Here is a 51,224-nt window from a genome sequence, read left to right as displayed (position 1 = left end):
CTCCGCCGCTCTGCTTCGGCGCTGTAAAGAAACCCACCGCCGAAATTTTTGGATACAACTCGTTACTGTATAACGGTTCTGGTGAAATTTTTGTCGCCCGCCATGTCTTTTCATCCAATGCATGCGTCGTAGAACCGAAAGATCGCTGTTTGCTCAAATGCCACAACTTGTGATGTCGGCCCCCGGCATTTACGGCAATAATCCAGCCCTGCTTCCCGCGTGCGACAAGGAAACGTCCCATCATGCTTTCGATCTACCAGCTCAAGCCACGCTTTCAGAACCTGCTGCGGCCATTGGTGCAACGCCTCTATGCCAACGGCACCACGGCCAACCAGGTCACCGTGCTGGCCGCGGTGGTTTCCCTGCTGGTGGGCGCGCTGGTGGCCGTGTTCGCCAACCACGCCTGGCTCTTCGCCCTGATCCCCGTGTGGATGATCCTGCGCATGGCGCTCAACGCCATCGACGGCATGCTGGCCCGGGAATTCGGCCAGCAGTCGCGCCTGGGCGCCTACCTCAACGAACTCTGCGACGTAGTGGCCGACAGCGCCCTGATCCTGCCCTTCGCCCTGCTGCCCGGAGTCAGCCTGCCGCTGGTGCTGGCGGTGACCCTGCTGGCGTTGTTCAGCGAGTACGCCGGGGTAATGGGGCCGATGGTCGGCGCCTCCCGACGCTATGACGGCCCCATGGGCAAGAGCGACCGGGCCTTCGTCCTCGGCGTGCTGGCCACCGGCATCGCCCTGGGCTGGCTCGGCGCCCTGTGGATAAACGCCGCCCTGGCGCTGGTCGCCGCCTTGCTGGTCTACACCCTGATCAACCGGGTCCGCCAGGGCCTCGAAGAAGTTCAGCACAACGCTCCCTCTGCATAAGGAAATGGCTATGCGCGAAGCCCAACACCAGACGTTCCGGACCCATGATGGTGTCGAACTGTTCTACCGCCATTGGCCAGCCACCGAAGTGGCTCCTGGCGCGCCGCGCCAGGCGGTGATGCTGTTCCACCGCGGCCACGAGCACTCCGGGCGCATCGCCCACCTGGTGGACGAGCTGGACCTGCCGCACATCGATTTCTTCGCCTGGGATGCCCGCGGCCACGGCCAGTCGCCGGGTGCCCGGGGCGACAGCCCGAGCTTCGCCACCAGCGTGCGCGACGTGCAGACCTTCTGCGACCACCTGGGCAGCGCCCACCAGATCGCCGAGGACAACATCGCCGTGGTGGCCCAGAGCGTCGGTGCGGTGATTGCCGCCACCTGGGTCCACGACTACGCGCCGCGGATCCGCTCCCTGGTGCTGGCCTCCCCGGCCTTCAAGGTCAAGCTCTACGTACCGTTCGCCCGTCCCGGCCTGGCCCTGATGCGGCGCTTTCGCGGCAACTTCTTCGTCAACAGCTACGTCAAGGCACGCTTCTTGAGCCACGACCCGCAACGAGTCGAGAGCTATGACAGCGATCCGCTGATCACCAAGGCGATTTCGGTCAATGTCCTGCTGGGCCTATATGAGGCGGCAGACCGGGTGGTGGCCGATGCCCAGGCGATCCAGGTGCCGACCCAGCTGCTGATCTCCGGGTCCGACTTCGTGGTGCATCGCAAGCCCCAGGAGCAGTTCTTCGAGCGCCTGGGCAGCCTGCGCAAGGAAAAGCACATCCTTCCCGGCTTCTTCCACGACACCCTGGGCGAAAAGGAACGCGCCCCGGCCATGGCCAGCATCCGCCGCTTCATCCTGCACAACTTCACCCTTCCTTTGCAGCGCCCTGCCCTGCTGGACGCCGACCGCCTGGGCGCCACCTGCGCCGAATCCGAGGCCCTGGCCGCGCCGCTGCCACGCAACTCGCTGCGCGACCTGTACTGGCGGGCCACCCGCGCCAGCATGCGCCTGGGCAGCCAGTTATCGGCGGGGGTCAAGCTGGGGTTCGACACCGGCTTCGACTCCGGCAGCACCCTGGACTATGTCTATCGCAACCGCCCGACCGGACATACCCCAGTGGGCCGCTTGATCGACCAGAACTACCTGAACTCCATCGGCTGGCGCGGCATTCGCCAGCGCAAGCTGCATGTGGAAGAACTGCTGCGCCTGGCCATGGAACAGCTGCGTGGACAAGGCAGCGAAGTGCGCATCGTCGATATCGCCGCCGGCCATGGCCGCTATATCCTCGAGGCCCTGCAAGGCGTCGCGCCGCTGCCGGAATCGATCCTGCTGCGCGACTACAGCGACATCAATGTGCGCGACGGCAGCGCCCTGATCCAGGAAAAAGGCCTGGGCGACATCGCCCGCTTCGTCAAAGGCAACGCCTTCGATCGTGACGATCTCGCTGCCCTGGACCCCAAGCCGACCCTGGCGGTGGTTTCCGGCCTGTACGAGCTGTTCGCCGACAACCAGATGGTGGGCGACTCCCTGGCCGGCCTGGCCAGCGCCGTGGAGCCTGGCGGCTACCTGGTGTACACCGGCCAGCCCTGGCACCCGCAGTTGGAGCTGATCGCCCGGGCCCTGACCAGCCACCGCGAGGGCCAGGCCTGGGTCATGCGCCGCCGGACCCAGGCAGAGATGGACCAACTGGTGGAGGCCGCAGGCTTTCGCAAGGTGACGATGCGCGTGGATGAATGGGGCATCTTCAGCGTATCCCTGGCGCAGCGGGTGCAATGATGGCCACAGGCGCCCTGCCGGCGCGCGAACCCGGATTGCTCAAGCCCGCGGTGCTCTGGCTGCTGTTGCTGGCACCGTTGTTCTTCGGCACCTATGGCTTCGCCACCTGGGTCACAGCGCAGCGCGACGACGTCGCCAGCCTGGTCTTCGACTGGGAACGACACATGCCGTTCTGGGCCTGGACCATCGTCCCCTACTGGTCCATCGACCTGCTCTACGGCCTGTCATTGCTGCTGCCGCGCAGCCGCGACGAACTCAAGCGCCACGCCCTGCGCCTGCTCAGCGCCCAGGTGATCGCCGTCAGTTGCTTCCTGCTCTGGCCGCTGCGGTTCACCTTCCCCCGGCCGGAACTGGACGGGCTGTTCGGCTGGTTGTTCGCGGTGCTGGCGGGTTTCGACAAGCCCTTCAACCAGGCGCCGTCCCTGCACATCGCCCTGCTAGTGGTGCTGTGGGTCTGCTATGCGCGGCATATCCACGGGGCCTGGCGCTGGCTGGTGCATGGCTGGTTCGCGCTGATCGGGATTTCGGTACTGACCACTTATCAACACCACTTCATCGATGTGCCCACAGGCGCCCTGGCCGGCTGGCTGTGCGTCTGGTTGTGGCCGCTGGATCGTCCCAGCCCGCTGGCCAGCGCCCACTTCAGCCATGACCCGCAGCGCCGCCGACTGGCCCTGCGCTATGCCCTGGGAGCGGCGGCATTCACCCTGGCGGCCTGGGCCTGGGGCGGCATCGGCCTGTGGCTGCTGTGGCCGGCGGTGGCGCTGCTGCTGGTGGCGGTGAACTATGCCTTGCTGGATGCCGCCGGCTTCCAGAAACGCGCCGATGGCCGCCTGGGCCCCGCCGCCCGCTGGCTGCTGGCGCCTTACCTGGCAGCGGCGTGGATCAACTCGCGGTTGTGGACAAGAAATCATCCACAACCGGACCAGGTTGTGGATAACGTCTGGCTGGGACGCTTGCCGACGCCGGCCGAACTGGACGCCAGCCCGTTCGCCGCGGTGCTCGACCTGTGCGCCGAGCTGTCCCTGGACGGCCGCTCGCTGGCGGCCTACCAGAACCTGCCGCTGCTCGACCTGTGCGCGCCGAGCCCGGCCCAGTGCCTGGCCGCGGCCCAAGCCATCGAACGCCAGCGCCAGTACGGCCCGCTACTGGTGTGCTGCGCCCTGGGTTATTCGCGCAGCGCCACGGCGATTGCCGCCTGGCTGTTGCACAGTGGGCGCGCGGCCACGGTGGACAGCGCCCTGGTCCAGCTGCGCCGGGCGCGGCCGCAAATCGTCCTGCATGCCGCCCATCGCCAGGCCCTGGAAAGCCTGGTCAACGCCAGGAGCCCAGCCCATGCCCACGCTCACCACTGACATGCAGTTGTACAGCGTCGCCAGCCTGCTGCGCCGAGGCCAGGCCCTGGACCAGTTATCCACAGGCCTGACCCTGCTCGGCGGCTTGTATGGCCTGGGTCAGTACCTGCTCGCCAGCGTTACCCTCGCCGGGCTGCTGCTGAGCCTCGCCCTGGTGGCCCTGGGGGTTGTGGAAAAGTACCTGGCACTGCGGGTGGCCTTCGATGCCGACCTGTTCCAGCGGGTGGCCGATGCCCCGACCTCCCTGGAGCACAGCACCCGCGCCCTGGACCAGGCCCTGAGCAGCCTCGGCCTGCAGCCCGTCGAGCACGGCGGACGGCCCTGGCACGAACGCAGCCAGGGTGCCCTGGGCCTGCTGCGGCGCCAGGCGCTGCTGCTGGCGACCCAAGTGCTGGTGCTGTTGAGCGTGATCCTGATCAGCCCCTGGCTGGCCTTTGCCGGATAAGGAATGCCCATGTTCGAACCCCTGGTTGCCAATCTCATCACCTCCGCCGCCCGCAGCATCACCGGCGCCCGCAGCCTGTGGCTGGGCTCGGCGCCGCAGGCGGTGCAACGCATCTACTTCGCCAACCACAGCAGCCACGGCGATTTCGTGCTGCTGTGGGCCTCGCTGCCGCCGGCACTGCGACGCCTGACCCGCCCCGTGGCCGGCGCCGACTACTGGCAGAAAAGCGGCGTGCGGCGCTACATCATCAACCGGGTGTTCAACGGCGTGTTGATCGACCGCGAGCGCAAGGAGGCTGTGGATAACAATCCCCTGCAGCCGATGCTCGATGCCCTGGAGCAGGGCGATTCGCTGATCATCTTTCCCGAGGGCACACGCAACCCGGAAGACGGCCTGCTGCCGTTCAAGAGCGGCCTGTATCACCTGGCCAAGCGTTATCCACAGGTGGAGGTGATCCCGGTGTGGATCGCCAACCTCAACCGGGTCATGCCCAAGGGCCGTTTCCTGCCCTTGCCGCTGCTGTGCACCACCAGCTTTGGCGCGCCCCTGGCGGTGGAAGACGGCGAAAGCAAGGAAGACTTTCTCGAACGCAGCCGCGCCGCGCTGCTGGCCCTGGCTCCGGAGCACGCCTGAAATGGATAAGCAGACCCTGATGTTGTTCGGCGGCATTGGCGCCATCCTGGTGCTGGCCTCGCTGATCGGATTGATCCTCAAGTGGCGTACCCGGGGCAGCCCCAACCCGGTGATCGACAACCTCAACGCGCGGATCAACGCCTGGTGGGTGATGGTGCTGGTGATCGGCATTGCCTTCTGGCTCGGCACCGCGGCGGTGATCCTGCTGTTCTATGCCGTGTCGTTCTATGCCCTGCGCGAGTTCCTGACCCTGACCCCGACCCGGCGCAGCGATTACCCGGCGCTGGTGGCGGCGTTCTACCTGGCCCTGCCCCTGCAGTACCTGCTGATCTATTCGGACTGGTACGGGCTGTTCTCGATCTTCATCCCGGTGTACGTGTTCCTGCTGCTGCCGATCCTCGCCTCCCTGGGCGGCGACAGCACGCACTTCCTGGAGCGCGCCTCCAAGGTCCAGTGGGGCCTGATGATCGCGGTGTTCTGCGTATCCTTCGTCCCGGCCCTGCTGACCCTGGACATCGCCGGCTACGAGGGCCGCAACCTGTTGCTGATCGCCTACCTGGTGATCGTGGTGCAGCTTTCGGACGTGTTGCAGTACGTCTGTGGAAAACTCTTCGGCAAGCGCAAGATCGCCCCCAACCTGTCGCCGTCCAAGACCGTCGAGGGTTTTGTCGGCGGCATCCTGCTGGCCTCGCTGATCGGCGGCGCGCTGTGGTGGATCACCCCGTTCAGCATCTGGCAGTCGTTCCTCATCGCCTTGCTGATCAACCTGCTGGGCTTTGCCGGCGGCATCGTGATGTCGGCGATCAAGCGCGATCGCGGGGTCAAGGACTGGGGGCACATGATCGAAGGCCACGGTGGCATGCTCGACCGCCTGGACTCGGTGTGCTTCGCCGCGCCGATCTTCTTCCACCTGGTGCGCTACTGGTGGACCTGACCGGGCACTAGCAGCTTGCCCTGTGGCGAGCGTGCGCAGGCACCCTCGCCACGAGCCAGGTCAGCCCGGCAGGTGGCCCAGCGGCAAGGGGCCTGGAGTCTTCACCGTGTGGATCGCGAAATTGCTGCGGATATCGCTGACCCCCGGGATCTTCAGCAGATGGCCGGTAAGAAAGCGGTCGTAACCCCGCAGGTCGGGCACCACCACTTGCAGCAGGAAGTCCGACTCGCCGGATACCAGGAATGCCGAGATCACCTCCGGCAACTGCAACACGGCCTGGCGGAAGGCTTCGGCTTCCGCATCGTTGTGCCGCTCGACCTTGACCCCGACGAACACCGTCAGCCCAAGCCCCACTTCATCCCGGGCCAGGACCGCCTGGTAGCCGCGGATCACCCCGGCCTCCTCCAGCATCCGCACCCGGCGCAGGCAGGGCGATGGCGACAGGCCGATCTCCTCCGCCAGTTGCACATTGCTCAAGCGACCGTCGCGCTGCAGGGCGGCGAGGATCTTGCGGTCATAGGCGTCGAGTTTGATGTTTGGCATATTCGGCTGGTCCTTTGGCTGAATCCTGGAAGATTATGCCAACTTCCGCTTATTTGCTGGCTGATTACGCAAGCACCTGCCCTGCCCTCCAGCCCTAAACTGTGGGCACCGACTCGACAACGAATGGGGGTGCAAGGTGGCGCAACTGTGGATGTTTTTCCTGGCCCTGGCGGTGGTCTACCTGCTGCCCGGGCCCGACATGATCCTGCTGTTGCAGACCGGCGCCCGCCAGGGCAAGGCCCAGGCATTGGCCACGGCCCTGGGCCTGGCCATCTCCCGGGGCTGCCATGTGGCCCTGGCGGCCCTGGGGTTGGCGGCGCTGTTCAAGGCCGCGCCCTGGACCTTCGACGTGGTGCGCCTGGCCGGTGCGGCCTACCTGCTGTGGATCGGCATCCAGTGCCTGAGGAGCAACCTGCTGCCCGCGCTGGACGGCAGCGGCGCGGCGGCCACGCCCTTGCGCTGGCGCCAGGCGATCCAGCGCGGGGTGCTGACCAACCTGCTGAACCCCAAGGCCCTGCTGTTCTGCTCGGTGCTGTTGCCGCAGTTCGTCGACCCCCAGGCCGGGGCGGTGGCGCCGCAATTCATCACCCTGGGCGTGTTGCTGGTGGGCGTCGGTGGGCTGTTCGACTGCTGCTACGCCCTGGCCGGCGCCGGGCTGGGTCGCTGGATGCAACGCAGCCCTTCGGCGCAACGCCTGCAGCAATGGCTGTTCGGCAGCCTGCTGATCGGCTTCGCCCTGCGCCTGACCTTCGTCCAGCAAGCCTGATTTGGCCGCAGACCGTAGGACCTGACCTGGCGGCTCGTGCCGAGCCGTGCGCAGCACCCGTAACACCAGGCACCGCGATCCATCAGGCATACCGCGCAACCCGGTCTGGCGGCTACGCCTTGCGGCGGCGGATCAGGTAGGCGCCGCCCAGCAGCAGGAGCGCCGCACCACCGACGGCGGCCAGCTTGTGCTGCCCAAGGCTGGAGCGGACCGCGTCGATCCATTGGGTCACATAGCGTTTGTTGGCACTGCCGAAGTCCGGCTCCTGGCAGTTCATGCCGAAGTTGCCGGCCCACTCCACGAACGGCCCGTGTTCCACGTAGCGCTTGTAGTAGTCGATCTCCAGGTCCGAGCCCCGGGTCCAGCGTGCGGCCTTGCACAGCACCGCGGCGAAGGCCTGGCTGGTGTGCGGCAGGTAATCCGCCGCGCGGTTGCCCAGCTCCCCGGCTACGTAGCGGTAGTGGTAGCGCACATCGGGCTCGGCGGTACTGGCCTGCTGGCGCTGCACTTCGTCGGCGCTGAGGAAAGGACCGGCCTGTACCGGTGGGATCTCCAGGCTATAGCTGCCCCAGAGGCTGTGGTAATCCGGCCCCATCTCGTAGCCGAGGATCTCCATGCCCGAGGTCCGCGCCAGCTGGCCGGCCTGGTAGTAGGCCTCGGCACGGCGCGTCGGCAGCCAGGCCGACTCGGCCCGCTGGCGATACTCGCCGTAGGCCTTGGCGATGGCCTGGCGTTCGGGACTGTCGAAATAGCCCCAGCCTTCCTGGTAACGGCCTTCGCGCAGCAGGCGTCGCCCCAGCAGCTCGCGCAGCTGCGCGGCGATCGGCAAGTGCTCGTAGTAGTCGTCCGCCTGCTTGGGCGTCGGTGGCGGCGCCGGGACCTGGGCGTCGACGAAACGCTTGAGCTCATCTACGGTCAGCACCCGCTCCGCGACGGTCGCCGCGTCGTGCCAGTAGATCTCGCCACTGCGGTAGAGCAACTCGAACGCCTGCACGTAGTCGCCACGTTCCAGGGCCAGCACCGCGCTTTCGCCTTCCACCCGGCAGCCCGGCTTGAGGTCTTCGTAGTTGCCGTCGTAGTCGCCGCGAAAGCCCCAGCTCTCATCCCGGGGGAAGGCCGCGGAGGCCTTGGCGTAGGCGGCCGCGGCGGCCACCTTGTCGCCGTCGCGCACGGCCATCTTGGCCCGCAGCCACCAGGCCAGGCCACCCTCGCCGGCGTGCTCGAGCAAGAGCTTGGTGGTGGCGAAGTCGCCATTCTGGTAATTCAGTGCCGCCAGCCGGTCGGCATTGTCGAAACTGCCGGCGGTGCCCTGGCTCAAGAGCTTGATCAGGTTGCGTTCGGCGTCCGGTCTTTCGCCAAAGGACCAGCCCTGGTGGGACACCAGCGAAGCGGTGAGCAGGCGCGCCACCGCAGGCTTCTTGAGCTGCTCCAGCAACTGCTCGTCCGGCAGGCTGCCCAGCTCGTTCACCACTTGTTTCAGGGAGCTGTAGCCGACCTCCGAACCCTGCAGGCTCTGGCTGGCATACAGGTCGATGGCCTGGCTCCAGTCACCCTGGTCCTTGAGGATCCGGGCCTCTTCGCCGAGGCTGGCGATGCCCAGTTCCAGCGGGTCACTGAAGCCGTCGATGCTCAGCTGGCGCGCCTGGATGAACGCCTGGCGCGCCGCCTGCAAGGTCTCGCGCCGGCCCTGCTCGTCCAGTTCGTTGGCTTCTTCATGGATGGACCTCAAGGCCCGGCCCAGGGAATAGGCGGCCCAGGTACTGCGCAATGCGCGCTGTTGAGTCGGCAGCTCCAGCACCTTGCGGAAATACTCAACGGCCAGTTGGCTGTCCCCGGCATTGAAAGCCACCGCACCGGCGGTATAGAGGCGGATCTCGGCCGGCAAGCTGGCGCCCTGCTGCTCGGCGGCGCGTCCGTCGTCGAGCTTGCGCAACTGGCCGACCAGGGTCCGCTGCGCCTCGTCCAGTCCCTGTCGTTCCGCCCAGTTGCGCTGCTGCACCTCGTAGCTCTCGGGCAGGCTGTAGTCGGAATTGAAGGCGTCCTTGGCCACCGGCTTGAGCCCGGCAACGGCCTGGCCCAGGCGGCTGATCTCGAACTTGAAGCTGCCTTCGGGCAGTTCCGCCAGGGTTTGCGGACGGTCTCCCAGCAGGCGCATGGGGAAAGTCGGCCCGCACGCCAGGGCCGGAGCCAGGGGCAGGAACAGACTCAGGCACAACAGGTGGCGAGATCTAGGGACGAACATGCACAGCTCCTTGGTCAATTTTCGTACAGCGGGCCCAACCCACGGCCCGGGTGCCACCTGCCGCCAGGCGGCCGGCCTGCTGGCGGGTCAGTAGCAGCTGGCCGTCGCGCAACTGGGCGGTATAGCCACCCAGCCCGTCGAATCCGTCGCATTGGGCAACGGCCAGGGACAGTTGTTCAGGCAGGGGACGGTCGAGGTTGCCCGAGTTGTTCAAGCGTATGTCGAACAAGCCATCCTGCTCAGTCAGGCCGATGTCCAGCCGGCTGGCCAGTACCTCGCCCCGGGCCACCGCCTTGAGGGTGTCCAGGCTCCAGGCCCGGACATCGCCCTTGAGCGGCAGGCGAAACCAGATCAAGCCGGCCAGGTGCGCCGGTGGATCGTTGCGCAGGGTCTTGGCCAGCAGACTCAGTTGTTCGGGGTCGGCCATCAGTTCGCGACGTTCGCCGCGCTGGGCGATGGGCGCCTCGCTCTCCACCAGCGGCGCGCCCTCGCCACCTGCCAGCAGGGCCACGCCATAGGCGGGTAGAGCCAGGTAGAAGGGTTTGTCGGTGACCTGCGCCCAGCCTCGGGCCCATTGCTCGGCTTGCCCAGGGTCGAACAGGCCCTTGCGCGGGTCGCTCACTGCATGCACCTGGAGCACGCTGCCATCGACCTGGGCCAACAGCCTCGGCAGTTCAGAGCTGCCAAGCCAGGCCGGAAGCGCGGTGATGCTCAGGGCCAGGGGCGCCGGTAACTGGGCCCGCAAGCGCGCCAGCAACGCGGTATAACCCGGTAGCCGCGCGGTGGCGGCATCGTGATCGATCTCCAGGCCAGCCAGGACCAGGCCCTGCCCTTGCCAATCGGCCAGCAGTTGCTGCACCTGGGCGAGGATTTCGTCCTGATCCAGAGAGGGCAATTGCCCGTCGAGGCGAACCACCGCGATCAGCCGACGGCCATCCTGGCGCAGCACATCGGCATCGATCCGCGCCCGGCTCCAGCCCGCCTGTGGAAAAGCCTGCAAGGCCAACACCCGGACTGTGGAAAAGTCTGCCCGGGATCCTGCCAGGGCCGCAGCGTGGGCGGGGGTCCACTGCCGTTGCCAGATGTACAGCTGCTGATCCAGCGCGGGCGCCTGCTCCTGGCGGCAGGCGCTGAGCGACAGCCCGCAAAGGAACACGGCACAAAGACAGAGCAGAACCCGGTGGAGCATGGATCGTTGATTCCCTTTAACGCTGAAAACCCTGGAACATCGCCGGGTCGATAGGCCCGGCAACCGCCACTCGCAGCCCGCGGCAGCGGCAGCGGCAGCGGCGAGAAAATTCGCGTCAGCCTACGCAGGGGGCGGGTTGGCGGCAATCGTCGGGGGAGGATTTTTTTCTTCGCTCTACAGGTCCAGCACCAGGGGTGCCGATGAGTTATCCACAACAGCCGGAACGGCGCAGCAGATCAGCACTTGCCCGGCTTCCGGCAGCTGCGCGGGGGGCTGTGGATAATTGACCCGGCCACTGAGCAGGCGGGTCTGGCAGGTGCCACAGGAGCCCCCCCGGCAACTGAATTCCGGGTGCAGGCCGGCGCGTTCCGCCAGTTGCAGCAGGCTGCCGCTGGCAGGTTGCCAGTGATGTACCAGGCCAGAACGCGCAAAGCGCACCGGCACCGTGCTCGTGGCCGCTGCCGGCTGCCGCAACGGCACGGCCTGGGGACCGGGCCGCCGACCCACGGTCGAGGGGCCAAAGGGTTCGGCATGGATCTGCCGATCGTCGATATCCAGGTCGCGCAACTGGTCGTACAGCGCCTGGGTGAAGGCCCCGGGACCACACAGCACGAAGTCCACGGCGTCGTAGTCATCCAGTGGCAGATGTTCCAGCACCAGCCGGGTGTCGATCCGCCCCTGCCGATCGAAGGCCACGCCCGGCTGCGCCGTCGCTTCCGGCTGGCTAAGCAGGCGCAGTACCTGCAGCGCCTCCCCGGCTTGCTCGCCGAGGGTTCGCAGCTCCTCGGCAAAGGGCTGTTCGGCCAGAGTGCGCGAGCCCAGGAACAACCAGGTGGGGCGCATGCGCCGGGTGCGCAGGCCTTGGTAGACCACCTCCCGCAGCATCGACAGCAAGGGGGTGATGCCCACCCCGGCCGCCAGCAGTACCAGCGGTCGCAGCCCTTGGGGTTCGATGCTGAACTGGCCCTGGGGCGCCCTGGCGTGCAGCAGGTCGCCCACCTCGACCTTATCGTGCAGGTAGCTGGATACCCGCCCCTCGCGCTTGACGCTGATGCGCAAGAACCCATCGGACGGGGCGCAGGACAGGCTGTAGGTGCGGATCAGCGGCTGCGGGTCGAGCCCGATCCGCAGCGGCAGGTGCTGGCCGGGTAGGAAAGGCGGCAAGCCCGCGCCGTCCGCCGGTTCCAGGTAGAACGAACGGATGCTGTGGCTTTCATCCTCGATCCGCACCACCCGCAGCGGCCGCCATTGCTGGCCCAGGGCCTGGGCCCGCAGGCGCGCCTCGGCCTGGGGCCAGGAGCCGGTCAGCAGGCTGTTGGGGGACACTCCGCGCAACGGCCCACGCAGGGACAAGGCCGCCGGGCGCCGCACCATGCGCTCCACCTGGACCCGCCACAGCCGCTCGGCCCCCTGGAAGGCACTGACCAGTGGGTCGTCGAGGATGATCTGGGTGGACCCGGTGAGCTGCAGCAGCTCGCCGCTGTGGAAATCGATGAACAACAGGCCGGCCCGAGGGTTGAGCAGCAGGTTGCCCAGGGTATTGAAATGCAGGTTGCCGGCGAAATCCGGGATGGTCAGGCAATCGCCCTCGACCCGGACGAAACCGGCCTGGCCGCCCCGGTGGGACACATCCACCGAACGCTGGCCCTCCAGGTCCACGTAGCTGGCGACGAAAAAGGTGTCGGCGGCAGCGATCAGCGCCCGCGCGCCATCGTCCAGACCCCGGTGATGCTGGGCCGGGCGGCTGGCTGGATCGTCCAGCGGCACCCGTTGCAGCTCGCGCAGCTGGATGTACTGCGGGCAGTTACCGAAGGACTGCCGCACCCTCACCTCGAACCCTTGGGCGTCGAGGGTGGCGATCTGTCCATTGAGACGGTTACGCCGCCGGGTGTGCAGCTCGATCCCCAACAGGCCCAGCGCCGCTCCCTCGTGCAGCTGCAACGGGTCATCGGCGGCCGGCAGGCTGTCCAGGCGCAGCCGGGTGTCCTGCGGGGCCCGGGCAAAACCGGGCGGCCCTTCGAGAAGGCTCGCCCAGGGGCTGCCGTCGGCATCCACCGCGCCCACCAGGATGAACGGCAGCTGTTGATAGAACTGCCGATGCTGGTCGGGCATGGCCTGGCGGATGACCTTGGCCCCGAAGGCTTCCATGCGCTCGGCCACCCCGGCCTGGGCCTGCAACTGCCGTTCACCGGCGTGCCAGGGCGACTGGGTGCTCATGCAAACCTCCCTCGGGGCGCCTCAGGCGCTTTTCAGGCCCGCCGCCGTGGATGGCATGGCGACGAAACCCGGCAGGGCTTCGATGCGTTCCAGCCAGGCACGCACATGGGGGTAGTCGGCCAGGGACACGTTGCCCTCCGGCGCGTGGGCGATGTAGCTGTAGCCGGCGACATCGGCGATGGTCGCCTGTTGGCCGACCAGGAACGGCCTGCCGGCCAGTTCCTGATCCATGACCTTGAGCAGGACATGGGCGCGGGCGATGACTTCCTCGGGGTTGAAGGTCGCGCCGAATACGGTGATCAAGCGTGCCGCCGCCGGCCCGAAGGCGATCGGCCCCGCGGCCACCGACAGCCAGCGCTGCACCTGCGCCGCTCCTGCTGGATCGGTGGGCAGCCAGCGGCCATCGCCATAGCGTTGCGCCAGGTACACCAGGATCGCGTTGGAGTCGGCGATCACCACGCCTTGGTCGTCGATGACCGGCACCTGGCCAAAGGCGTTGAGGGCCAGGAACTCGGGCTGCTTGTGGGCGCCCTTGGCCAGGTCGACGAAAATCGTTTCGACCGGCAATTCCAACAGGGACAGCATCAGTTCGACGCGGTGGGCATGGCCGGAGCGGGGAAAGTTGTAGAACTTGATGGCGGGCTGGGACATGGACGACTCCACGGGCAGGTGCACGGCCGAAGCGCCGCGCTGGAGGGGCTATCTTCCTGCCGGGACAAAAACAACAGAATCACCAGAAAACACAAACCATCATTTCATTGGGTGAAACAATCTCGCTTAAGGATTGAGCGATGGATGCTCGCGCAGGGCCTGCACTGCGAAATCGACGAAGCTGCGCACCCGCGCCGGCGCCTTGCGCCCGCCCTGGTACACCACATGGATGGGCAAGGGAGGCTGCTCGAAGGCCTCGAGGACGATTTCCAACTGCCCCGCCGCGACCTTGTCGGCCACTTGGTAGGACAGCACCCGGGTCAGGCCCAGCCCCAGGCTGGCGGCGGTAATGGCGGCCTGGCTGGCGCTCACCAGCAAGCGAGGCTCGGGGCGGATGCTCAAGGCGCGACCGGCGACGTTGAACTGCCAGTTGCGCGCCTGGCCAATGGAAGACGGCGCGATCACCGGCGCCTGGCGCAGATCTTCGGGGTGCTGTGGCCGACCATGGCTGGCCAGGAATGCCGCAGAGGCGCAGATCACCCGGCGTACCTGGCCGACGCGGATACTGTGCTGGCCGCTGTCCGGCAACTCGCCGATGCGTACCGCCACGTCGATGCCCTCGTCCACCATGTTGGCCATCCGATCCACCAACAGGGCATTGACGCTGACCTGTGGATAACGTTGCAGGTAGCGCACCAGCAGCGGGGTGACGAAGAGTTCGCCGAACAGCACCGGCGCAGTCAGGCTCAGTTGGCCCCGGGGCTGGGCATGAATGCCGGCAGCCGAGGCCTCGGCATCCTGGACCTCGGCGAGAATGCGCCGGCAATCCTCCAGGTAGCGTTGCCCGGCTTCGCTCAGGTGCACGTTGCGCGTGGTACGCACCAGCAACTGGGTGCCGATGCGTTGCTCAAGGGCCGCCACGGCCCGGGTGACGCTGGCCGCCGACAGGTTCAGGCGCCGCGCCGCGGCAGCGAACCCCTGCTCCTGGGCGACACAGACGAACACCTGCATTTCCTGAAATCTGTCCATGGCCTATCTCGAATGGCGGCGCCCAGCCGACAGGCGCCACGAGCCAGCAGCATAATCCACCGCCATGGCGTCAGGGGGCGCACCAGGTCTGCACATCGTGCCGATGGAATGCCGGGCACCTGCGGGGAAGGTGTGTAGTTTTTTCGAAAACTCGACACAAGTCGATCCTGATCGATCAGGTCTTTCGGCAACGGCCGGCGACGGGTGAGCCTGTGTACCGGCGTGGAAGCGTTGGGCCCAGTGAAAAAACCTGCGGGGGGCAAAGTTGCGCGGACAAAAAAGGGAGCCTGGACAGGCTCCCTGTTGGTTGCGGCAGTGGCCGTTATCTACAGCCGGGTGCCCAACTGTGGATAACTCACTCCACGGTCACCGACTTGGCCAGGTTGCGTGGCTGGTCGACGTCGGTGCCCTTGAGCACGGCTACGTAGTAAGACAGCAGCTGCAACGGGATGGTGTAGAGGATCGGCGAGAGGATGTCGTGGATATGCGGCATGTGGATAACATGGGTGCCCTCACCGTTGGTCATGCCCGACTTCTCGTCGGCGAACACGACCAATTCACCGCCACGGGCACGGACTTCCTGCAGGTTGGACTTGAGCTTCTCCAGCAGTTCGTTGTTCGGCGCCACGGTGACCACCGGCATGTCGTTATCCACAAGGGCCAGCGGACCGTGCTTGAGCTCACCGGCCGGGTAGGCTTCGGCGTGGATATAGGAAATTTCCTTGAGCTTCAGGGAGCCTTCCATCGCTACCGGGTACTGGGCGCCACGACCGAGGAACAGGGTGTGGTGCTTGTCGGCGAACAGCTCCGCGGTCTTCTCCACCACGCTGTCCATGGCCAGGGCTTCACCCAGGCGAATCGGCAAGCGCCGCAGCTCTTCCACCAGCTCGGCTTCGACGCCGGCTGCCAGGGTGCCACGTACCTGGCCCAGGGACAGGGTCAACAGCAGCAGGCTCACCAGTTGCGTGGTGAAGGCCTTGGTGGAGGCCACGCCGATTTCGCGACCGGCCTGGGTCAGCAGGGTCAGGTCCGATTCACGCACCAGCGAGCTGATGCCGACGTTGCAGATCGCCAGGCTGGCGAGGAAGCCCAGCTCCTTGGCATTGCGCAGAGCGGCCAGGGTATCGGCAGTCTCGCCGGACTGGGAAATGGTCACGAACAGGCTGTCGGGCTGCACCACCACCTTGCGGTAGCGAAACTCACTGGCGACTTCCACCTGGCAGGGAATGCCAGCCAGTTCTTCCAGCCAGTAACGGGCGACCATGCCGGCGTGGTAGCTGGTGCCACAGGCAACGATCTGCACATTGCGCACCTTGGCGAACAACTCGACGGCCTGGGGACCGAAGGCCTGGACCAGTACCTGGTTGCTGCTCAGGCGACCTTCCAGGGTGCGTTGCACCACCGATGGCTGCTCGTGGATTTCCTTGAGCATGTAGTGGCGGTATTCGCCCTTATCCGCCGCTTCGGCACCATCGCGGTACTGCACCGCCTCGCGTTCCACGGCCTTGCCGTCGATGTCCCAGATTTGCACGCTGTCGCGGCGGATCTCGGCGATATCGCCTTCTTCCAGGTACATGAAGCGGTCGGTGACCTGGCGCAGGGCCAGTTGGTCGGACGCCAGGAAGTTCTCCCCCAGGCCCAGGCCGATCACCAGCGGGCTGCCGCTACGGGCCGCCACGAGGCGATCCGGCTGGCTGGCGCTGATCACGGCAAGGCCATAGGCACCGTGCAGTTCCTTGACGGTGGCCTTGAGCGCCACGGTCAGGTCGCCCAGGTCCTTGAGCTTGTGGTTCAGCAGGTGGGCGATGACTTCGGTATCGGTGTCCGAGGTAAATTCGTAGCCCTGGGCCTTGAGTTGTCCGCGCAGGGCTTCGTGGTTCTCGATGATGCCGTTGTGCACCACCGCCAGATCACCGGAGAAATGCGGGTGGGCATTGCGCTCGCAAGGCGCGCCGTGGGTGGCCCAACGGGTGTGGGCGATGCCCAGGCGGCCCACCAGCGGCTCGCCAGCCAGGGCTTGTTCCAGCTCGGCGACCTTGCCCGGGCGGCGCATGCGCTCGAGCTTGCCGGTATTGGTGAAAACCGCCACGCCGGCGCTGTCGTAGCCGCGGTATTCGAGGCGCTTGAGGCCTTCCAGCAAAATGGCGGTGATATTGCGTTCAGCAACGGCGCCAACAATTCCACACATGGTATTTCTCCTAGCTGACAGCCGCGCAAATCAGAGTTATGCCGCGGGCCTGGATCTGGTCGCGGACCTCGAGAGGCAGGCGATCGTCGGTAATGAGGGTATGGACGCTGCTCCACGGCAGCTCCAGGTTGGGAATCTTGCGGCCGATCTTGTCGGATTCGACCATCACGACAACTTCACGGGCCACCTCGGCCATCACTCGGCTCAGGCCCAGCAATTCGTTGAAGGTGGTGGTACCACGGGCCAGGTCGATGCCATCGGCACCGATGAACAGTTGATCGAAGTCGTAGGAGCGCAGGACCTGCTCGGCCACCTGGCCCTGGAAGGACTCGGAGTGCGGGTCCCAGGTGCCGCCGGTCATCAACAGCACCGGCTCGTGTTCCAGTTCGCTCAGGGCGTTGGCCACGTTCAGCGAGTTGGTCATGACCACCAGGCCCGGCTGCTGGCCGAGTTCGGGAATCATGGCCGCGGTGGTGCTGCCGCTGTCGATGATGATGCGCGCATGTTCACGAATACGTTGTACCGCCGCCCGGGCAATCGCTTGCTTGTGGCGGGATACCGGCTGGCCGAGGTCGCTGACCAGTTCCTGGGGCATGGTGATCGCCCCGCCATAACGGCGCAGCAGCAGGCCATTGCTTTCCAGGGCCGCGAGGTCCTTACGAATCGTAACTTCAGAGGTTTCGAAACGCTTGGCCAACTCATCCACGCTCACCTCGCCTTGTTCATTGAGCAAGGCCAGGATGTTGTGACGGCGCTGGGGAGTGTTGCGTTTCGATATGAGCATTTAAGTTTCGATTCGAAAGATAACGTTGGCAATAAAAACCCATGATCGAAACTTCGTCAAGCACGCGCGCATAAAAAACCGGCCCTTGCTGTTCAACTGCAGGGGCCGGTTGATGCTGCATGGGTCATCCGTGCTTGTGGATAACCTCAGCTCTTGCTGATTTTCTGTGGCCGCTTCCAGCCATCGATGTTCTTCTGCCGCGCACGACCCACGGCCAGCTGCGCTGGCGAGACATCCTGGGTGATGGTGGACCCGGCGGCGGTAGTGGCCCCGGAAGAGATATCCACAGGCGCCACCAGGGAGTTATTGGAGCCGATGAACACGTCTTCGCCCAGCACCGTCTTGTGCTTGTTCACCCCGTCATAGTTGCAGGTGATGGTGCCGGCACCGATGTTGGTACGCGCGCCGATCACCGCGTCGCCCAGGTAGCTCAGGTGGCCGGCCTTGGCCCCGTGGCCCAGGTGGGCGTTCTTCAGCTCGACGAAGTTACCCACATGGGCACGAGCCTCCAGCACACTGCCGGGCCGCAGGCGGGCGAACGGGCCGGCATCGCTGCCCTCGCCCATCACCGCGCCGTCGATATGGCTGTTGGCCTTGATCACCACGCCCTTGCACAGGGTGCTGTCCTTGATCACGCAGTTGGGGCCGATCACCACGTCGTCTTCGATGACCACCCGGCCTTCGAGGATGACGTTGATATCGATCAGCACGTCGCGCCCGACCGTGACCTCGCCACGCACATCGAAACGCGCCGGATCGCGCAGGGTCACGCCCTGGGCCATCAGGCGGCGGGCGGCGCGCAGCTGGTAGTGGCGCTCCAGCTCCGAGAGTTGCTTGCGATCGTTGGCGCCCTGCACTTCCATGGCGTCCAGGGGCTGCTCGGTGGCAACCACCAGGCCATCGCTGACCGCCATGGCGATCACGTCGGTCAGGTAGTACTCACCCTGGGCGTTGTTGTTCGAAAGACGGCTGGTCCAATCGCCGAGGCGCTTGCCGGGCACGGCGAGAATGCCGGTATTGCCTTCAGTGATGGCGCGCTGGGCTTCGTTGGCATCCTTCTGCTCGACGATGGCCGCAACCTTGCCATTGGCGTCACGCACGATTCGCCCGTAGCCGGTAGGGTCGTCCAGCTCGACGGTGAGCAGGCCCAGTTGCTCGGGGCCGGCCTGCTTGAGCAGGCGCTGCAGGGTCTGGACCTCGATCAGCGGTACATCGCCGTAGAGGATCAGTACGGTATCGGCCTGGATGAAGGGCACGGCCTGGGCCACTGCATGGCCGGTGCCGAGCTGCTTGTCCTGCAACACGAAATTCAGGTCGTCGGCGGCCAGGCGCTCGCGCACCGCATCCGCGCCGTGGCCGATCACCACGTGGATGCGCTGTGGATCGAGCTGGCGGGCGCTGTGGATAACATGTCCGAGCATGGAGTTGCCAGCAACCGGGTGAAGGACCTTGGGCAGTGCCGAACGCATGCGCGTGCCCTGGCCTGCTGCGAGGATAACGATTTCGAGAGACATGACTGGCTACCAATCCTGGGTGGTCCGCGAGTGTGACCAAGAGGGGAGAATGCGGAAAATAAAAAGGGTAGCCGAGGCTACCCTTTTTAATCAATCACACAAAAAGCCTGCGGCTTAGCCGCCGAACTTCTTGCGGATCTGCTGGACGGTACGCAGCTGGGCTGCGGCCTCGGCCAGACGTGCAGCGGCAGATCCGTAGTCGAAATCTGCGCCTTTTTCATTCAGGGCCTTCTCAGCAGCCTTGACGGCTTCCTGAGCGGAGGCTTCGTCCAGGTCGGCAGCGCGTTGCACGGTGTCGGCAAGAACCTTGACCATGTTCGGCTGAACCTCGAGGAAACCACCGGAGATGTAGAACACCTCGGTTTCCCCGCCCTGCTTGATCAAGCGGATCGGACCTGGCTTCAGGTTGGTGATCAGCGGCGCGTGACCCAGAGCGATACCAAGATCACCCAGTTCACCGTGCGCAACCACCATCTCCACCAGACCGGAGAAGATTTCCCCTTCCGCGCTGACGATATCGCAATGGACTGTCATAGCCATCTGCTTGCCTCAACCTAAATTAGCGCCCGTTGCCGGGCGCCGGGATTACAGTTTCTTGGCTTTCTCGATCGCTTCGTCGATGCCGCCGACCATGTAGAACGCTTGTTCCGGCAGATGGTCGTAGTCACCGTTGAGGATGCCTTTGAAGCCAGCGATGGTGTCTTTCAGGGAAACGTACTTACCTGGAGAACCAGTGAAGACTTCAGCCACGAAGAACGGCTGCGACAAGAAGCGCTGGATCTTACGAGCGCGGGATACCAACTGCTTGTCGGCTTCCGACAGCTCGTCCATGCCCAGGATCGCGATGATGTCCTTCAGCTCTTTGTAACGCTGCAGTACGTACTGAACGCCGCGAGCGGTCTCGTAGTGCTCGTTGCCGATCACGTTCGGGTCCAGCTGGCGGGAGGTCGAGTCCAGTGGGTCTACCGCTGGGTAGATACCCAGGGAAGCGATGTCACGGGACAGAACGACGGTGGCGTCCAAGTGGGCGAAAGTGGTCGCTGGCGACGGGTCGGTCAGGTCGTCCGCCGGTACGTATACCGCTTGGATCGAGGTGATCGAACCTTGCTTGGTCGAAGTGATGCGCTCTTGCAGCACGCCCATCTCTTCAGCCAGGGTCGGCTGGTAACCTACTGCCGAAGGCATACGGCCCAGCAGTGCGGATACTTCGGTACCGGCCAGGGTGTAACGGTAGATGTTGTCGACGAACAGCAGAACGTCGTTACCTTCGTCACGGAACTTCTCGGCCATGGTCAGGCCGGTCAGCGCTACGCGCAGACGGTTTCCTGGTGGCTCGTTCATCTGACCGTAGACCAGGGCAACCTTGTCCAGAACGTTGGAATCCTTCATCTCGTGGTAGAAGTCGTTACCCTCACGAGTACGCTCACCCACACCGGCGAACACGGAATAACCGCTGTGCTCGATGGCGATGTTACGGATCAGTTCCATCATGTTTACGGTCTTGCCCACACCGGCACCACCGAACAGACCTACTTTACCGCCCTTGGCGAACGGGCAAACCAGGTCGATTACCTTGATCCCGGTTTCCAGCAGGTCGTTGCCGCCTGCCTGCTCCGCGAAGGAAGGAGCGGCGCGGTGGATACCCCAGCGCTCTTCTTCGCCGATCGGGCCGGCTTCGTCGATTGGGTTGCCCAGTACGTCCATGATCCGGCCCAGGGTCGCTTTACCGACCGGTACGGAGATGGCTGCGCCAGTGTTGTTGACATCCAGACCGCGCTTCAAGCCTTCGGTGGAGCCCATCGCAATGGTACGCACCACGCCATCGCCCAGCTGCTGCTGAACTTCCAGAGTGGTTTCGGCGCCTTGAACCTTCAAGGCGTCGTAGATGCTCGGTACGCTGTCGCGTGGAAATTCCACGTCGATAACGGCGCCGATGATTTGAACGATACGTCCGCTACTCATAGCTGGATCCTCTGAATATTTGAACCGTTAAACCGCGGCAGCGCCGCCGACGATTTCCGAGATCTCTTGGGTGATCGCAGCCTGACGCGCCTTGTTGTAGATCAGCTGCAAATCGCTGATCAAATCACCGGCGTTGTCGGTGGCGTTCTTCATTGCAATCATCCGCGCGGCTTGTTCAGCTGCGTTGTTCTCGACCACCGCCTGGTAGACCTGCGACTCCACGTAACGGACCATCAAGCCGTCCAGCAGCTCCTTGGCATCCGGTTCGTAGAGATAGTCCCAGTGGTGCTTGAGTTCTTGATCCGGGGTTGCCTCCAGTGGAATCAACTGCTCCACGGTCGGCTGCTGGGTCATGGTGTTGACGAACTTGTTGGATACCACGGACAGGCGGTCGATCCGGCCTTCCAGGTAAGCATCCAGCATCACCTTGACACTGCCGATCAGGTCATTGATCGACGGCTCTTCACCCAGGTGGCTGATAGCTGCAACGACGTTACCGCCGAAGTTGCGGAAGAAGGCCGCACCCTTGCTACCGACCACGCACAGATCGATCTCGACGCCTTGTTCGCGGTTTACCGCCATGTCCTTGACCAGGGCCTTGAACAGGTTGGTGTTCAAGCCACCACACAGACCACGGTCACTGCTCACCACGATATAACCGACGCGCTTGATGGCGCGGTCGATCATGAACGGGTGACGATATTCCGGGTTGGCGTTGGCCAGATGACCAATAACCTGGCGGATGCGCTCCGCATAAGGACGGCTAGCTGCCATGCGCATTTGTGCCTTGCGCATTTTGCTGACCGCCACTTTTTCCATGGCGCTGGTAATTTTTTGCGTGCTTTTGATGCTCGCAATCTTACTGCGAATCTCTTTTGCGCCTGCCATGTAACACCTATCAGGTTAGCAAGCGGGAGCCTTGCGGCTCCCGCTGCGGCTTACCAGGTTTGGGTGGCCTTGAACTTCTCGATACCGGCTTTGAGGCCAGCGTCGATTTCGTCATTGAAGTCACCCTTCACGTTGATCTTCGCCATCAGGTCGGCGTGATCGCGGTTGAAGTAAGCAATCAGCGCTTGTTCGAAGCTACCGATCTTGGCGATTTCGACGTCAGTCAGGAACCCACGCTCAGCGGCATACAGCGACAGCGACATGTCAGCGATGGACATTGGCGCGTATTGCTTCTGCTTCATCAGCTCGGTAACGCGCTGACCGTGTTCAAGTTGCTTGCGGGTCGCTTCGTCCAGGTCAGAAGCGAACTGGGCGAATGCCGCCAGTTCACGGTACTGAGCCAGGGCGGTACGGATACCACCGGACAGCTTCTTGATGATCTTGGTCTGAGCGGCACCACCTACACGGGATACCGAAACACCGGCGTTAACTGCAGGGCGGATGCCCGAGTTGAACATGGCCGATTCCAGGAAGATCTGACCGTCGGTGATGGAGATCACGTTGGTCGGAACGAACGCGGAAACGTCGCCAGCCTGGGTTTCGATGATCGGCAGGGCGGTCAGGGAACCGGTCTTGCCAGTCACTGCGCCATTGGTGAACTTCTCTACGTACTCTTCCGAAACGCGGGAAGCGCGCTCCAGCAGACGGGAGTGGAGATAGAACACGTCGCCTGGGTAGGCTTCACGTCCTGGTGGACGACGCAGCAGCAGGGAGATCTGGCGATAAGCCACGGCCTGCTTGGACAGATCGTCATAAACGATCAGCGCGTCTTCACCACGGTCGCGGAAGTATTCGCCCATGGTGCAACCGGAGTACGGAGCCAGGAACTGCAGGGCAGCCGATTCGGAAGCGCTGGCAGCCACGATGATGGTGTTGGCCAGGGCGCCGTTTTCTTCCAGCTTGCGAACCACGTTGGCAATGGTCGATTGCTTCTGACCAACGGCTACGTAGACGCAGAAGATACCGCTGTTCTTCTGGTTGATGATCGCGTCGATCGCCATGGCGGTCTTACCGATCTGGCGGTCACCGATGATCAGCTCACGCTGGCCACGGCCGACTGGGATCATGGCGTCAACGGCCTTGTAGCCAGTCTGTACAGGCTGGTCTACCGACTTACGCCAGATCACGCCTGGAGCAACTTTCTCGACCGCGTCGGTCTCGGTGTTGTTCAGCGGACCTTTACCGTCGACTGGGTTACCCAGTGCGTCGACTACGCGACCCAGCAGTTCCTTACCCACTGGAACTTCGAGGATGCGGCCAGTGCACTTGGCGCTCATGCCTTCGGCCAGAGTGGTGTATGCGCCCAGTACCACGGCACCTACAGAGTCTTGCTCGAGGTTGAGGGCCATACCGTAGACGCCGCCCGGAAACTCGATCATCTCGCCGTACATGACGTCGGCCAGACCGTGAATCCGCACGATACCGTCAGAAACGCTGACGACAGTGCCTTCGTTACGGGCTTGGGAGGTCACATCGAGCTTTTCGATGCGGCCCTTGATAATTTCACTTATTTCGGAAGGATTGAGTTGCTGCATTGCTCTGCTGCCCCTTCAAACTCAAGATTTCAATGCTTCGGCAAGGTTCGCGAGTTTGCCGCGAATCGAGCCATCGATAACCAGGTCGCCGGCGCGGATCACGACGCCACCAATCAGGCTGGCATCCTCCGCAGCGTGCAGGCGCACTTCCCGGCCGAGCCGTGCACTGAGAACCGTGGCGAGTTTGTCTTGCTGTTCTTGGTTCAATGCAAAAGCACTGGTCACATCCACGTCCACCGACTTCTCTTGCTCGGCCTTGTACAGGTCGAACAGAGCGGAGATCTCCGGCAACAGCAGGAGACGATCGTTCTCGGCGGCAACTTGAATGAAATTCTGTGCCTGTGCATCAAACTTGTCGCCACACACTTCGATAAAAGTGTTGGCCTTTTCTGCGCTCGTCAGTCGCGGGGCCTTAAGCACGCGCTGCATGGTGTCATCTTGTGACACCGCTGCAGCCAGGCCGAGCATGGCTGACCAAGAGGCCAGCTGCTGGTGGGCCTGAGCGTGCTCGAAGGCCGCCTTAGCGTAAGGTCGGGCCAACGTGGTCAGTTCTGCCATGATCGCCCTCGCTTAAATTTCAGCAGCCAGTTTGTTAACCAGGTCTGCGTGCGCGTTTTGATCGATTGTGGCGCCCAGGATCTTCTCTGCACCATTGACTGCCAGGCTACCCAGTTGGGCGCGCAGCGCGTCTTTGACGCTGTTCAGTTCCTGTTCGATCTCGGCCTGAGCCTGAGCCTTCACGCGTTCAGCTTCGACACGGGCCTGTTCACGGGCTTCGTCGACGATCTGAGAACCGCGCTTCTTGGCTTGCTCGATGATTTCAGCTGCCTGAGCTTTGGCTTCGCGCAGTTGCTGACCCGCTTTATCTTGGGCCAGTTCCAGGTCACGAGCTGCTCGGCTGGCAGCGTCCAGTCCATCCGCGATCTTCTTTTGACGTTCGTGCAGAGCTGCAATGACCGGAGGCCAAATGAACTTCATGCAGAACAGTACAAAAATTAAGAACGCAACGGACTGGCCAATCAGGGTTGCATTAATGTTCACGCCAACACCTCGCTCGTTCGTTGTCCGTCACACCAATCAACTCGAATACTCGAGTGATTAGCCAGCGAGTTGACCAACGAAGGGGTTCGCGAAGGTGAAGAACAGAGCGATACCAACACCGATCATGGTTACGGCGTCGAGCAGACCGGCAACGATGAACATCTTAACTTGCAGCATTGGAACCATTTCTGGCTGACGCGCAGCGCCTTCCAGGAACTTGCCGCCCAGCAGGCCGAAACCAATTGCGGTACCCAGTGCGCCCAGGCCGATCAACAGTGCAACAGCGATAGCGGTTAGACCAACTACAGTTTCCATCTTTCCTCCCGACTTTTACGTCGTATGGTTTAGGTTTTTTAGATTAAAGCGGTAAAACAAATCGTTTCATCGTGCCCGAGATGGGCCCCTCCCGCCGCAACGAGAGGGACATCAGACTAGTCGAGACTGGTCTTAATGATTCTCTTCGTGAGCCATCGACAGGTAGACGATGGTCAGCATCATGAAGATGAAGGCCTGCAAGGTGATGATCAGGATGTGGAACACGGCCCACGCCCATTGCAGAACCACACCCATGCCGCTGAGCCACAGCAGGCCGCTGCCGAACATCACGGCAATCAGGATGAACACCAGCTCGCCGGCGTACATGTTGCCGAACAGACGCAGTGCCAGGGAGATCGGCTTGGCTACCAGGGTCACGAACTCCAGCAGGAAGTTCACTGGAATCAGCAGGGCCTGGACCAGGATGTTCTTGCTACCGAACGGATGCAGGGTCAGTTCACCGATGAAGCCGCCGATGCCCTTGACCTTGATGCTGTAGAAGATGATCAACGCGAATACCGACAGGGCCATGCCCAGGGTAGCGTTCGGGTCAGTGGTGGAAACGGCACGGAATGGAATGTGCGGGTCGCCGGAAATCAGCATCGCCAGTTGCGGGATCCAGTCCACAGGAACCAGGTCAATGGCGTTCATCAGGAACACCCAGACGAAGATGGTCAGAGCCAGCGGTGCGATGACCGGGCTGCGACCGTGGAAGCTGTCCTTCACGCTGCCATCGACGAAGCCGACCATCACTTCGACGAAGTTCTGCAAAGCGCCCGGCACGCCGGAAGTCGCCTTCTTGGCCGCCATGCGGAACAGAAGAATGAAGATCACACCCAGTGCGACAGACCAGCCGAGGGTATCGACGTGGAATGCCCAGAAGCCCATTTCCTTGGCTTCTGCTGCGGAGTGGGCAAAACCCCAGCTCCCATTGGGTAGCTGACCGAAGGTCAGGTTCTGCAAGTGGTGCTGGATATAGCCCGAAGCGGTTGTTTCTGCTGACATGGTTGCCTCAAACGCCCTAAGGTCTCGAAAGTCTTGTTCTCATTAGCAGGGGAGCGAACCAGCTGACCAGCTGGGTCAGCACGAAGACGCCGAATACTGCCAGCGGCGCCAAAGGCTTCACACCTGCAAACGTCAGCGCGAACAGCACTGCCGTCAAAATCAATTTGCCCGCCTCGCCGGCATAAAAAGACCGAACGATGGCTTGGGCCGCTCGGGCGCCGGAAAACCGAAATGCCCTGTGAGCGAAATACACATTGGGTAGCAAGGCTATCAGCCCTCCGCAAAGGCCTGAATATCCGGCTACGACTCCACGCCATTGCCAAAGCGCCAGAGCGGCTATCAGTAAAATGACCAACTGAGCCAGTAAAACCGGGAAAACCGCCAAGCGATGGAACGGCAGGCGGTTTGGCGTGCGGGTTTCCATCGCTCTTGCTCCTCAAGGGTCGGCTGCCAGAATTCTGTGACTTGGCATAATTTGTGCCGACAAAATGCGCGCAGAGTATAGGGGCGGTTCAGCCCCTATTCAACTGCCGGGTAGTGATTTCCGACTGCGCGCTACACAAGGAAATGTTTCAACGGATGTGAGCGAGGACGCCCTGCAGCTCATCCAGGGAGTTGTAGCCGATCACCAGCTGCCCCTTGCCTTTCTTACCGTGGCGAATCTGCACCGCAGAGCCTAGGCGCTCGGCCAAACGCTGCTCCAGGCGAGCGATATCCGGATCGGGCTTGACCGGTTCAGCAGGCTCTTGCTTGCCGCTGAGCCACTGGCGAACCAAGGCCTCGGTCTGACGCACCGTCAGGCCTCGTGCGACAACGTGTCGCGCCCCTTCAACCTGTTGATTTTCCGGCAATCCAAGCAATGCGCGGGCATGTCCCATTTCCAGGTCGCCATGGGACAACATGGTCTTGATCACCTCGGGCAGGGAGATCAGGCGCAACAGGTTGGCCACGCTGACGCGGGACTTGCCCACGGCTTCGGCAACCTGTTGCTGGGTCAGCTGGAACTCCTGCTGCAGGCGCTGCAGGGCCAGTGCTTCCTCGATGGGATTGAGATCTTCACGCTGGATGTTCTCGATCAGCGCCAGGGCAATGGCGGTTTCATCCGGCACATCGCGGACCACCGCCGGAATGGTTTCCTGGCCAGCCTGCTGGCTGGCGCGCCAGCGGCGTTCACCGGCGATGATTTCAAACCGACCGGCGCCGATGGGGCGCACCACGATGGGCTGCATCACCCCCTGGGTCCTGATCGAATTCGCCAGTTCCTCCAGCGCTTGCGGGTCCATGTCCCGACGGGGCTGGTACTTGCCACGCTGGATCAGGTCCAGCGGCAGGTGTTGCAGTTCACGCTGGTCGACCTGCGCGGCTTGTTCTTCCAGGGCGCTGACAGTCGGACCACTCAACAGTGCATCCAGTCCACGTCCGAGACCACGTTTCTTGACGGCCATGGGGATTCCTTAAGTTGGCTGGGCGGCTGCGATGCGCGCTTGTCTACGTTGCCGGCGAACCATCTCGCCGGCCAGGGCCAGGTAGGCCAATGCGCCGCGGGATTGCTTGTCGTACGCCAATGCCGGCATGCCGTAGCTCGGCGCCTCGGCCAGGCGGATGTTGCGCGGGATCACGGTGTCGTACAGCTGATCGCCGAAGTGTTCCTTGAGCTGCGCGGAAACATCGTTCATCAGGCTCAGGCGCGGGTCGAACATGGTGCGCAGCAAGCCTTCGATCTTCAGCTCGGGATTGAGCAGTTCACCGATGCGCTTGATGTTATCCACAAGGTCGCTCAAGCCTTCCAGTGCGTAATACTCGCACTGCATGGGGATGATGACGCCATCGGCAGCCACCAGGGCGTTGAGGGTCAGCATCGACAGCGACGGCGGGCAATCGATCAGGATGTAGTCATAGTTCTCGCGGATCGGAGCCAGGGCACTGCGCAGCCGGCTTTCCTTCATCTGCATTTCCAGCAGGACCACTTCCGCCGCGGTCAGGTCGCGGTTGGCCGGCAACAGCTGGTAGCCGCCGTGTTCGGAAAAGTGCATGGCCTGGGCCAGGTCGCACTCGCCGATCAGCAAGTCGTAGACCGAGTTTTCCAGGCCATGTTTATCCACACCGCTCCCCATGGTGGCGTTGCCCTGTGGATCAAGGTCGATCAGCAGCACCCGGCGCTTGGTCGCTACCAGGGATGCCGCGAGGTTGATGCAGGTGGTGGTCTTGCCCACACCACCTTTCTGGTTCGCTATCGCGAATACCTTAGCCATTCTTGCTTGTGTTCCCAATCATGCCGTGCGGCGCAGTATCAGCAGATGGCGTTGGCCTTGGCAACCGGGTACGGCCAAGGCGTGTTCGCTATCGAGGTGGAAGTCTGCCGGCAATGCTAACAGCTCATCAGAGGGATGGACGCCCTTCATTGCCAGCCAGCGTGTATCGCTGTCCCCAAGGTGGCGGGTCCAGCTGGTGAAGTTCTCCATGCTGCTGAACGCCCGGGAAATGATCCCGTTGAAAGGCTGCTCTGGAGTGAAGGCCTCGACCCGGCTGTGGATAACTTGCAGGTTATCCAGCTTGAGTTCGAGTTTGACCTGGGTCAGGAAGCGGGTCTTCTTGCCGTTGCTGTCCAGGCAGGTGACCTGGGATCCGGGAAACAGGATCGCCAGGGGAATCCCCGGCATCCCGCCGCCACTGCCCACATCCAGCCAGCGGCCGTCCTCGATGAACGACATCACGCTCAGGCTGTCGAGCAAGTGGCGCGAGACCATTTCATCGGGATCGCGCACGGCGGTCAGGTTATAGGCCTTGTTCCACTTGATCAGCAGCGCCAGGTAGCCCAGCAGCGATTCATGCTGGCCCGGGCTCAGCTCGACACCGAGTTGGCGGGCGCCTGTGGATAATTCATCCGCATGTTGCGAGGTGACCTGTGAACTCAAGCGCTTTGCTCCAACTGACGGCCGGCGCCGCGTTTTTTCAAGTGAATCATCAACAGGGAAATGGCCGCGGGAGTCACGCCGGGAATGCGTGATGCCTGGCCCAGGGTTTCCGGACGAGTCGCGCCCAGCTTGCCCTGGATTTCCTTGGACAGTCCGGAGATGGTGGCGTAATCGATATCCACAGGCAGCTTGGTGTCCTCGCTGGCCCGCAGGCGAGCAATTTCATCCTGCTGGCGATCGATGTAGCCGGCGTACTTGGTCTTGATCTCGACCTGCTCGGCGACCTGTGGATCCTCCGCCCCCTGCCCGGTCACTTCGACCAGCCCAGCGTAGTCGATCTCTGGACGACTCAGCAGGTTCAACAGGTTGTACTCGTGGTTCAGCGGTGTGCCGAATTTTTGTGCAATCGCATCGCCCTGCTCAGTACCGGGGCGAACCCAAGTGGACTTCAAGCGCTGTTCTTCCAGGGCTATGCCCTCGCGTTTCTTGCAGAACGCCGCCCAGCGCGCGTCATCCACCAGACCCAGCTCTCGACCTTTCTCGGTCAGGCGCAGGTCGGCATTGTCTTCGCGCAGGATCAGGCGGTACTCCGCCCGCGAAGTGAACATGCGGTACGGTTCCTGGGTACCCAGGGTAATCAGGTCATCGACCAACACCCCGATGTAGGCTTCGTCGCGACGGGGGCACCAGCTGTCCTTGCCCTGGGCACGCAATGCCGCGTTGGCCCCGGCCAGCAGGCCTTGCGCGCCAGCTTCTTCGTAACCGGTAGTGCCATTGATCTGGCCAGCGAAGAACAGGCCACCGATGACTTTGGTCTCCAGGCTGTACTTCAAGTCCCGCGGATCGAAATAGTCGTATTCGATGGCGTAGCCCGGCCGCACGATATGGGCGTTTTCCATGCCCCGGATCGATTGCACGATCTGCAACTGCACATCGAACGGCAGAGATGTGGATATCCCGTTCGGATACAACTCGTGGGTGGTCAGGCCTTCGGGCTCGATGAAGACCTGGTGGCTTTCCTTGTCGGCAAAGCGATGGATCTTGTCTTCGATCGATGGGCAGTAGCGCGGGCCAATGCCTTCGATGACCCCGGAGTACATCGGCGAACGATCGAGGTTCGACGCGATGATCTCGTGGGTGCGCGCATTGGTGTGGGTAATCCAGCAGCTGATCTGCCGCGGATGCTGTTCCTTGGAACCCAGGAACGACATCACCGGGATAGGCGTATCGCCCGGCTGTTCGGTCATCACCGAGAAATCCACGGAACGGGCATCGATACGCGGTGGGGTACCGGTTTTCAGGCGCCCGACCCGTAGTGGCAGTTCCCGCAAGCGTTGTGCCAGGGCAATCGAAGGTGGGTCACCGGCACGACCGCCGGAATAGTTCTGCAATCCGATGTGGATAAGTCCGCCGAGGAAGGTACCGGTGGTCAATACCACCGAATCGGCGAAGAAACGCAGGCCCATCTGGGTCACTACACCACGGACCTGATCCTGCTCGACGATCAGGTCGTCCGCCGCCTGTTGAAATATCCACAGGTTCGGCTGGTTCTCGAGAATCTCGCGTACCGCAGCCTTGTACAAGATGCGGTCGGCCTGGGCCCGGGTGGCACGTACTGCTGGGCCTTTGCGGCTGTTCAATACACGGAACTGGATGCCGCCTTTATCTGTAGCCATGGCCATCGCGCCGCCCAGGGCGTCGATTTCCTTGACCAGATGGCTCTTGCCGATCCCGCCGATCGCGGGATTGCAGCTCATGGCTCCGAGGGTTTCCACGTTATGCGTCAGCAACAGGGTCTTTGCCCCCATGCGTGCTGATGCAAGTGCTGCCTCGGTACCGGCATGACCGCCGCCGATGACGATCACTTCAAAACGGGAAGGGAAATCCACCACGCACCTCGTGCCTGCTTCAAGTAGGAGTAATTAGGAATGGTTGTTGGGTTGGTTTTTCGACCAAGGGGGCAAGTATAGGGACTTCGCCCTTTCTAAAGAACCCTTTGCACAAAATTTAACCAGCTTGTGGATGACTGGCGAACAATAGAAATTAAAAAGAAAGAAATTTATTAAAACCTTGTTTTTATGTTTATTCTTAGGCCTCGCCTATCTGTGGATAGATTTCTATAAGCCTTTATTTTAAAGGTGTACAGAGATTTTAAACTCTGTGGTTAGGTGCTACGGAGGCCATTGGATAACCGGTTTAAGCCTGTGGATTAATGTGCCGATTATCCACAGAGGCAATTCTCCTCAGCTTTGAGGCCGGGTTATCAACTGTGCTGAAGGATAGTTATTCACAGGGCTTAATCCACAGAAAACACCTGCTTCCAGGGAAATCCAGGTACAGGTCGGCCTTGCTGTGTCCTCAATGGCTACAGCACATCGATCAGGGAGGAGGATAGACAGACAGGCTGTACAAGCCTGTCTGTGGATAACACGACGTGATGATTGGAGCGGGTTACTCGGGGCGTTTACCAGGCGACCTTGAACCCCAGCATGACAATGGCCAGGACCAGCCAGTACTTCTGGCGCTGGCCATGTCATTGCCTGGCAGCGATTGGCTCGTCGAGAGGGTGTCGTTCAAGCTTTCGGCTTCAACCTCTAGAGTGTCCTGGGTCGAAACGGCGGGCGATTCGAAGGTGGCGACACGCAGGTCCTGGGGTTGAGCTTCGGAACAGGCTTCATTCGGCCGGGCATAACGGTGGTGACCGGCGACAAACTCCAGCGTGGATGCTCGCGCTACTCGGGCCACGGGCATCCACATGCTGCATGTTTTGCTCCGGGTTTGTGGCGTTGCGTGCCGGGTACGAGTCGAGGGCGGCCTTCAACCGGGCCTTGTGCGAAGACCTGGATGACGAAGGGCCCGCGCTCAGCCATGGCTCAGGTCCGCTCTGCCAACAACGGCAGCATCGCCTCGGCCACGCCCTTGGCAGAGGCCGGGTTCTGGCCCGTTACCAGGCGCTCGCTGACCACCACCTGGGCCAGGAAGTTCGGTGCTGAAATATGCCGGGCACCGCGCTCCTCCAAGGCATCGGCCAGCAGGAACGGCACGGTGTCGTACAGGCCGACCGCACGTTCTTCGTCGTTGGTGAAGGCCGACACGTCCTTGCCCTCGACCAGATAGCGGCCGTTGAACAGTTTGAGATTCACCAGCCCCGCCGGCCCATGGCACACAGCTGCGACCACTCCGCCACGCTCGTAAATGCGTGCCGCGATGGCGGCTATTTCGCTGCTGTCAGGGAAATCCCACATCGTAGCGTGACCGCCAGCGTAAAAGACCGCAGCGTAGGCATCAGGATCGACTTGCGCTGGTGCCAAGGTGCTCTCAGTGGCACCTCGCAGCGCCGCATTGTTCCAGAATGCGGCATTGACCGGATCGTCCAGATTTAGCCCATCGACGTGCGTCTTGCCTCCCCGGGGGCTGGTGAAATCAATGTCGTAGCCAGCAGCGCTCAAGACCTCGTACGGGTGCGTCACTTCGGAAAGATAGAACCCGCTGGGCGCAGCATCGGCAACATTTGCCGGCCCTTTGCGGTCATGGTTGGTCAGGACAAAAAGAATGCGTTGGGTCATCGGTTATTCCTCATGGGATGTGCATCAGGGCGCGCTTCGGAATGAGGTGTGCCCCGACAGCAAGGGGATAGGCGTGTCATTCTGGTGGCCTTGCTATATTCTTTAAATGACCAGAATAGACAAAGACTTTCCCTGAAATTACCCAAATGGCACTTCGAAATCTGGATGACTTGGCGGTGTTCGTGCGTGTGGTGGAGCACCACAGCTTTTCCGCCGCCGCACGCAGCCTGCACCTGGCGCCCAAGACGGTGAGCAAGCAGATCGCCCGGCTGGAACAGGCGCTGGGCACCACGCTGTTTGAGCGGAACACCCGCAACCTGCGTATCACCAGCGAAGGCCGGGCCATCGCTCAGCGGGCGCGGGTTGCCCTTGGGATATTGGAAGAGGTGCAGGAACTGGCGACTGGTGGCAGCCAGGAGCTGAGCGGCACCATCCGCTTGACGGCCCCCACGCCCTTCGGTCGAAAGTTCGTGGCCTCGGCGATCCACGATTTTTGTCGCCAGCATCCCCGCGTCGGCTTCGACCTGCGTCTGTCCGACCAGGTACAGGACCTGTATAGCGGCGATCTGGACTTGGCGATTCGCATGGGCGAACTAACCGATTCGCGGCTGGTGGCGCGACGCATGACTGACAATCGGCGCATCCTGGCAGCATCGCCTGCCTATCTAAAAGTGCACGGACAACCCATGCAGCCAGAAGAGTTGGCGCTGCATAACTGCCTGGTGTTCGCCTATCCGGGGCTGCTGCAGAACACCTGGCCGCTGCACAACGGCCGCAGGGACAAGCCCGTTGCAGTCAAGGGAACCTTATCCAGCGATAGCGGCGACGTGCTGCATGCATGGTGTCTGGCCGGGTTGGGCATCTCACTGCGTGAAACCTGGGATATTTACGAAGAACTGCGCGACGGACGCCTAGTGCGTGTCTTGCCACAATGGGAAGCCACCCCCTCGCAGATCAGTCTCGTGCGGGCTCGGCGCGAACCCGTGCCGCGTCGGCTGACGGTATTCGGCGACTTCTTACTGGAACGCTGGCGTGACGCGCCGTGGGATGCGGTCTGACATCTCCAATGCCCTTGTCAATCAACGGCACTGCCAGATGCCAATCATTCATTCCCGTAAAACAATCCAATTTGCGGTAGGCACTAACGAGTCGATGGTGTCGGACCAGGCCTGCAGCGTTGGCAAGGCCGTCACGGGGTTGGCCTGAATCAGACCGCAGGTCAGCGCGTAGTCAAATATGCGCTTGAGCAAGCCGCGCACCTGACCGGCCTCAGCATCGAAACCTTGTTCCTTCTTCCTCCCGTATGTCCAAGTAGAGGATGGCTCGGGCCAAAACCGCTACTTGGACATAAAAACAGACGGCGTTCAGGGTGTTTCAGCGCAAGAAGCCTAGTATTCATGCGGGTTTCAAGGGTTTTAGTAGACCTTGATGGAGCCCGGTGGACGTCAGGTTATTTGCCGATACAGAAGCTGGAGAAGATCCGCCCCAGCAGATCATCGGAACTGAAAGCCCCGGTAATTTCCCCCAGGGACTGCTGGGCCTGGCGCAGATCCTCGGCCAGCAGTTCGCCGGCACCGGCCAGGGTCAGCTGGGCATGGCCATGCTCCAGCGCGGCACTGGCGTAGCGCAGGGCCTCGAGGTGTCGGCGGCGGGCACTGAAGCTGCTTTCCGACGTCTGTTCATAACCCATGCAAGCTTTCAGGTGTTCGCGCAACAACTCCAGGCCCGAGCCTGCGGCCTTTGCACTGAGGCTGATGGTGACATGACCGTCCTCGCAGGTTTCCAGGGCGATGGGTTCGCCGCTCAGGTCGGCCTTGTTGCGAATCAGGGTGACCTTGGCCGGATCCGGCCGCTGTTGCAGGAATTCGGGCCACAAGGCGAAAGGATCCGCGGCCTCGGCGGCAGTGGCATCCACAACCAGCAACACCCGATCCGCTTCACTGATGGCTTTGAGGGCTCGTTCGACACCGATCTTTTCCACCTGGTCCTCGGTATCCCGCAGTCCGGCAGTATCCACCACATGCAGTGGCATGCCATCGATGTGGATATGTTCGCGCAGGATGTCCCGGGTAGTGCCGGCGATATCGGTGACGATGGCTGCCTCGCGCCCGGCCAGGGCATTGAGCAGGCTGGATTTGCCGGCATTCGGACGACCGGCGATCACCACGGTCATGCCATCGCGCAGCAAGGCGCCCTGCCCAGCTTCACGCAGCACTGTGGATAACTCATCGCGCACCGCATCGAGCATGCTGAGGACATGACCATCGGCGAGGAAGTCGATTTCCTCCTCGGGAAAATCGATGGCGGCTTCGACATAGATGCGCAGGGCGATGAGTTGCTCGGTCAAGTTATGCACACGCTGGGAGAACGCCCCCTGCAACGAACGCAAGGCGTTGCGTGCAGCCTGTGCAGAACTGGCCTCGATCAGATCGGCGATCGCCTCGGCTTGGGCCAGGTCGAGCTTGTCGTTGAGAAAGGCGCGTTCGCTGAACTCCCCAGGCCTGGCCAGCCGGCAGCCCAGTTCCAGGCAACGTTGCAGGAGCATGTCGAGGACGATGGGGCCGCCATGGCCCTGCAGCTCCAGTACATCTTCACCAGTGAAGGAGTTCGGACCCGGGAAATACAGGGCGATACCCTCGTCCAGGACTTCACCTTGCTCGCCGAGAAAGGCTCCGTAATGGGCAAACCGCGGCTTGAGTTCACGGCCACTGACGGCCACGGCAGCCGTTGCCGCCAACGGCCCGGAGATCCGCACGATGCCCACGCCACCGCGTCCCTGGGCGGTGGCGATGGCGGCGATGGTTTCACGAGGGACATTCATAACCAGACATCCAGACAAAAGTGACAGATAGCAAAACGCCCCACTAGGGGGCGTCTTGTGTGGTTATCCACAGAGTAGGTCAGGCCGCTGCTTTCTTGGTAGCAGCTTCGATCCTACGGGTGATGTACCACTGTTGGGCGATCGACAGGCAGTTGTTCACTACCCAGTACAGCACCAGGCCAGCTGGGAACCACAGGAAGAAGAAGGTGAAGATGATCGGCATCATTTTCATCACCTTGGCCTGCATCGGGTCCGGAGGAGTCGGGTTCAGCTGCTGCTGGATGAACATGGTGGCGCCCATGATGATCGGCAGGATGAAGAACGGATCCTTGATCGACAGGTCGGTAATCCACAGCATGAACGGCGCCTGGCGCATTTCCACGCTTTCCAGGAGTACCCAGTACAGGGACAGGAAGACCGGCATCTGGACCAGGATCGGCAAGCAGCCGCCCAGCGGATTGATCTTCTCTTTCTTGTACAGCTCCATCATCGCCTGGGACATCTTCTGGCGATCGTCACCGAACTTCTCTTTCAGCGCGGCCAACTTCGGCGCTACTGCACGCATGCGCGCCATGGACTTGTAGCTGGCAGCCGACAGCGGGAAGAAGATGCCCTTGATCAGCATGGTCAGGAAGATGATCGACCAGCCCCAGTTACCCACCAGGCTGTGGATATGTTGCAGCAGCCAGAAGATCGGCTGGGCAATGAACCACAGGAAACCGTAGTCCACGGTCAGTTCCAGACCTGGGGACAACTCTTTCAGGACAGCTTGGCTCTTCGGACCGGCATACAGGATGGCGCTGGTTTCGAGCTTGGCACCAGGAGCTACGGTGATCGAAGGACCGGTGTAGCCAATGATGTAGTTGCCTTTGCTGTCCTTGCGCGCCAGTACCTGGTTGTTCTCGCCCTTTGGCGGAATCCAGGCGGTCACGAAGTAGTGCTGCAGCCAGGCTACCCAGCCACCTTGCACGCTTTCAGTGATTGGGGCCTTGGTCTTGTCCTCGTTCACCTTGTCCATGTCTTTCATGGACACCTTTTTATACGGCTCGGAACTTGTCCACAGGGCAGCGCCCAGGTAAGTCGCAGTGCCGGTGGCGGTGCTGGAGGATGGATCGGAACTGGCGTCGCGCTTGAGCTGGGCGAACATCGCACCAGTCCAGGGTTGTGCGCTTTCGTTGTCGATCAGGTAGGAAACGGTGATGTCGTACAGGCCGCGCTTGAGGGTGAAACGCTTGATGTAGTTGACGCCGTCCTTGCTGAACTTCAGGTCGACCACGAGTTGGTCCTGACCGTCAGCCAGTTGATAACTTTTCTTCTCCGAGGAGTAGATCGGCCGGCCAGCCGGGTTGGCGTCCGGGCCGTTGTTGCCGATCAGGCCGCTTTGGGCCAGATAGGTCCGCTCGTTGCCGTTGTCGAACAACTGGAAAGGAATTTCCGGATGGTCCTGGCGACGTGGGTACAGAGGCAGGCGCAGTTGGGCGATATCCCCACCTTGTGGATCGACGGCGAGGTCGAGCACATCCGTTTTGATCTGGATGAGATCTTTGCTGGCGGCCACTGGCACTTCGGCGGGGGCAGCGGTATCGCTGGTCGCACGCGGAATGTCGTCATTGGCGGCTGGAGTGCCGGTTGGCGTGTCCGGCAAGCCCGGGGTGGTCGTGCTGGAAGCAACATTCTGAGTCGGCAGGGCAGCCTGGCCATAATCCTGGTTCCATTTCAGAACCATGACATAGGACACGATTGCCAGGGCGACGATCAGGATCGTGCGTTTGATATCCATGATTACTCGGCCATCGAAGAAGAACGGGAGGTGGGGATAGGTGGAACCGGGTCATAGCCACCGGGATTCCATGGATGACAGCGACCTAAACGACGAAAGGTCAGCCAACCACCGCGCAGAAGGCCATGGGTTTCGATGGCTTCCAACGCGTAGCAGGAACAACTGGGGTGAAAACGACAGTGATCGGCCATCAGAGGACTAATGGCGTAGCGGTAAAACTGGATCGGAACGAGTGCCAGTTTACGCATCGGGACTGTCTACCCCTACAGTTTCGGATTTGGCTGCGGATGCCGGCTTGTTGCGGGCCAGGCGTTTCCAGAGTTTACCGAAATGCTGGATCAATTCAGGGTTTTCTACGTCGCCCAAACCTTTGCGCGCGACGATAACGATGTCCCACCCAACCAGTGAATCCTGGTGAAGACGGAACGATTCGCGCATTAGACGTTTGAGACGATTGCGTTCAACGGAGAGCTTCACGCTCTTCTTTCCGATCACGAGCCCCAGGCGGGGATGATCAAGATCGTTGTCGCGTGCAAGGAGCAGGAGATTCTTCCCCGGAACCTTGCCGGTAGGGGAGTCAAAGACTGCCTTGAAGTGTCGAGGAGTAAGCAGACGCTTTTCCCGACTGAAGTCCTGACTCACCTCCAGTGCCGGATTATCAAACTGCCAGACGCGCACGACCTTTGGCGCGACGACGCGACAGGACGGCACGACCGTTCTTGGTAGCCATGCGAGCACGGAAACCGTGGGTACGAGCGCGTTTGATAGTGCTTGGTTGGAAAGTACGTTTCATGTCGTGTTACCTGGTTCGTCCACAACGGGCCGGAATGGCCCCCGTTTTAAGAGATCGGCGATTCTAGAGAAAGCAAGCCTCTAGGTCAATTTCCAACCAAGGTTTCCTTTATCTATGTATGTCCGGATTTCGGGCTTGTGAACCGGGTTCAGCCAGATATAAAAATAGAGAAGGAAAGTATTTAAAGCTTTTCTGTAAAGCTTATAGAAGCTTAGCAAGGCTCCGTCTGTGGATAACTAGCTTCAGCCCTTCTATTTCGGTCTGTACAGAGGATAACAACACGGTTGAGAAACCGTGCTCTACCTGTGCTGCGAGGACGGAAAAGCTGTGTGCGGAAAGATTTGTTATCCACAGGTGATTTATCCACTGGGTTTGGCCCCGAGTTGTGCATAGATCTCAAGCGGGGTTATCCACAGAGCTTATGCACATACCGCTGGTCGTGTTTATTCGACTTAACGCATTGATTCTTAGTGCGCGAGAGGCACGCTACATGTGGATAAGTGGACGGCCGACCGTTACAATGGCCGCTTGTTTTTGCCTCACCGGCTTTCAACTCAGGGGATATCCGTGTCAGTGGAACTTTGGCAGCAGTGCGTGGAGCTTCTGCGTGATGAGCTGCCTGCCCAACAATTCAACACTTGGATCCGTCCGCTACAGGTCGAAGCCGAAGGCGACGAGTTGCGTGTCTACGCACCGAATCGTTTCGTTCTCGATTGGGTCAATGAAAAGTACCTGGGCCGTGTGCTCGAGTTGCTGGATGAACACGGCAACGGTATGGCGCCGGTTCTTTCCTTATTAATAGGCAGCAAGCGCAGCTCGGCGCCGCGCGCCGCGCCCAATGCGCCGTTGGCCGCAGCTGCCTCCCAGGCGTTGCAGGCAGCCGCTGCGGCCAAGGCAGCGGCGGAGCCTGTAGCGCCAGCTTCGGCGCCGGTTCCTGTCCCGGCCAAGCAGGCCGTCGAGCAGAAGGCCGAGCAAACCAGCGAAGAACCCTCTCGAGACAGCTTCGACCCCATGGCGGGGGCCAGTTCGCAACAGGCTCCGGTACGCACCGAACAGCGCACCGTCCAGGTGGAAGGTGCGCTCAAGCACACCAGCTACCTGAACCGCACCTTCACCTTCGAGAACTTCGTCGAGGGCAAGTCCAACCAACTGGCCCGTGCCGCGGCCTGGCAGGTAGCGGACAACCCCAAGCATGGCTACAACCCGCTCTTCCTTTACGGGGGCGTCGGCCTGGGTAAGACCCACTTGATGCATGCCGTGGGTAACCACCTGCTGAAGAAGAACCCGAATGCCAAGGTCGTGTACCTGCATTCCGAGCGCTTCGTGGCGGATATGGTCAAGGCGTTGCAGCTCAACGCCATCAACGAATTCAAGCGCTTCTACCGTTCGGTGGACGCACTGCTGATCGACGATATCCAGTTCTTCGCGCGTAAAGAGCGTTCCCAGGAAGAGTTCTTCCACACTTTCAACGCCCTCCTCGAAGGCGGCCAACAGGTGATTCTCACCAGCGACCGTTATCCGAAGGAGATCGAGGGCCTGGAAGAGCGTCTCAAGTCCCGCTTCGGCTGGGGCCTGACGGTGGCAGTAGAACCGCCGGAACTGGAAACCCGGGTGGCGATCCTGATGAAGAAGGCCGACCAGGCCAAGGTCGAGTTGCCTCACGATGCGGCGTTCTTCATCGCCCAGCGGATCCGCTCCAACGTCCGCGAATTGGAAGGCGCGCTCAAGCGGGTGATTGCCCACTCGCACTTCATGGGTCGCGACATCACCATCGAGCTGATTCGCGAATCCCTGAAGGACCTGCTGGCGTTGCAGGACAAGCTGGTGTCTGTGGATAACATCCAGCGCACCGTCGCCGAGTACTACAAGATCAAGATTTCCGACCTGCTGTCCAAGCGGCGTTCGCGCTCTGTCGCCCGCCCACGCCAGGTGGCCATGGCCTTGTCCAAGGAATTGACCAACCACAGCCTGCCGGAAATCGGCGATGTGTTCGGCGGCCGCGACCACACCACGGTCCTGCACGCCTGCCGCAAGATCAATGAACTTAAGGAATCCGACGCGGACATCCGCGAGGACTACAAGAACCTGCTGCGTACCCTGACCACTTGATGATTCCAACGCAGCTTATTAAGGCAAGGGACTAGACCATGCATTTCACCATTCAACGCGAAGCCCTGTTGAAACCCCTGCAACTGGTCGCCGGCGTCGTCGAACGCCGCCAGACCTTGCCGGTGCTTTCCAACGTGCTGCTGGTTGTCGAGGGCCAGCAGTTGTCGCTGACCGGTACCGACCTGGAAGTCGAACTGGTCGGTCGCGTGCAACTTGAAGAACCAGCCGAGCAAGGGGAAATCACTGTTCCCGCGCGCAAGCTGATGGACATCTGCAAGAGCCTGCCCAACGACGCCCTGATCGACATCAAGGTCGACGAGCAGAAGCTGGTGGTGAAGGCCGGCCGTAGCCGCTTCACCCTATCGACCCTGCCGGCCAACGACTTCCCTACCGTGGAAGAAGGCCCAGGCTCCCTGACCTGCCAGCTGGAGCAGAGCAAGCTGCGCCGACTGATCGAACGCACCAGCTTCGCCATGGCCCAGCAGGACGTGCGCTACTACCTCAACGGCATGTTGCTGGAAGTCTCCGCCGGCATCATCCGCGCCGTGGCCACCGATGGCCATCGCCTGGCCATGTGCTCGATGCAAGCCGACATCGGCCAGCAAGATCGTCACCAGGTAATCGTGCCGCGCAAAGGCATCCTCGAACTGGCCCGCCTGCTCACCGAGCCGGATGGCAACGTCAGTATCGTCCTGGGCCAGCACCACATCCGCGCCACCACCGGTGAGTTCACCTTCACCTCCAAGCTGGTGGACGGCAAGTTCCCGGACTACGAGCGTGTACTGCCAAAAGGCGGCGACAAGCTGGTACTGGGCGACCGCCAGGTCCTGCGCGAGGCCTTCAGCCGTACCGCGATCCTGTCCAACGAGAAGTACCGCGGTATCCGCCTGCAGTTGGCCAACGGCCAACTGAAGATCCAGGCCAACAACCCGGAGCAGGAAGAAGCGGAAGAAGAAGTGGGCGTGGAGTACAACGGCGGTTCACTGGAGATCGGCTTCAACGTCAGCTACCTGCTGGATGTGCTGGGCGTGATGACCACAGAGCAGGTTCGCCTGATCCTGTCCGACTCCAATAGCAGTGCGCTGTTGCAAGAGTCCGACAACGACGACTCGGCTTACGTTGTCATGCCGATGCGCCTGTAAACATGCTCAGCAGAAGCTAGATGTCCCTCAGTCGCGTCTCGGTCACCGCGGTGCGCAATCTGCACCCGGTGACCTTCTCCCCCTCCCCCCGCATCAACCTCCTCTACGGCGCCAACGGCAGTGGCAAGACCAGCGTGCTGGAAGCCATCCACCTGCTGGGGCTCGCCCGCTCGTTTCGCAGTGCGCGCCTGTTGCCGGTCATCCAGTACGAGCAGCTGGCGTGTACGGTGTTCGGCCAGGTCGAGCTGTCGGAGGGCGGCCATAGCAACCTGGGGATATCCCGTGACCGCCAGGGGGAGTTCCAGATCCGTATCGACGGCCAGAATGCCCGCAGCGCGGCGCAGCTGGCGGAAATCCTGCCGCTGCAGTTGATCAACCCCGACAGCTTCCGCTTGCTGGAAGGGGCGCCGAAGATCCGCCGACAGTTCCTGGATTGGGGAGTGTTCCATGTGGAACCTCGCTTCATGTCCACCTGGCAGCGCTTGCAGAAGGCCCTGCGGCAGCGGAACTCATGGCTGCGGCATGGTACACTTGACGCCGCTTCGCAAGCGGCCTGGGACCGGGAACTGTGCCAGGCCAGCGCTGAAATCGATGAATACCGCCGCGCCTATATCAAAGCCTTGAAACCAGTCTTTGAGCGGACCTTGAGCGAACTGCTGGAGCTCGAGGGCCTGACGCTTAGCTATTACCGTGGCTGGGACAAGGACCGCGAGCTGAGTGAAGTCCTCGCGACAGCCCTGCACCGTGATCAGCAAATGGGCCATACCCAGGCTGGCCCGCAACGCGCTGATTTGCGCTTGCGCCTAGGCGGACATAACGCCGCGGACATCTTGTCCCGGGGCCAGCAGAAGCTGGTGGTCTGCGCCTTGCGTATCGCCCAGGGGCACCTGGTCAGCCAGGCCCGCCGCGGTCAGTGTATTTATCTGGTGGACGACTTGCCGTCCGAGTTGGACGAGCAGCACCGCCGCGCACTTTGCCGCTTGTTGGAAGACTTACGCTGCCAGGTGTTCATCACCTGTGTAGACCACGAATTATTGAGGGAAGGCTGGCAGACGGAAACGCCAGTTGCTTTGTTCCACGTGGAACAAGGCCGTATCACCCAGACCCACGACCATCGGGAGTGAAGGCATGAGCGAAGAAAATACGTACGACTCGAACAGCATCAAGGTGCTGAAAGGTTTGGATGCCGTACGCAAACGTCCCGGTATGTACATTGGCGACACCGATGACGGTAGCGGTCTGCACCACATGGTGTTCGAGGTGGTCGACAACTCGATCGACGAAGCTTTGGCCGGCCATTGCGACGACATCAGCGTCATCATCCACCCGGACGAATCCATCACCGTACGCGACAACGGTCGCGGTATCCCGGTGGATGTGCACAAGGAAGAAGGCGTTTCCGCAGCCGAGGTCATCATGACCGTACTGCACGCCGGCGGTAAGTTCGACGACAACTCCTACAAGGTTTCCGGCGGCCTGCACGGCGTGGGGGTGTCGGTGGTGAACGCCTTGTCCGAGGAACTGGTGCTTACCGTTCGTCGTAGCGGCAAGATCTGGGAACAGACCTATGTCCATGGCGTACCCCAGGAGCGGATGAAGATCGTTGGCGACAGCGAGACCACCGGTACCCAGATCCACTTCAAGCCTTCGGCCGAGACCTTCAAGAACATCCACTTCAGCTGGGATGTCCTGGCCAAGCGGATCCGCGAACTGTCTTTCCTCAACTCCGGCGTCGGCATCGTCCTCAAGGACGAGCGCACCGGCAAGGAAGAGCTGTTCAAGTACGAGGGTGGCCTGCGTGCCTTCGTCGAATACCTGAACACCAACAAGACTGCGGTGAACCAGGTGTTCCACTTCAACGTCCAACGTGACGATGGCATTGGCGTGGAAGTCGCCCTGCAGTGGAACGACAGCTTCAACGAAAGCCTGCTGTGCTTCACCAACAACATTCCCCAGCGTGACGGCGGTACCCACCTGGTGGGCTTCCGTTCGGCCCTGACCCGTAACCTGAACAACTACATCGAGCAGGAAGGCCTGGCCAAGAAGCACAAGGTCGCCACCACCGGTGACGACGCCCGTGAAGGCCTGACCGCGATCATCTCGGTGAAGGTGCCGGATCCGAAGTTCAGCTCCCAGACCAAGGACAAGCTGGTGTCTTCCGAAGTGAAGACCGCGGTCGAGCAGGAGATGGGCAAGTACTTCTCCGATTTCCTGCTGGAAAACCCCAACGAAGCCAAGCTGGTGGTCGGCAAGATGATCGACGCCGCCCGGGCTCGTGAAGCTGCGCGCAAGGCTCGTGAAATGACCCGCCGCAAAGGCGCCCTGGATATCGCCGGCCTGCCAGGCAAGCTGGCTGACTGCCAGGAGAAGGATCCAGCGCTGTCCGAACTCTACCTGGTGGAGGGTGACTCCGCGGGCGGTTCTGCCAAGCAGGGCCGTAACCGCAAGACCCAGGCGATCCTGCCGCTCAAGGGCAAGATCCTCAACGTCGAGAAGGCCCGCTTCGACAAGATGATCTCTTCCCAGGAGGTCGGCACCCTGATCACCGCCCTGGGCTGTGGCATCGGCCGCGAAGAGTACAACATCGACAAGCTGCGCTATCACAACATCATCATCATGACCGATGCTGACGTCGACGGTTCGCACATCCGTACCCTGCTGCTGACCTTCTTCTTCCGCCAGCTGCCGGAGCTGATCGAGCGCGGCTACATCTATATCGCCCAGCCTCCGCTGTACAAGGTCAAGAAAGGCAAGCAAGAGCAATACATCAAAGACGACGACGCCATGGAAGACTACATGACCCAGTCGGCTCTGGAAGATGCCAGCCTGCACTTGAACGAAGACGCCCCAGGCATCTCCGGCGAAGCCCTGGAGCGCCTGGTCAATGACTTCCGCATGGTGATGAAGACCCTCAAGCGCCTGTCGCGCCTGTACCCACAGGAGCTGACCGAGCACTTCATCTACCTGCCACCGGTGAGCCTGGAGCAACTGTCCGACCACGCCGCCATGCAGGAATGGCTGGCCAAGTACGACGCCCGCCTGCGCAGTTCCGAGAAGTCGGGCCTGGTCTACAAGGCCAGCCTGCGCGAAGACCGCGAGCGTAATGTCTGGCTGCCAGAGGTCGAGCTGATTTCCCACGGCCTGTCGAGCTACGTCACCTTCAACCGCGACTTCTTCGGCAGCAACGACTACAAGACCGTCGTATCCCTTGGCGCTCAGCTGAGCACCCTGCTGGATGAAGGCGCCTACGTGCAACGTGGCGAGCGCAAGAAGCCAGTGACCGAGTTCAAGGAAGCCCTGGACTGGCTGATGGCCGAAAGCACCAAGCGCCACACCATCCAGCGATACAAAGGTCTGGGCGAGATGAACCCTGACCAGCTGTGGGAAACCACCATGGACCCGACCATGCGCCGCATGCTCAAGGTCACTGTGGAAGATGCCATCGCCGCCGACCAGATCTTCAACACCCTGATGGGTGATGCGGTCGAACCTCGTCGCGACTTCATCGAAAGCAACGCCCTGGCAGTGTCCAACCTGGACTTCTGATCAGGGGACACAGCTGAAAATAAAAAGGCCGACGCTTGCGTTGGCCTTTTTTATTGGCAAATTGTTCAATCCCTCATCCATTCATCCGGCCCGGGCTGGCATGGCTGGGCGCATGGCAGGTCATGGATAAGCTGCGCGGCAATGCGGACTGGGTGCAGGCGGCAGAGCAGGTAGTCGAGTTCAAGGACCCAGGCCTGGGCAGCAGCGCCGATTATGATCTGCGCCTGACCTTCGAGAGCGACCAGGCGCTCTGGATGGAGCTGCTGTTCCGAACCGCGGCATGCACGAGTGCCTGGATCGGGCACTGCGGGGGCACCGTTTCAGGTGTTTCGAGGACGGTGACAGCGACGACGCGGTTGCACTCGAACAGGTCTTTGCGCTGGGCAGGACCTCCCTGTTTCCCCTTGATGGCTGGGCCAATGAACGAAAGACAGCAGCTGATCTGTGAACGCTACGACCTCGCCCCCCAGGCGCCGGAGCCGATGATTGCACTGGCCACCGGCTCCCTTGCGCACTCGCCCATCTATGGCACAAGGATCGAGTTGCCAGAGAACGGTACGGTCAGTTGGTTTATCCATTGCGGCGAACATTCCACCGCTGTGGATTTCTACCAACCCTTGTGCGCCGAGCACTTGGCCGAGTTGTTGCCGGAGGTGATCGATTATCTGTATCTGCCGAGCGGGACGTGTTTCATCATCGACCGCGCCGGTTACGAAGATGTCTGGCAGGACCCGGAATGATATCGAGCCGCTTATGGCGGCACGCAGTCAGTTGTCCTGCTCGCCAGGGGACGTGACGCTTTCCAGGCGGTAGCCATAACCGTAGATGGTCAACAACTGCCAGCCCCGCTCCGCAGTCAGCCCCAGCTTGTTACGCAGCCGGTAGATGTGGGTATCCAGGGGCCTGGAGGAAAGAATTTCCTCATGGGTCCAGAACCGCTCGTACAAGTATTCTCGGGACAACGGCCGGCCCAGGTTGGCGAACAGGCAACGGGCCAGGCGGTACTCGCGTTCGGTCAGGCTGATGGGCGCGCCGGCGCGGGTCACCGTCAGCTCGGCGTCGTCGAATGAAAGGTCGTTGAAGTTCAGCACTTCCTCGCTGTTGCTGCGCTGCAGGCCATGACGGCGCAGCACCGCGTTGACCCGGGCCTTGAGCTCGTTGGGACGGAAGGGCTTGCTCAGGTAGTCGTCGGCGCCGGTGTTGAGGGCCTGGACGATATCGCTCTCGGCATCACGGCTGGTGAGCATGATGGCGGCCGGTGGCGAGTCCATGTGCTCCCGGGTCCAGCGCAAGAGCGACAGGCCGCTGAGGTCCGGTACTTGCCAGTCGAGGATCATCAGGTCGAAGGTTTCCCGCCGTAGCTGGCGCAGCAGGTCTTCGCCGCGTTCGAAACGGTGCAGGGTCCAGGGTTGTTCGCCTGGCCCGGGGATATCTCGCAGTGTCTGTTCCACCCGCGCCAGTTCTGCGGGTTCGTCATCCAGTATCGCGACACGCATGCGAGGCAGGTCCTTAGGGGGGTGAATGCGGTCCGAGGCATGCCTCGGGCTGGGGGAAGTTTAGGCGCCGGGGGCGAATCTGAACAATTGTGGCGAATTGCTCTCGGGGCGCTGCTCCCTCGGTACGCTGATATCAAATAGCCGGTAGCTGTTGGGAGCATCCTCAGCGCCGAACTCCTGGAAGGACGATACCGGCTCGAACGAGCAAGGAAAAGGGCAATGGGCAACATGTCGGGGATGATGGATATGGGGTGGAAAAAAATCTCCAGAGGCGCGGATCTGGCGAAGTTCGTCACCCTGTCTCTTGCTGCGTTCTTGGGGGGCGAAGCTTTTTCTACCGCTACCGTCGTTCCGTCGACCCCGCACTACGACCTTCCGGTGCAGCGTTATTTCAGTCCCTCGGTGGATCAGGTCGGCTTCAGTGATTCACCGGGCTTCGCCCCCGCGACCATTGCGCCGTCGGTGGTGTACCAGGACCAGCAACGGTGGGTGTTCTAGCCATGGGCCCGAACATTCTGAAGAAATATTGCAAAGCGACACCAGGCTGCGTCCTACCGGTAAATTCGCACTCGCTGAGTGGCACACGGGGGCAATCGGAAGTGCTCCGACACAAGGAGTGTCATCCGCCGGTTTGGCGGCTGCGGACCGAAGCTCGCTTCGATTCACCGTACAGGGGAAAACAGGGAGTGCCTCCTCAGGACGTAATACTCGACACAAGGATGTGTCTCCCTCCTGCGCTGTTTGTCGGCGATCTCACCACTCTCCCTCTCATTTCGAACATCTGTGAAGGCCTCTGATGAAAACACTCGGCGCGGAATTCTTTGGTACGTTCTGGTTGGTGCTGGGCGGTTGCGGCAGTGCCGTACTGGCTGCCGGCGTTCCACAATTGGGCATTGGCTACCTGGGCGTCGCCCTGGCCTTTGGCCTCAGCGTCTTGACCATGGCCTATGCCGTGGGGCCGATTTCCGGCGCGCACTTCAACCCGGCGGTGTCGCTGGGCCTGTGGTTAGGCGGACGTTTCCCGGGTAACCGCCTGTTGCCGTACATCGTCGCCCAGGTGCTCGGTGGCCTGGCAGCCGGTGCGGTATTGTTCCTGATCGCCTCGGGCAAGGCCGGTTTCGACGCTTCGGCCGGTTTTGCCGCCAACGGCTATGGCGAGCACTCGCCAGGCGGTTACTCGATGCTCGCGGCCCTGCTGTGTGAAGTGGTGCTGACGGCGATGTTCCTGCTGGTCATCCTGGGCGCCACCTCCAAGCGTGCCGCTCCCGGTTTCGCCCCGATCGCCATTGGCCTGACCCTGACGTTGATCCACTTGATCAGCATTCCGGTCACCAATACTTCGGTCAACCCAGCCCGCAGTACCGCAGTAGCATTTTTTGCCGGCGAGTGGGCTGTATCCCAACTCTGGCTGTTCTGGATCGCTCCGCTGCTGGGTGCGAGCCTGGGAGCCCTGGCCTATCGTCTGATCGCTACTGGCCGGGACTGACCCGTAGCGCCGGAGGGCCCCAGGCCCGACCGGTGACCCAAGGCTAGGCACGCACAACCGCTCTTGAGCGGTTGTGCCGTTCCAACAGGGATGAAAGGCTATGGACCGGTTTCGGTCGAGAGCTATGGCCAGCACGCCAACAATCTAGTTCTAATGTCACGGACTTCAGCAGAGCGCGACCACGGATCCGATGATTTCATGACGTACTTACCTATTCGCCACCGGGCCATGTTCGTCCCGCTCCTGTTCGGCGTGGTGCTGGCCTTGTCCGACTCGATGGCCAATGCCGCCGTTTCTCCAGCCAAGCGCCTGCCCTATATCGACGATAACCAGCAGTGCCGTGGCCAACCGTTGCCGGCGACGGTCGAGCACCTGACCGGCGAAGCCTGGAAGCTGGACGCCAAGGGCCGCGAGACCGCCCTGGAAGAAGGCATGGATATCGACGAGAAGGAAAGCGTGAAGACTTCGCCCTCGGCGTTCGTCAGCCTGTCCCTGGGCGATGGCTCGCGGGTGGTGTTGCCCTCCAGCTCCCAGGTCACCCTGCGGTTGAACGAGCAGTACGGCATTCCCCAGCTGGTATTGGAGCAGGGCCAGATCGAGTCCTACGTGATCAAGCGCAACAGCGATCACGACCGTTTCCAGATCGTGACCCCGGTGGGAGTGCTGGGTGTACGCGGAACCCACTTCCGCGTGCGCAACGATGACCAGCAATCGCTGGTGGAGGTGCTCAATGGCCAGGTGGCGGTGAACCGGGACGAGGACGCCATTACCCCGCCCTCCCCTCGTTCGCGCAAGCGGGTTGTGGATAAACCGGCCGGTCCGCAGCCGGCAGAAGTGCAGGTGATGGCGCGCCAGGGCATGCGGGTGCGCAAGGAGGGCGAGCTCAAGCCGGTGCAATTGCTGGCCGCGCCCCGGCTGCTGGGGCAGGCTGGGCAAACCGGTGCCCTACCCGCCTGGCAGCTGATCCTCGAGCCATTGCCCGGTGCCCGGCGCTATCGGGCCCAGGTGGCTACCGACAAGGATTTCCTGAACATCAAGCAGGAACAGTTCTCCAGTACCCCGCAAGTCAACTTCACTGGGTTGCAGGCGTTTTTCTATCATGTACGCCTTTCGGCATTCGACGAGCATGGCCTGGAAGGAGAAACCGGGGTCTATGACATTTTCTATTACCCCAGGAACAGCCGTGTCCAGTAACCCGCCAACGGGTTGCCGATGAGCCTGTGGAGCCGTCGTCGCGACGGTCGTGAACTGTCCCTGGCCCAGCAGCTGTTCCATCGCCTGGTGCGCGAGTGGCTGTGGGTCAGCCTGCTCTTGTTGCCGCTGACGGCGGCACTGTCCCTGAGCCATGGGCTGGCGCTGAGCAACCTGTTCTATGACCAGCTGCGCCGCTTTACCCCGCTGTCGGTGGATTCGCGGATCCTCTTGGTCACCATCGACGACTACAGCCTCCAGCAGTTGGGGCGCTGGCCCTGGCCACGGGCGATCCACGGCCAGTTGCTCGATCGGCTGACGACGGCCGGAGCCAAGGGCGTGCTGTTCGACGTGATTCTCAGCGAACCTGGCAGTACCGTGGAAAACGATACTCGCCTGGCCGCGGCCCTGTGCCGTGCCGGCAACGTGTTCCTGCCGGTACTGCGCGAAGGCGTGGCCCGTTATGACCAGGACCTGGGCGAGCTGCTGCCGGTGACGCCGTTGCGCAACTGCGCCCGTGGCCTGGGCCATATCAACGCCGAGGCCGACCCCGACGGTACGGTGCGCAGCGTCTACCTGCGCGAAGGGCCGCAACAGGCGCCCCGGGCGCAACTGACCTGGCTGATGTACCAGCTCACCGAAGCCGACACGCTGGTGCCACGGATGCCGGGCAGCGGCGAGCCGGAGCTGACCCGGGGCTGGTTGCGGGCCAACCCGGTGCGCATCCCTTTCATCGCCAAGGCTGCGGGGTTTCCCAGCGTGCCCTACGTCAGCGTTCTGCGCGGTGAAGTCCCGCCGGAGCTGCTGCGGGATCGGCTGATCCTGGTGGGGTCCACGGCCCCGGGCCTGGGGGATCGCTACGTGACCGCGCAATCCGGCAGCCAGGGCACCACCCCGGGCGTCGAGATCCAGGCCAACCTGCTCAACGGCTTGTTGCAGCACCGTACCGTGGTGGCGCTGGGGCAGTGGTCGGGGGTGGCGCTGTCGGTGATCCTGACTGCCGCCTTGCTCGGCCTGCTGCTCTGGCGACCGCGTCATGCCCTGTGGATAACCCTGGGCTGCATGGGCCTGGCGTTGCTGGGCTCGGTATCGATGTTGCGCCTGGGCTACTGGTGGTCGCCGGTGGCCAGCTTGCTGGGCATGTTGCTGGCGTACCTGATCTGGAACTGGCGGCGCCTGCAGGTCATCTTGAGTTACTTCGGCTGGGAGCTGCAGCGCCTGGACAGCGAACCCAAGGTGTTGCCCGAACGCCGGCGCCCCCAGGAACCGGTGGGCGATGTGCTGCAAGGCCAGATCGTCGCCCTGGAGCAGGCCCTGGGCCGGACCCGGGACACCCGGCGCTTTATCGCCGACGGCCTGGAATGCCTGCCGGTGGCGACCCTGATCAGCGATCCGGAGGGGCGGATCCTGCTGGCCAACCGCAATGCCCGGGAAGTCTTCGCGCATTCACTGGTGGGGCATTCGCTGTTGGAACAACTAGCGGCCCTGGGGTATCCGGGGCTGGCCGAGCCGGCGCAGTATCCCGGCCTGGGGCAATTGCCCAGCGTGGAATTCCGCGATATCCAGCAACGCAGCCTGCGGGTGGAACTGGCGCCGTTGCTGCCGGTGGACAGCGAGACGCCGCTTGGCTGGCTGCTGAGCCTGACCGACCTGAGCGTCGAGCGCGATGCCGAACAGCAGCGCGGGGTGCTGCTGCGGTTCCTGTCCCATGACCTGCGTGCGCCCCACTCGGCGATCCTCGCCTTGCTGGATGTGCAGCAGCGCCAGCCGTCGCTGCCCAAGCAGGTCTACGGCCAGATCGAGCAGCAGGTGCGTCGGGCCCTGACCCTGACCGAGGCTTTCGTGCAGTTGGCCAAGGCCGAGTCGGAGGTCTATCAGTTCGAGCCGAGCATGTTCGCCATGCTGGTGCTGGATGCCTTCGACCAGGCCAATACCCTGGCCCAGCTCAAGCACATCCAACTGCGTCATAGCCTGGACGAGCAGGCCGAGAGCCTGGTGCTGGCGGACCAGTCGCTGTTGACCCGGGCGTTGTTCAACTTGCTGGAGAACGCCATCAAGTACAGCCCGGAAGGCTCCACCGTGAGCGTCGCGGTCAGTTGCGCCGAAGGCTGGCTGCGTTGTGAAGTCCGCGATGAAGGCCAGGGCATCGCTGCCGCGGACTTGCCCCAGTTGTTCGGCCAGTACCAGCGCTTTGCCTCGGCCCGGGGCATCGATGGGCTGGGCCTGGGGTTGTCGATGGTCAAGGCGGTGATGGACCGCCATCAGGGGCGCATCAACTGCCAAAGCGTGGTGGGCCAAGGCTCTTGCTTCATCCTCGAGCTGCCTCTGCTGGAGGAATAGCACCGGAGGAAATAACGAGGCGAAAAAACCGGCACAAAGGCCGGTTTTTTTCTTTAGGCGTAAAACTTATGCACCTTTTTCCATATTTTATGAGCTTCTGAAATATGTA

At 62.2% G+C, this 51,224-nt stretch carries 47 protein-coding genes; 17 read left to right on the top strand and 30 right to left on the bottom strand.

The features are described 5' to 3' along the window. Window positions 1-244: hypothetical protein (locus ACK6AU_RS14090; RefSeq protein ID WP_409299642.1), on the bottom strand; the 244-nt coding region annotated here is incomplete at its 3' end. Here ACK6AU_RS14090 and ACK6AU_RS14085 point away from each other — a divergent pair. The 6 genes from ACK6AU_RS14085 to ACK6AU_RS14060 are packed head-to-tail and all read left to right on the top strand — an operon-like array spanning window position 243 to window position 6,001. Continuing rightward, entirely contained in the window at window positions 243-866 is a 624-nt protein-coding gene (locus tag ACK6AU_RS14085) for a CDP-alcohol phosphatidyltransferase family protein (protein WP_185696776.1), read from the top strand. The two genes, ACK6AU_RS14090 and ACK6AU_RS14085, sit on opposite strands and share 2 nt — an antisense overlap. 10 nt (window positions 867-876) lie before the next feature. Beyond that, the gene (locus tag ACK6AU_RS14080; RefSeq protein WP_185696775.1) at window positions 877-2,634 is read left to right on the top strand and encodes a bifunctional alpha/beta hydrolase/class I SAM-dependent methyltransferase; all 1,758 of its coding nucleotides are present in this window, start codon (window positions 877-879) and stop codon (window positions 2,632-2,634) included. After that, complete coding sequence (locus ACK6AU_RS14075; protein ID WP_409299641.1) at window positions 2,634-3,989, top strand: phosphatase PAP2/dual specificity phosphatase family protein; 1,356 nt, start codon at window positions 2,634-2,636, stop codon at window positions 3,987-3,989. The genes ACK6AU_RS14080 and ACK6AU_RS14075 overlap by 1 nt, the downstream gene beginning before the upstream one ends. Beyond that, complete coding sequence (locus tag ACK6AU_RS14070; RefSeq protein WP_022641974.1) at window positions 3,970-4,434, top strand: hypothetical protein; 465 nt, start codon at window positions 3,970-3,972, stop codon at window positions 4,432-4,434. Before ACK6AU_RS14075 ends, ACK6AU_RS14070 begins: the two co-directional genes overlap by 20 nt. A gap of 9 nt (window positions 4,435-4,443) precedes the next feature. Beyond that, complete coding sequence (locus tag ACK6AU_RS14065; protein WP_053137752.1) at window positions 4,444-5,067, top strand: 1-acyl-sn-glycerol-3-phosphate acyltransferase; 624 nt, start codon at window positions 4,444-4,446, stop codon at window positions 5,065-5,067. A 1-nt stretch (window position 5,068) separates the two neighbouring features. Then, window positions 5,069-6,001: a phosphatidate cytidylyltransferase gene (locus ACK6AU_RS14060; RefSeq protein ID WP_053137755.1), complete on the top strand. Its 933-nt coding sequence runs from the start codon at window positions 5,069-5,071 to the stop codon at window positions 5,999-6,001. Window positions 6,002-6,061: 60 nt separating this feature from the next. Here the strand turns inward: ACK6AU_RS14060 and ACK6AU_RS14055 are convergent, their stop codons facing one another. Next, on the bottom strand, window positions 6,062-6,535 hold the full coding sequence (locus ACK6AU_RS14055; RefSeq protein ID WP_031320754.1) for an Lrp/AsnC family transcriptional regulator: 474 nt from the start codon (window positions 6,533-6,535) through the stop codon (window positions 6,062-6,064). Between the two features lie 145 nt (window positions 6,536-6,680). On the opposite strand from ACK6AU_RS14055, the gene ACK6AU_RS14050 reads away from it, so the two are divergent. Further along, a complete protein-coding gene (locus tag ACK6AU_RS14050) occupies window positions 6,681-7,310 on the top strand; it encodes a LysE family translocator (protein WP_031320755.1) in 630 nt (209 codons plus the stop codon). 112 nt (window positions 7,311-7,422) lie between these two features. Here the strand turns inward: ACK6AU_RS14050 and ACK6AU_RS14045 are convergent, their stop codons facing one another. The 22 genes from ACK6AU_RS14045 to ACK6AU_RS13940 form a co-directional block, all read right to left on the bottom strand. Beyond that, entirely contained in the window at window positions 7,423-9,552 is a 2,130-nt protein-coding gene (locus ACK6AU_RS14045; RefSeq protein ID WP_409299640.1) for a hypothetical protein, read from the bottom strand. Then, on the bottom strand, window positions 9,539-10,741 hold the full coding sequence (locus ACK6AU_RS14040; RefSeq protein ID WP_409299639.1) for a DUF3142 domain-containing protein: 1,203 nt from the start codon (window positions 10,739-10,741) through the stop codon (window positions 9,539-9,541). Before ACK6AU_RS14040 ends, ACK6AU_RS14045 begins: the two co-directional genes overlap by 14 nt. A gap of 174 nt (window positions 10,742-10,915) precedes the next feature. Further along, window positions 10,916-12,958 carry a pyridoxamine 5'-phosphate oxidase family protein gene (locus ACK6AU_RS14035; RefSeq protein ID WP_409299638.1) on the bottom strand — a complete coding sequence of 681 codons (2,043 nt, stop codon included), beginning with the start codon at window positions 12,956-12,958 and terminating at the stop codon, window positions 10,916-10,918. A gap of 21 nt (window positions 12,959-12,979) precedes the next feature. Further along, on the bottom strand, window positions 12,980-13,609 hold the full coding sequence (locus ACK6AU_RS14030; protein WP_409299637.1) for a glutathione S-transferase family protein: 630 nt from the start codon (window positions 13,607-13,609) through the stop codon (window positions 12,980-12,982). Window positions 13,610-13,735: 126 nt separating this feature from the next. Continuing rightward, entirely contained in the window at window positions 13,736-14,638 is a 903-nt protein-coding gene (locus tag ACK6AU_RS14025) for a LysR family transcriptional regulator (protein ID WP_185696768.1), read from the bottom strand. 355 nt (window positions 14,639-14,993) lie between these two features. Continuing rightward, window positions 14,994-16,826, bottom strand: coding sequence for a glutamine--fructose-6-phosphate transaminase (isomerizing) (gene glmS, locus ACK6AU_RS14020; RefSeq protein ID WP_409299636.1), 1,833 nt, complete (start codon window positions 16,824-16,826; stop codon window positions 14,994-14,996). A gap of 10 nt (window positions 16,827-16,836) precedes the next feature. Next, the gene (locus tag ACK6AU_RS14015; RefSeq protein ID WP_185696766.1) at window positions 16,837-17,610 is read right to left on the bottom strand and encodes a DeoR/GlpR family DNA-binding transcription regulator; all 774 of its coding nucleotides are present in this window, start codon (window positions 17,608-17,610) and stop codon (window positions 16,837-16,839) included. A gap of 146 nt (window positions 17,611-17,756) precedes the next feature. Beyond that, on the bottom strand, window positions 17,757-19,124 hold the full coding sequence (gene glmU / locus ACK6AU_RS14010; RefSeq protein ID WP_409299635.1) for a bifunctional UDP-N-acetylglucosamine diphosphorylase/glucosamine-1-phosphate N-acetyltransferase GlmU: 1,368 nt from the start codon (window positions 19,122-19,124) through the stop codon (window positions 17,757-17,759). Between the two features lie 114 nt (window positions 19,125-19,238). Further along, on the bottom strand, window positions 19,239-19,664 hold the full coding sequence (locus tag ACK6AU_RS14005) for a F0F1 ATP synthase subunit epsilon (protein ID WP_058438442.1): 426 nt from the start codon (window positions 19,662-19,664) through the stop codon (window positions 19,239-19,241). A gap of 45 nt (window positions 19,665-19,709) precedes the next feature. Next, a complete protein-coding gene (gene atpD / locus ACK6AU_RS14000; protein WP_047290153.1) occupies window positions 19,710-21,086 on the bottom strand; it encodes a F0F1 ATP synthase subunit beta in 1,377 nt (458 codons plus the stop codon). Between the two features lie 27 nt (window positions 21,087-21,113). After that, complete coding sequence (gene atpG / locus ACK6AU_RS13995) at window positions 21,114-21,974, bottom strand: F0F1 ATP synthase subunit gamma (RefSeq protein WP_031320767.1); 861 nt, start codon at window positions 21,972-21,974, stop codon at window positions 21,114-21,116. 50 nt (window positions 21,975-22,024) lie between these two features. Further along, window positions 22,025-23,569, bottom strand: a complete 1,545-nt coding sequence (gene atpA / locus ACK6AU_RS13990) for a F0F1 ATP synthase subunit alpha (RefSeq protein WP_185696764.1) — start codon at window positions 23,567-23,569, stop codon at window positions 22,025-22,027. A 21-nt stretch (window positions 23,570-23,590) separates the two neighbouring features. Next, window positions 23,591-24,127 (bottom strand): F0F1 ATP synthase subunit delta, encoded by a 537-nt coding sequence (locus tag ACK6AU_RS13985; protein ID WP_185696763.1) that lies wholly within the window; start codon window positions 24,125-24,127, stop codon window positions 23,591-23,593. A gap of 12 nt (window positions 24,128-24,139) precedes the next feature. Continuing rightward, window positions 24,140-24,610 (bottom strand): F0F1 ATP synthase subunit B, encoded by a 471-nt coding sequence (locus ACK6AU_RS13980; RefSeq protein WP_185696762.1) that lies wholly within the window; start codon window positions 24,608-24,610, stop codon window positions 24,140-24,142. 57 nt (window positions 24,611-24,667) lie between these two features. Then, the gene (gene atpE / locus ACK6AU_RS13975) at window positions 24,668-24,925 is read right to left on the bottom strand and encodes a F0F1 ATP synthase subunit C (protein WP_002555987.1); all 258 of its coding nucleotides are present in this window, start codon (window positions 24,923-24,925) and stop codon (window positions 24,668-24,670) included. 132 nt (window positions 24,926-25,057) lie between these two features. Beyond that, a complete protein-coding gene (gene atpB / locus ACK6AU_RS13970; protein ID WP_053137789.1) occupies window positions 25,058-25,930 on the bottom strand; it encodes a F0F1 ATP synthase subunit A in 873 nt (290 codons plus the stop codon). A 16-nt stretch (window positions 25,931-25,946) separates the two neighbouring features. Beyond that, the gene (locus ACK6AU_RS13965; RefSeq protein ID WP_016964883.1) at window positions 25,947-26,354 is read right to left on the bottom strand and encodes a F0F1 ATP synthase subunit I; all 408 of its coding nucleotides are present in this window, start codon (window positions 26,352-26,354) and stop codon (window positions 25,947-25,949) included. A gap of 148 nt (window positions 26,355-26,502) precedes the next feature. Further along, window positions 26,503-27,375, bottom strand: coding sequence for a ParB/RepB/Spo0J family partition protein (locus tag ACK6AU_RS13960; RefSeq protein WP_185696761.1), 873 nt, complete (start codon window positions 27,373-27,375; stop codon window positions 26,503-26,505). Window positions 27,376-27,384: 9 nt separating this feature from the next. Beyond that, window positions 27,385-28,182, bottom strand: coding sequence for a ParA family protein (locus ACK6AU_RS13955; RefSeq protein ID WP_185696760.1), 798 nt, complete (start codon window positions 28,180-28,182; stop codon window positions 27,385-27,387). Between the two features lie 18 nt (window positions 28,183-28,200). Beyond that, window positions 28,201-28,845, bottom strand: a complete 645-nt coding sequence (gene rsmG, locus ACK6AU_RS13950) for a 16S rRNA (guanine(527)-N(7))-methyltransferase RsmG (RefSeq protein ID WP_185696759.1) — start codon at window positions 28,843-28,845, stop codon at window positions 28,201-28,203. Then, window positions 28,842-30,734: a tRNA uridine-5-carboxymethylaminomethyl(34) synthesis enzyme MnmG gene (gene mnmG, locus ACK6AU_RS13945; protein WP_409299634.1), complete on the bottom strand. Its 1,893-nt coding sequence runs from the start codon at window positions 30,732-30,734 to the stop codon at window positions 28,842-28,844. Before mnmG ends, rsmG begins: the two co-directional genes overlap by 4 nt. A 984-nt stretch (window positions 30,735-31,718) precedes the next feature. Further along, window positions 31,719-32,411, bottom strand: coding sequence for a type 1 glutamine amidotransferase domain-containing protein (locus ACK6AU_RS13940; protein ID WP_185696757.1), 693 nt, complete (start codon window positions 32,409-32,411; stop codon window positions 31,719-31,721). Between the two features lie 146 nt (window positions 32,412-32,557). On the opposite strand from ACK6AU_RS13940, the gene ACK6AU_RS13935 reads away from it, so the two are divergent. Further along, on the top strand, window positions 32,558-33,469 hold the full coding sequence (locus ACK6AU_RS13935; protein WP_409299633.1) for a LysR substrate-binding domain-containing protein: 912 nt from the start codon (window positions 32,558-32,560) through the stop codon (window positions 33,467-33,469). 392 nt (window positions 33,470-33,861) lie between these two features. On the opposite strand, the gene mnmE is transcribed toward ACK6AU_RS13935, so the two are convergent. The 5 genes from mnmE to rpmH all read right to left on the bottom strand — a co-directional run bounded on the left by mnmE (window position 33,862) and on the right by rpmH (window position 37,805). Next, complete coding sequence (gene mnmE / locus ACK6AU_RS13930; RefSeq protein ID WP_185696755.1) at window positions 33,862-35,232, bottom strand: tRNA uridine-5-carboxymethylaminomethyl(34) synthesis GTPase MnmE; 1,371 nt, start codon at window positions 35,230-35,232, stop codon at window positions 33,862-33,864. Window positions 35,233-35,311: 79 nt separating this feature from the next. After that, window positions 35,312-37,012 (bottom strand): membrane protein insertase YidC, encoded by a 1,701-nt coding sequence (gene yidC, locus ACK6AU_RS13925; protein WP_409299632.1) that lies wholly within the window; start codon window positions 37,010-37,012, stop codon window positions 35,312-35,314. Window positions 37,013-37,014: 2 nt separating this feature from the next. Continuing rightward, entirely contained in the window at window positions 37,015-37,260 is a 246-nt protein-coding gene (gene yidD / locus ACK6AU_RS13920) for a membrane protein insertion efficiency factor YidD (protein ID WP_083235628.1), read from the bottom strand. Next, window positions 37,253-37,654 carry a ribonuclease P protein component gene (gene rnpA / locus ACK6AU_RS13915; RefSeq protein WP_409299643.1) on the bottom strand — a complete coding sequence of 134 codons (402 nt, stop codon included), beginning with the start codon at window positions 37,652-37,654 and terminating at the stop codon, window positions 37,253-37,255. The genes yidD and rnpA overlap by 8 nt, the downstream gene beginning before the upstream one ends. Before the next feature lie 16 nt (window positions 37,655-37,670). Beyond that, the gene (gene rpmH / locus ACK6AU_RS13910) at window positions 37,671-37,805 is read right to left on the bottom strand and encodes a 50S ribosomal protein L34 (RefSeq protein ID WP_003213577.1); all 135 of its coding nucleotides are present in this window, start codon (window positions 37,803-37,805) and stop codon (window positions 37,671-37,673) included. 567 nt (window positions 37,806-38,372) lie between these two features. Between rpmH and dnaA the strand changes: the two genes are divergently transcribed. From dnaA to ACK6AU_RS13885, 5 genes are all read left to right on the top strand, one after another. Next, complete coding sequence (dnaA, locus tag ACK6AU_RS13905) at window positions 38,373-39,914, top strand: chromosomal replication initiator protein DnaA (protein WP_185696752.1); 1,542 nt, start codon at window positions 38,373-38,375, stop codon at window positions 39,912-39,914. A 38-nt stretch (window positions 39,915-39,952) separates the two neighbouring features. After that, the gene (gene dnaN / locus ACK6AU_RS13900) at window positions 39,953-41,056 is read left to right on the top strand and encodes a DNA polymerase III subunit beta (RefSeq protein ID WP_185696751.1); all 1,104 of its coding nucleotides are present in this window, start codon (window positions 39,953-39,955) and stop codon (window positions 41,054-41,056) included. 20 nt (window positions 41,057-41,076) lie between these two features. Next, window positions 41,077-42,180, top strand: coding sequence for a DNA replication/repair protein RecF (recF, locus tag ACK6AU_RS13895; RefSeq protein WP_022638828.1), 1,104 nt, complete (start codon window positions 41,077-41,079; stop codon window positions 42,178-42,180). A 4-nt stretch (window positions 42,181-42,184) separates the two neighbouring features. Then, entirely contained in the window at window positions 42,185-44,602 is a 2,418-nt protein-coding gene (gene gyrB / locus ACK6AU_RS13890) for a DNA topoisomerase (ATP-hydrolyzing) subunit B (RefSeq protein WP_185696750.1), read from the top strand. A 419-nt stretch (window positions 44,603-45,021) separates the two neighbouring features. Next, window positions 45,022-45,342: a hypothetical protein gene (locus ACK6AU_RS13885; protein ID WP_185697249.1), complete on the top strand. Its 321-nt coding sequence runs from the start codon at window positions 45,022-45,024 to the stop codon at window positions 45,340-45,342. A gap of 27 nt (window positions 45,343-45,369) precedes the next feature. Here the strand turns inward: ACK6AU_RS13885 and ACK6AU_RS13880 are convergent, their stop codons facing one another. Continuing rightward, window positions 45,370-46,098 carry a response regulator transcription factor gene (locus ACK6AU_RS13880; RefSeq protein ID WP_185696749.1) on the bottom strand — a complete coding sequence of 243 codons (729 nt, stop codon included), beginning with the start codon at window positions 46,096-46,098 and terminating at the stop codon, window positions 45,370-45,372. Window positions 46,099-46,317: 219 nt separating this feature from the next. Between ACK6AU_RS13880 and ACK6AU_RS13875 the strand changes: the two genes are divergently transcribed. The 4 genes from ACK6AU_RS13875 (at window position 46,318) to ACK6AU_RS13860 (ending at window position 51,115) form a co-directional block, all read left to right on the top strand. After that, window positions 46,318-46,596, top strand: a complete 279-nt coding sequence (locus tag ACK6AU_RS13875) for a hypothetical protein (protein WP_409299631.1) — start codon at window positions 46,318-46,320, stop codon at window positions 46,594-46,596. 298 nt (window positions 46,597-46,894) lie between these two features. Then, entirely contained in the window at window positions 46,895-47,584 is a 690-nt protein-coding gene (aqpZ, locus tag ACK6AU_RS13870; RefSeq protein WP_409299630.1) for an aquaporin Z, read from the top strand. 198 nt (window positions 47,585-47,782) lie between these two features. Next, window positions 47,783-48,778, top strand: coding sequence for a FecR domain-containing protein (locus ACK6AU_RS13865; protein WP_185696746.1), 996 nt, complete (start codon window positions 47,783-47,785; stop codon window positions 48,776-48,778). Between the two features lie 18 nt (window positions 48,779-48,796). Beyond that, window positions 48,797-51,115 (top strand): CHASE2 domain-containing protein, encoded by a 2,319-nt coding sequence (locus ACK6AU_RS13860; RefSeq protein ID WP_409299629.1) that lies wholly within the window; start codon window positions 48,797-48,799, stop codon window positions 51,113-51,115. The last annotated feature ends 109 nt before the right edge of the window (window positions 51,116-51,224 follow it).

This window comes from Pseudomonas sp. KCJK8993 (assembly GCF_046230915.1).
Lineage (GTDB): Bacteria > Pseudomonadota > Gammaproteobacteria > Pseudomonadales > Pseudomonadaceae > Aquipseudomonas > Aquipseudomonas piscis.
Note: the sequence above shows the minus strand (reverse complement) of the source record. Positions and strands in the feature narration are given on the sequence as shown.

Bases quoted from the DNA above. Each gene is read 5' to 3' on its own strand.
- ACK6AU_RS14085 (WP_185696776.1), top strand. From the start codon at position 243: ATGCTTTCGATCTACCAGCTCAAGCCACGCTTTCAGAACCTGCTGCGG.
- ACK6AU_RS14080 (WP_185696775.1), top strand. From the start codon at position 877: ATGCGCGAAGCCCAACACCAGACGTTCCGGACCCATGATGGTGTCGAA.
- ACK6AU_RS14075 (WP_409299641.1), top strand. From the start codon at position 2,634: ATGGCCACAGGCGCCCTGCCGGCGCGCGAACCCGGATTGCTCAAGCCC.
- ACK6AU_RS14070 (WP_022641974.1), top strand. From the start codon at position 3,970: ATGCCCACGCTCACCACTGACATGCAGTTGTACAGCGTCGCCAGCCTG.
- ACK6AU_RS14065 (WP_053137752.1), top strand. From the start codon at position 4,444: ATGTTCGAACCCCTGGTTGCCAATCTCATCACCTCCGCCGCCCGCAGC.
- ACK6AU_RS14060 (WP_053137755.1), top strand. From the start codon at position 5,069: ATGGATAAGCAGACCCTGATGTTGTTCGGCGGCATTGGCGCCATCCTG.
- ACK6AU_RS14045 (WP_409299640.1), bottom strand. From the start codon at position 9,552: ATGTTCGTCCCTAGATCTCGCCACCTGTTGTGCCTGAGTCTGTTCCTG.
- ACK6AU_RS14040 (WP_409299639.1), bottom strand. From the start codon at position 10,741: ATGCTCCACCGGGTTCTGCTCTGTCTTTGTGCCGTGTTCCTTTGCGGG.
- ACK6AU_RS14035 (WP_409299638.1), bottom strand. From the start codon at position 12,958: ATGAGCACCCAGTCGCCCTGGCACGCCGGTGAACGGCAGTTGCAGGCC.
- ACK6AU_RS14030 (WP_409299637.1), bottom strand. From the start codon at position 13,609: ATGTCCCAGCCCGCCATCAAGTTCTACAACTTTCCCCGCTCCGGCCAT.
- ACK6AU_RS14025 (WP_185696768.1), bottom strand. From the start codon at position 14,638: ATGGACAGATTTCAGGAAATGCAGGTGTTCGTCTGTGTCGCCCAGGAG.
- glmS (WP_409299636.1), bottom strand. From the start codon at position 16,826: ATGTGTGGAATTGTTGGCGCCGTTGCTGAACGCAATATCACCGCCATT.
- ACK6AU_RS14015 (WP_185696766.1), bottom strand. From the start codon at position 17,610: ATGCTCATATCGAAACGCAACACTCCCCAGCGCCGTCACAACATCCTG.
- glmU (WP_409299635.1), bottom strand. From the start codon at position 19,124: ATGTCTCTCGAAATCGTTATCCTCGCAGCAGGCCAGGGCACGCGCATG.
- ACK6AU_RS14005 (WP_058438442.1), bottom strand. From the start codon at position 19,664: ATGGCTATGACAGTCCATTGCGATATCGTCAGCGCGGAAGGGGAAATC.
- atpD (WP_047290153.1), bottom strand. From the start codon at position 21,086: ATGAGTAGCGGACGTATCGTTCAAATCATCGGCGCCGTTATCGACGTG.
- atpG (WP_031320767.1), bottom strand. From the start codon at position 21,974: ATGGCAGGCGCAAAAGAGATTCGCAGTAAGATTGCGAGCATCAAAAGC.
- atpA (WP_185696764.1), bottom strand. From the start codon at position 23,569: ATGCAGCAACTCAATCCTTCCGAAATAAGTGAAATTATCAAGGGCCGC.
- ACK6AU_RS13985 (WP_185696763.1), bottom strand. From the start codon at position 24,127: ATGGCAGAACTGACCACGTTGGCCCGACCTTACGCTAAGGCGGCCTTC.
- atpE (WP_002555987.1), bottom strand. From the start codon at position 24,925: ATGGAAACTGTAGTTGGTCTAACCGCTATCGCTGTTGCACTGTTGATC.
- atpB (WP_053137789.1), bottom strand. From the start codon at position 25,930: ATGTCAGCAGAAACAACCGCTTCGGGCTATATCCAGCACCACTTGCAG.
- ACK6AU_RS13965 (WP_016964883.1), bottom strand. From the start codon at position 26,354: ATGGAAACCCGCACGCCAAACCGCCTGCCGTTCCATCGCTTGGCGGTT.
- ACK6AU_RS13960 (WP_185696761.1), bottom strand. From the start codon at position 27,375: ATGGCCGTCAAGAAACGTGGTCTCGGACGTGGACTGGATGCACTGTTG.
- ACK6AU_RS13955 (WP_185696760.1), bottom strand. From the start codon at position 28,182: ATGGCTAAGGTATTCGCGATAGCGAACCAGAAAGGTGGTGTGGGCAAG.
- ACK6AU_RS13940 (WP_185696757.1), bottom strand. From the start codon at position 32,411: ATGACCCAACGCATTCTTTTTGTCCTGACCAACCATGACCGCAAAGGG.
- ACK6AU_RS13935 (WP_409299633.1), top strand. From the start codon at position 32,558: ATGGCACTTCGAAATCTGGATGACTTGGCGGTGTTCGTGCGTGTGGTG.
- mnmE (WP_185696755.1), bottom strand. From the start codon at position 35,232: ATGAATGTCCCTCGTGAAACCATCGCCGCCATCGCCACCGCCCAGGGA.
- yidC (WP_409299632.1), bottom strand. From the start codon at position 37,012: ATGGATATCAAACGCACGATCCTGATCGTCGCCCTGGCAATCGTGTCC.
- yidD (WP_083235628.1), bottom strand. From the start codon at position 37,260: ATGCGTAAACTGGCACTCGTTCCGATCCAGTTTTACCGCTACGCCATT.
- rpmH (WP_003213577.1), bottom strand. From the start codon at position 37,805: ATGAAACGTACTTTCCAACCAAGCACTATCAAACGCGCTCGTACCCAC.
- dnaN (WP_185696751.1), top strand. From the start codon at position 39,953: ATGCATTTCACCATTCAACGCGAAGCCCTGTTGAAACCCCTGCAACTG.
- recF (WP_022638828.1), top strand. From the start codon at position 41,077: ATGTCCCTCAGTCGCGTCTCGGTCACCGCGGTGCGCAATCTGCACCCG.
- gyrB (WP_185696750.1), top strand. From the start codon at position 42,185: ATGAGCGAAGAAAATACGTACGACTCGAACAGCATCAAGGTGCTGAAA.
- ACK6AU_RS13885 (WP_185697249.1), top strand. From the start codon at position 45,022: ATGAACGAAAGACAGCAGCTGATCTGTGAACGCTACGACCTCGCCCCC.
- ACK6AU_RS13880 (WP_185696749.1), bottom strand. From the start codon at position 46,098: ATGCGTGTCGCGATACTGGATGACGAACCCGCAGAACTGGCGCGGGTG.
- ACK6AU_RS13875 (WP_409299631.1), top strand. From the start codon at position 46,318: ATGGGCAACATGTCGGGGATGATGGATATGGGGTGGAAAAAAATCTCC.
- aqpZ (WP_409299630.1), top strand. From the start codon at position 46,895: ATGAAAACACTCGGCGCGGAATTCTTTGGTACGTTCTGGTTGGTGCTG.
- ACK6AU_RS13865 (WP_185696746.1), top strand. From the start codon at position 47,783: ATGACGTACTTACCTATTCGCCACCGGGCCATGTTCGTCCCGCTCCTG.
- ACK6AU_RS13860 (WP_409299629.1), top strand. From the start codon at position 48,797: ATGAGCCTGTGGAGCCGTCGTCGCGACGGTCGTGAACTGTCCCTGGCC.